This is a genomic window from Desulfosoma profundi (genome assembly GCF_055387865.1).
Genome location: NZ_AP042420.1, coordinates 114,583 through 171,687, shown reverse-complemented (window position 1 = coordinate 171,687; position 57,105 = coordinate 114,583). Strand labels below are relative to the sequence as shown.

Sequence of the window (57,105 nt, the reverse complement as noted above, 5' to 3'; positions counted from 1 at the left end):
CGACGTCAACTCCGCCAGAGCCCAAACGACCTGAGCCACAACGGTCTGTGGTTTAGGAAAACTTGTGGCCGCATGATCCAAGTAGATTTCGTGCTGTGAAGGGGTCATGGAGAGCTGTGTTTTCATCCCAGGCGCTGCTCGCCCGTATAGACGGTGAATTTGCCGGCTCGGGCGTAGCCGATCAATGTCATGTTCAGTGTTTCCGCCACACGGATGGCCAATGTGGTGGCCGTATTCCGGCTGACGAGGATGGGAAGGCCGACTTTGGCCGCCTTAATGACAATTTCCGAGGTGAGCCGGCCCGTGGTAAGGAGCATCTTATCGTCCAGCGGCATGTGGTGCAAGAAACTGTGCCCGACGAGCATGTCCACGGCGTTGTGGCGACCGATGTCGTCCCGAAACACCCGGATGCCGGTTGAATCTGCCAGGGCGCAGTTGTGCACCCCGTGGGTTCTCCGGTATGTTCGGCTCAATCGGTGCAGGTCTTCCATTCTTTCCCAGACCATCGAGGCCGAAATGCGAAGTCCGTTTTCCACAGGGTGGGCCAGCAGAGCATCCAAGGCGTTGTAAAACACCGTCCCTTTGCCGCATCCGGACGTGATGGTGCGTTTGACCCAAAGAGTGGACGTGAGGTCGGGGCTTTCTCGGAGTTGAAGAAACACCCGGCCGTTTTCTCGATCGACCGTAAGGTCAAGGAGTTCCTCAAGGTGATCGATGAATCCTTCTGCATAGGCGAATCCGACGGCCAGTTCGTCCAAGTGATGTCCGGCGCACAACAGCGTCACGATTTCCCGGCCGTTGACAAACAGGGTGACGGGGGTTTCCTCGATCACCCATTGTTCTCTCCGCTCCACGGGGCCGTCTACGGAATAAATCCATGTGGCGACTGAGGCCACCTTCTCCTGTTCGTTCATCGGCGCGACGGGGGGAATAAAAGTCATGACGGCGCATCACTCCGCAGTGACCATCGAAGGTAATCCTCGAGGATGCGTCGATGGTCGAACGCCAAATCCTCGGGCAGTGCGCCCAGTGGGAACACTTTCACACCCCGGGCATCGTCTGCGGCGTGAGCTTTTCCGATCCCTATGGCGGAAAAGACCACGCTGACCGTGTGCCTCCGGGGGTCCCGATCAGCTTCCGAATAGGCGCGAAACTGCTTGACATCCACAAGGTCCAGGCCCGTTTCTTCCTTCGCTTCCCGACGTGCCGCCTGTTCCAAGGTTTCACCGTAGTCCACGAATCCACCGGGAAGAGCCCACCCCAGTGGGGGGTAACGTCGTTGGATCAACACGACTCCATTGGGGGTTTCTTCCGGGTGAATGATGATGTCCACGGCAAGGGCAGGTTGGTGCGGGCCAATGGAAGCGCCGCATTTGGGGCACGTGATCACATGGGGTTTCACCGGACAGACTCCTTGGGCTCCTGGGGGAAAACCACGTGTTCCAAGAATACGACCAGGGCGATTCCAGAGATCAGGCCGTTTCCGAGAAAAACCCGTCCCATCCCTGACAGGGACACTATAAAGGACTGGGGGAGAAAGGCCAAGAGCGTGCCGAGAAGCACAGGGATACCCACCACAAAGTAGTCTCGAGCCGTGAGGGATCTCCCGGAAGCGATGACGGCCAATCCGGCTCCTATTTGTCCCGCCATGGCCACGCATAAAGCGGATGCGACGACGGCCGCGGGAACCACAGCAAGGGCGGCGGAGAACTTGGGGACAAAAGCGGCAATGGCCAGCAAGATGCCGCACCATGCCAAAGGATAGCGGCTCGCCACCCGACTTGCCAAAACCACCCCTGGCCCCGTGCTGTACGAGACGGTCCCCACGATACCCAAGAGGGAGCACACCATGCCACATATGCCGTTCACCAAAAGCCCGTGCTGTACAGCGGCGTCTTCCCTCGATCCATTCGTCAGGGCCGCCATGGACTGGATACTCCCCAGGCTGTTGACGGCAATGGCCACATAGGTCAGCCCAAAAGCTGCAAAAGCTTCTGGATGCCACTGCGGAGAAAAGGAAGACCATAAGCGGGGCGGAGAAAACCAGGGAGCTGCAAGGACGGGGTTCCAATCCACGCGGTCGAGGAAAACGAAAGCGACAGTCCCGAAAAAAAGCCCGAGGGCAAGGTTGCAGGTCTTCCAGAGACCTCGCAGACGGTATCCCAAGACCGCCACCAATACGACGAGACCAAGACTGGTCACCAGGACAAGAATGGACGCATCCTTGTGTTTGGGATCTACACCCAGCATGGGAGGAATCAAGTGGGGTAACAGGGAAAAAGCGATCAGCATCAAAATGACGCCGACCACGTTGGGAGTGAAGAGCCGCAGGAGGTGGCGCGTTCTTCCCGTTGCGGCCAGCAGAGCGAGACAGGCCGCCGCGGCGAGAGAAGCTCCTTGAATGCCGCCCACACCTAGGGGAGCCAAGGACACAAAGGTGAGAAGATGCGCCGTGGCCGGGCCTTCCACCAGGGGATATCGATGTCCCCAGAGGGTTTGCGCAAGAGTGCCCAGTCCCGAACAGATGAGGGTCAACTGAAGGAACCGCGCTTCGGTGAGGGCCGGAAGGTTCATGGCCTGAGCCACAATCTTGGCGGCGACCACATATGCCGGGAAGATGATCACGGCCCACTGGACGGCATACAGCAAAGCGAGGGCGAGGGGAGGATGTTCATCGAGCCCGTAGAGGTATCGGTCGCGGTCCATGGCATGCCATCCTGAACGGGCGGCGATAGGCTTGGGTTGCCGCCCCGCCTGGGGGTCGGTCAAGAATTCAGGCGGGACACCGTGGATTGAGGAAGAGGCGCCCTTGCCCTGCACATTTTGTGTGAGTTTGCACGGGGTGCCAGGCCGTTCCCTAGTGTTGGATATCGAAAAGGCTGCTGATGGAATCCTCGTTATGGATGCTTTTAATGGCTTGACTGAACAGGCGCGCTGCCGACACGACCCGAATCTTGTCGCAATGGGCCGCTTGAGGGCGAAGGGGTAGTGTGTCGGTCACCACGAGACTCTTAAGGTCGCTCTGGTCAATGCGCTCTACGGCGGGTCCGGACAAAACAGGGTGGGTGACGCAGGCATGGACTTCGCGGGCGCCCCGATCGAGCAAAGCCCGGGTGGCTTCCACCAAAGTCCCGGCCGTGTCGGCCATGTCGTCTAAAATGATGGCGGTTTTGCCTTCCACATCCCCGATGATGTTCATGGCTTCGGCTTGGTTCACGTCCACGCGCCGCTTGTCGATGAGGGCCAAGCCGGCGGGCAACCTTTGCGCGTAAGCGCGAGCCCGGGGCACCCCGCCGGCATCGGGGCTGACCACCACGAGGTTGTGATCGAAATGCTCCCGAATATAAGGCAGCAGAATGGGCGAGGCATAGAGATTGTCCACGGGAATGTCGAAAAATCCCTGAATCTGACCGGCATGGAGATCCATGGTGAGGATTCGATCCGTACCGACACTCGTGATGAGGTCTGCCACAAGCCGTGCCGTAATGGGAACGCGGGGCTTGTTTTTCCGATCTTGCCGTGAATAGCTGTAGTACGGAATGACGGCCGTAATGCGTCGTGCGGAGGCCCTTTTCAGCGCATCGATCATCACGAGCAGTTCCATGAGATGATCGTTGACCGGGGGAGCTCCGGATTGCACCACGAAAACGTCGGCTCCTCGGACGTTCTCACCGATTTCCACCCGAATTTCCCCGTCGCTGAATGTGGTCACCAAGGCGCGCCCCAAGGGGATTTCTAGAGAATCGCAGATCTTTTGAGCCAATTCCAAGTTGCTGTTGCCCGAAAAGATCTTCAAACCATAGGTCGCCATGCCCGGGTCTCCTCTGCGTCGCAAAACGTTCCTGGCTTCACGAAATGAGCCGTCCCTAAATAGTCCAGGCGACCTGAAATGGCAAGCCTTTTGCCCTCGCCCTGGAGGGCTTTGAATGCCGCGCAGCTGAAGGTGCTCACCATGTCAAAAATCCCTGAAATCGTCATGCACGGCCTTATAGGCTTCGTTTTCCGGGTGATAGATGAACCGATGGCAGTGAGGACACGTCAAGATGTCTTGATCTCGAAGGAGTTCAATGAACCTTTGTGGGGGAATGTTCAAATGGCAGATCTGGCACACACCTTGACTGACCGGTGCGACGGCGACCCCTTTGTAACGCTGCGCGAGCGTGCTCCACTTATTGTAGAGCAACGGGGCAAGCTTTTTTCGGACCTCGACCTGCAACTGCTCGAGGTGGGCAATCTTCCCCTCCACCTGGTCGCTTTCCTGCTGCAGGGCCACTTTTTTTTCTTCCAATGCCTTGCGGCGCTTTTCCACTTCCTGGCCGAGGACTTTCAGTTCTTTGGACAGGATCTCGATTTTTTCCATGAGTTCCAGGACATGGTCTTCACGAGTCCTGACCTCGTCCTGAAGGTCTTGGATTTCTTTCAAGAGGGCATGATACTCTCGATTGGTTTTCACTTCGTGCTCTTTTTGCCGGCTGCGACGGATGCGAGCTTCCAGTTCTGCAATCTCCTTCTCTTCCGAACGGCGCAACTGCACGGCATGGTCATGTTCCGCCTTCTTTAGGAGGTATTCGCTCTCGAACGCCGCAAATTCTTTATCCAGGGCGGCGATCTTCATCGGCGTCTCCTCACGCCTACGCACCAGCTCAGCTTTCTTGTTTTCCAGAATCTGGAGTTCCACCAGATACTTGAGTTGTTCCTGCAAGACAGTCCCTCCTGTTGTCATGAAAGATCACCGTGAGGAAAGGGTCCTTTTCCGCGGTACACGTCCGCACTGCCACAGCGGCTTTGTGGCAGCGGGCTGCGGCCCGCAGAGCGTCGGCCAGGGGAGCCACCACGAAGGCTTCTGATGCGAAGTGGCCGATGTCGATCACCACGATCCCTTGCTCCAGAGCCGCTTGAGCGTCGTGGTATTTGACGTCCCCCGTGATGAAAACGTCGCATTGATTGTGCACAGCTTGCCCGAGGAGGCTCATGCCGCTTCCCGTGCACAGAGCGACCTTGTGGAGGAGTGTTTCGGGATTGCCCACGAGGCGGACACTGTGGATGCCCACAAGGCGAGCCAGCCGCTCTGTGAGTTCCAACGCCGTACATTTCTCGGGCAAGAGTCCCCAGAGACCTAAACCGAGATAACGCGGATCCGGATCCGTCGGAGCTTCTCCTCCCAGGGGGCCCTGGACGCTGAGCCCCATCGCTTGGGCGAGGGCACCGTTTGTGCCTACGGCGGCCGCATCCAGGTTGGTGTGGGCGGCGATGATGTGGACATTGTTGCGGATGGCTTCGGCCACCACCCTCCCCGGAGGACGATCCAGCAAAAGTGATGTCGGAGCTTTGGAAAACAACGGATGGTGAACCACGAGAACTTGGCAGCCATTTTGGGCGGCTTCACGCACCGTATCGGCTGTGGGGTCCAGGGCCACAAGAATACCCGTGACTTCAGCTCGAGGATCCCCGACTTGGAGGCCGCAATTGTCCCACCTCTCGGCAAATCGAAACGGGGCAAGTTCATCGATCCACTGGAGGATATCGGCGACGGTGACATGAGTTTTCATCGGCGATCCCATGCTGCGCGGGAAACAGAAGCCATCGGCACAAAGTCGCCCCAAAAAGCAAAGGGGGTGTTCCCTGTGAGGAACACCCCCCGCCGTATCGGCATCTTTTGTCCGCGAGAGCTCGCTATCCGACCCTTGGGGCCGTGCCTTTTGACATCATCCGCAATCCGAGGGTCCATGTTCGTCGGTTCTCCCAGCAAGAAATGGTGGGCCCACCTGGCCTCGAACCAGGGACCGACCGGTTATGAGCCGGTGGCTCTACCAACTGAGCTATGGGCCCGTGCAAAAGGTGGACACGTATATAAAAATGAGCGCCCCGAAGTGTCAAGGGAAACGTCGCACCGGGATGCCTCAAGAGACCCAAACAACAACGCCCCGGAAGACCGGGTCTTCCGGGGCGTTGGGACGTGGCGTCTTTAAGGAGAATTAGGCGCGTCGGACATTGACGGCCTGGGGACCTTTCGGGGTTTCCGAAATGTCAAAAATCACCTTGTCGCCTTCGGCCAAGGTTCGAAAGCCTCGCCCTTCGATCCCCGAGTAGTGGACAAACACATCCCCGGCGCCCTGTGCCTCGATAAACCCGAAACCCTTCTTCTCGTTAAACCACTTCACTTGACCTTGCTTCATAAATCGAACTCCCTTGTGTTCTCTGTACTGCATGCCGGGTGATGCTTTGGGACTCGAGGCTGCTGAGGAAAAGCCGGACACTCGGTGAAACCAAAGAGCGGACCACAACGTGCGTACAAGAATCTGAAATTTTTGGAACCCCCTTTGGGTTCCAATCAACGTGAACGGCTTGTAACAGGTTCTGTGGCAAAAGCCAAGAACTTTTTTTGTCTCCCTCGAAAATAATTCTGAACCCTTGAATTCTGGTGCTCATGTCGGGCACAGTGTGAAAAGAAAGTCGTCATAAGGATCATGAACCCTGTCTGAAGCGGATCGGGAGGGCGGTCAATGGCCAGAGGAAAACGTATGGTGGTTATCGGAGGCGATGCTGCGGGGATGAGCGCTGCGTCGGTGGCACGACGCCTTCGTGAGGATTTGGAAATCATTGTCTTTGAAAAGGGTCCGCATACCTCCTATTCAGCGTGAGGTATCCCGTACTACGTCGGCAGGCTTGTCGACGACGAGCAAAAGTTGGTGGCACGGTCCCCTGAGGTCTTTCGGAGATCGCAAAACATCGATGTGAGGATCGCTCACGAGGTGCTCGCCATTGATCTTAAAGCAAGGCGCGTGGAAGTGGTGTCCTTGGAATCGGGGCGAAGATTTTGGGAATCCTATGACGATCTCCTCATCGCCACAGGGGCTCGACCCATTGTCCCCCGGGTGCCGGGTCATGACGCTCAAGGGGTGTTAGGCGTGCACACATTGGAAAGCGGCATTCGGGTGCGAGAAACCGTGGAGAGCCTGAAACCCCGACAGGCCGTGGTCGTGGGCGGCGGATACATCGGGCTGGAGATGGCCGAAGCCTTTCTGCTGTTGGGTCTCGACGTGCGCCTCATCGAAAAAGCTCCTCAAGTGATGGGAACTTTGGATCCCGACATGGCCGGTCTGGTCGCCGACGCCTTGACGGCCAAAGGGGTGAAGCTGCATCTGGGCGAATCTTTGGTGGGTTTTGAAACGAAGGATCAACGGCTGAAGGCCGTAGTGACAGACAAGGGCGTTTACCCTGCGGGAATCGCCGTGCTGGGCCTCGGAGTGCAACCCAACACGGAAATCGCGGCTCAGGCAGGCGTCCCCTTGGGTATTCGTGGGGCCTTGAAGGTGGATGCCCGTATGGCCAGCGCTGTGGAGGGCATTTGGGGTGCCGGTGACTGCGCCGAATCTTTCCATCTCCTGACTGGGCGGCCGTTTTACGTGGCACTGGGCACAGTGGCCAGCCGACACGGACGGGTTGCCGGAACGAACATCGCCGGCGGCCAAGCCGTTATGGGGGGAGTTTTAGGAACGGCCGTGACCAAAATCTGTTCCGTGGAAATTGGACGCACAGGCTTGCAAGAGCGCGAATTGCAGGAACTGGGGTGGGACTACGTTGCCGAAACCATCGAAAGCCGCACCAAAGCCGGCTATTTTCCCGGAAGTGGTCCGATCCATGTCAAGCTTCTGGCAGACAAACGGACGGGAAAAATCCTTGGCGGCCAAATTGTGGGGGAATCGGGTTCGGCGAAACGCATTGACGTCGTGGCTACGGCCATCGCCGGAGGCTTGACGGCCGAGGCCATGAGCGACCTGGATTTGGGATATGCGCCGCCTTTTTCGCCGCTTTGGGATCCGGTGATCATTGCCGCGCGGATGCTTTCCAGGAAAGTCGGCCGTTGAGGACGGACAAATAGCCCCCTTTCGGGGGCGTCGGACTTGGGGGACGTCCGTTGTTCACCGGGGCTTACCCTCGGCAATGGCTATCACGCCGAAAGGCCATCGAGGAGCCTTTTGGAGTCTTAACTCAGGTCCCAAGTGGGGGGCGGCCTTTCGCGAGGCACAACGCCTCCAATTCGTCCACCAGGGCTGTTCCGGCACACATGACGGTATCCGCGCCTCCCCAGTAGAGCTTCACGGTGCCATCATCCTCGGGAACCGCACCACAGCTAAAAACCACGTTGGGCACATAACCGGTGATCTCCCAGGGATCTTCCGGCTGCAAAATCCACTCATCTGCAACCCCTAGAAGACGCCAAGGTTCCTGGGGATGATGCAAAGCCACCCCCAGGCGGTAGACGGCCCCTGCCATGGTTTGAAAAACTCCATGAAAGATATTAAGCCATCCCCGAGGGGTCCGAAAGGGCGGTGCCCCGGGTCCGATCTTGAGCTCGTCCCAGTGATAAGAAAGAGGCGTGATGACGACGAGGGAGTTGCCCCAGTGAATGAGATCCGGAGAAAAAGACATCCAGATGGACCACGGGGCAATGTCCGTATGAGGTCGGTCGAGCCGCACGTATTGGCCATGGATGCGTTCTGGAAAAAGGACGACATTGCGGTGATCGGGCGGCGTAATGAGGGCGACGCGTTCGACTTTTTCAAAATCCTGGGTACGGGCCAATCCGATTCGCACGCCGTGCCGGGAATAGCAGCTATAGGTGATGTAGTAGAACCCCTCAAGAAACGTGATGCGGGGATCCTCGACACCGAACGCTTCATAAGTGGCGAAAGGTTCTTCTTCGGCGGGAACGAGAAAAGGCCGAGGATGGACCCGAAAGTGAAATCCGTCACTGCTCTCGGCCCGCCCGATGATAGAGCGGCCGTTGTGCAGATGGGAGCGAAAGAGCATGAGATAGCGATCCTTGTGCTTGACCACGCCCGCGTTGTGCACTGTGGCGACCGGGTAAGGGACATGGTCCTTCGTCAAAATCGGATTTCCTTCAAGACGGCGAACGATGGCGGCTTTTTTTGTCATGGATTTTCTCCACGCATCGTCTCGGATGCAGACCTGTCGTCATGAATCCCTGCCGCCAGGACCACGAGAACAGCCGGTTCGGCGCCGTGATTGAAGATCACGTGAGGCTGCCCGGAAGGCAAATCCAATCCCTGTCCGGGAACCAAGACCTTTTCGTCGTGATCCACCCTGATGGTGGTCCTGCCGGCGACGGCTTGATAACGAAGTAAACTTCCGGCCGTTTTTTGGGGCTGAAAGTCTTGCCCTGGGGGAAGAAGAATCTTTGCGACCATATAGTTGCGCTGACGATCCAGAATCTGGAAAATGTGCCCCCGAGAGACGTCTCTTGAGCGCCCTTTCGAAAGGATGCGAGCATAAACATCCATATAATCCGAGACCATGCGCTCGGCGCTGAATCTCTCCTCGACCCACTGCCGGCAGGCAGCTCGATCGATCTTCTTTATGGAAGCCACTCGATCGACCGCCTCGTCTACGGAAGAAACCAGAAAACCACTGCGGCCGGACGCCACCACCTCGGGCATGCTTCCACGGTTAAAGGCGATCACAGGAGTGCCGCATGCCATGGATTCCACCACCGAAAGCCCGAAGGGTTCGTTGAAGTTAATAGGGTGGAGCAAAGCTTGGGCTTTCCCCAGAAGCTGATTGCGGCGCTCAGGGCCGACGCTGCCCACGTAGCGCACTGACTCGCCATCCAGGAAAGGGGCGACCTGTTCGCGGAAATACACTTCGTCTTGAACGATGCCCGCAATAACCAATTTTTTACCGGCACGCCGCGCGATCTCGATGGCTTCTCTGGTGCCCTTGTCGTGGTGAATGCGACCGAAGAACAATAAATAGTCCTCCGGATGTTCCTGAAAGGCGAATTGGCTCAGGTCAATGCCATGATACACTGTGGCGACGTAAGTAAGGTCCGGGCTGCGGTCCGCATTGCTGATGGAGACATAGTAACAGCGACCGTTGTACTTACGGTAAACCGGAAGAATGCTTGGCGACGAGAACCCATGGATGGTGGTGAGAAGAGGAGTGGAGGTCATCGCGCTGTACGTGAGCGGGAGGAAATCAAAATGATTGTGAATCAAGTCAAACCGATCCCCTTGCTCAAACACCTCAGAAATATGAAGGGATTCCCAGACCTTTGGATTGATACTTTTGTCTTCTTCATAACCGCGCGGACATACCGCCACCAAGCGCGCACGGGTTCGGGAATCGGCGGTGGCAAAAAGGGTGACCTTAACGCCTTGAGCCACCAGCCCTTCGGTGAGCACTGACAACACCGACTCCCAGGGACCGTAATGGCGGGGAGGGGTGCGCCACGCAATGGGAGCGAGCATGGCAATGTGCATGGCGATCAACCTCCGGACACTCTACCTCGGTTTTGGACCCATTGCAGCAGTTCCTTGACCGAAGCATAGGCCAGCGCCACGCACGCATCGGCGGCACCGTAATAAATGCGGATTTCATCTCCGTCGGCGATCCAGCCGCACGGAAAAACCACCTTGTTCACGTCCCCGAAAAGCTCATAATCCATCTCCGGGGCGAAAACCCATTCGTCTCCCCGGGCTATCACTTTCCTCGGGTTTTCCAGATCAAGCAGGGCCAAACCCAGACGGTAAATGGAGCCACTGGCCGTTGTGCGAACCCCATGATACAAGATGAGCCAGCCTTCCTCGGTTCTCAGCGGTGGGGGGGAAAGCCCGATCTTGTTGGCATCCCACCATGCCCCGCGACGTGCAGGGATCAGCAGATGGTGGTCGCCCCAGTGTCGGAGATCTGGAGAGTAGGAGATCCAGATGTGGGCACCCGCGCCGGGGAAGGTGGCCGCGGGGCGATGAATGATGGCCCAGCGCCCACCGAAGCGCACCGGAAATAAGGCGGCATCCTTGTCTTCTGGGGGGAGCACTGCTCCCAACCTTTTAAAGTGTTTAAAGTCTTCCGTGGTGGCCAACGAGACCAAGGGGCCGGCCTTAGAATAAGCGGTGTAGGCAATCACCCAACGATTAAGTTCCTCGACGAAGGTAATCCGTGGATCCTCGATGCCCCAGACCTCTTCCGGATAATTGTCCGGGTCAGGCGAAAGGGTGGGGTGAGAATCAATCCTCCAATTGCTGATGCCGTCGTGACTGCGGGCCACGGTGAGATGGGAGATGCCTCGACGATCCTCGACTCTTAAAAGAAGCACGGTTTCGTCGCCTACAAGGGTAGCTCCGGCATTGAAGACCGTGTTGGCCTCGTAGGGCAGATCGGCCGCGGTGATCAACGGATTATTGGGGTGGCGACGTATAAGGCTTGAGCTCCTGTTTTTTGGCATGGCGAACTGATCCTTATCCTTCTTCGTTTTTCTCCACACGACGCAAAGTCCAAGCCTGAAAAGATCCCCAAAGCCCGGAGATTTTTCCCTCCGACAACAGGCCCTATGGGGCCGCGTCGAAACATCAAGGTTCGCCGTGCTGGACCGCATCGGCGGCCAACACGCGGCGCGGCCGAAAACTCTGCTTTGTTGGCATCTGGCGACACTTCGCCTCCGCCGCAGAGGCTTCCTCAGACCCGCTCAGAATCCGCGTCTCAAGACCCACATAGATTTGCGCTTTGGTCAGGGCTGACAGGGCGAGCAGAAAGCAGATGGTCGATTCCGCACCCTGGTTCATGCTCACGCCATTGGTATCGAGGCCATCGGCACACGCCGCCGTGGTGAAATCGTAGAGGGAAGCCTGCAAGCGATTACGCCCGAGAAACCACTCGAAGGCCGCTTGAGCCAACTCCATGTAACGCTCGTCTCCTGTCGTCTGATGGGCGGCGATATAAGCCTCCACAAGATAACCGGCATCGATCGGCTGCTGACCAAAAATGGCCTTTCTCCCGCCTCGTGGGTACCAGCCCTCATTGCCAACCAGATCGAACATGGTGCCGTCATATTGAATGCGGGTGAGAAATTCCAGAGAAGCCAATGCGACCTGTAAGTAACGCTTTTTGCCCGTGACCTGGTAAGCAAGGAGCAGAGCATGCGGCATTTTGGCGTTCCCATAAGTGACGACATCCTCGAACCACGCCCAGTCCTTGGTGCTGTGCGCCTCGTACATTTTCACGAGGAGATCGGCCATTTTGGTCAGATGCGAACGCATCCGGCGGGCTCCTGGGTAGCGTTGAAGGAAAGCGTGCAGACCGCATAGGCCGTAAGCCATGCTCCGGGGGTAGTGCAGATCCATGCCCTCGACGGCCTTCTCAAAAAGTTGGCGCGCCAGGGCACGGAATCTTTCGTCGGGACCAAGCCACACGGCCACCCCGAGCCCCCAAAGGGCCCGGCCAAAGGTATCTTCGCTGCCTTCTTCGTCCAAAAATTGGCGGCAATAGTTCATGTAGTTATGGAAGCGGCCGTTGGGCAGCTGCGCATGCGCTAAAAAAGAAAGATATATGCGTGCCAATTTGACAGCTTCGGGATCTCGTTTCTGCTCATGGTAATGAAGAACGGCGGCAAGGCCGCGGCCGACATCGTCTGTGGAGTATCCGTGATCCCGATCCACGATACCGCACCGGGCATGTTGTGCTGGACCGGTGTAGTCGGTCAAAGCAATCAAGTGGTCCAGGCGAAGCTCCGGTAAGGTACTGTACTTTTTTCTCCTGGATAGTGCCCGGCGATACTCCGGGATAGGCACATAGGCCTGAAGACCTTCATCAAAAAACTCCAAATACTTACGGGCCACTTCCTTCCAGACCATTTTGCGTCCCAGCTCGTAGGCTTTCTTGCGCATGAGATGGCGCCGTGGTTCATCTTCGATCAATTCAAGGATGGCGCGAGACAGTCCCTGGCGATCGCCAAAATCCACCAGGAGACCTCTCCCGTCGGCGAGCATTTCTTGAGCGTACCAGTATGGGGTGGAGATAACCGCCTTGCCCATTCCCATAGCGTAAGCCAGAGTGCCACTGGTGATCTGTTCACGATTTAAGTAAGGAGTCAGATAGATGTCGCAGGCGCCGATAAATTCGCACAATTCGGTAAGCGTGACATAGCGGTTGTGAAAAATCACATGCTCTGTTAAGCCCAGCTGCCGTACCAAACGTTCGAGTTGCAAGCGGTACTGCTCACCAAAACGGCGCTTTACCTCGGGGTGGGTCGCACCGAGCACGATGTAAACGAGGTCGGGGTAGCGCTCAATGACCGGAGGGAGGGCTTCAAGAACGGTTTCAATCCCTTTGTTGGGATTGAGAAGGCCAAAGGTCAGCAGGACAATGCGGCCTTCGACTTGAAACTTGTCTTTGAAAAAATTCGGATCCACGAAAGGGACATCGGGAATGCCGTGAGGGATAAAGCGAATCTTTTTCTCAGGTACCCGATAAACTTTCTGAAGAATGTCCACCGCCATGTGGCTCATGACGACAACCCGATGGGAAAGTTGGCAAACCTCCCGCAATGCCCACACATACCTCGGGTGCGGCTCTTTGAGCACGGTGTGGAGCGTCGTGAAAATGGGTTTGCGCAGGCCCGAAAGAAGCTCAAGCACATGGGTGCCTTCCGGGCCTCCGAAAATCCCGAACTCATGTTGTACAGAAACCAGGCTGGCGCCGGAAAGGTTGACGTATTCGGATGCAAGCCGATAGTCTTCCAAATTGTCTTGATTGATTTCGAACAAGACCTCGGAGGGATAGTCATACCCTTCGGAGCGGTTGTTCATGGCGATGACTCCGACGCGGTGACTTCCGATTTCCCGGCGAACAGCGCTGGCAAGATCGTGGGTGAAGGTGGCGATGCCACAGTTGCGGGGTACGTAGGTGCCCAGAAATAGAATGTGAAGATTGGACCGCGGCCGCCCAATCGAGCTCGTCGCTCCCATCTTTACCTCCATGTGCCACGAAGCATGCCCAAGGATGCCCGCGACGCCACAGCACGGCCCGCCTTTCTCCCATGGAGAGACCCCGACGAAATGGGCTCTTGTGGCTCGTGGGCAGAACTCACCGTCAGGAGGCGTTTTTCTGGGGGTGCGCCCGCTTCACGGTGATGGGCCACAGCCTCACTACGGAAAAGAATATGGACTAATGGATCTATGGTGGAGACGCGTCCTCGCCGCCCGCCTGACTCTGCAGGGGATTCGCGCCCTAGGGGAGTGTTTTATGGGGACCCGGCAGTCGGACCGGCATGAAGAATCGCGTCTTCTACCACACAGAGCGATTCACAATCCTGAACGACCACCCGATATGTGAGCGGATTTAAACCTCCTCTGCACCATATGGGAAACCTTTAGGATTTTCATGCGACAAAAACACAGTGTAACATTATGCAAAGCATGCTATCTTGTCAAGGCGTCTATCCATGGGCTTTTTAGGAAAGACATCATGTTCATTGATAAAGGCCAAGACGAGTTGATTCGAAGAGAGGAGGAGGGATTTTCGGTTGTCTTATGGGAAGACATTGTGCCTGCGATTCTCCAAAGGACCCCGTCATTCCGGGCTGGTGCCGTCGGTGCCTCCATACGGCTCCGAAAAGAGGGAGAGGCTCCCTGACCGTGATGGAAAAGTTCCACGTTTTCAGGAAGCTGAAAGGTTGGCCAGGAGAAAGCTGCACCGTGGCCTCGGGGAGCAACGGAAGCACGCCTGGACTTGAGGCCGCCCGCCGAGTGCTTTCGGATTGCCGGAGCTGGCGGGCCGCGCATTGCTTAAGGCCCTTGACTAAGGGGCACCCAAGCGGCCTAGGGGCCATAGAATCGAGCCGTGGTCATCATCTTTGAAAGGGGGAGGGTGCGATGAGCCTTGCGGACGCTCGTCTTCGTCTTTCGAGACACCGGGGCACCAATGGTCCTGGCTCTCCAGATTCGCACTCGCCGGGATCGAGCACGGAAGGTGCCCCGCCTCGTGGATCATCGGGGATCATGTCTCGATAAAGCTCTTCAGTTCCTTTCGCCGGCTGGGGTGGCGAAGCTTCCTGAGGGCCTTGGCTTCGATTTGACGGATGCGTTCACGAGTGACATGAAAATCCTGCCCGACCTCTTCGAGCGTATGGTCGGATTTTTCTCCAATGCCGAACCGCATGCGCAGGACCTTTTCTTCTCTGGGCGTCAGTGTGGCGAGAACTTTCCGGGTCTGCTCGCTGAGATTCAAATTGATGACCGCATCCACGGGGGATGTGACCCGCCGGTCTTCGATAAAATCGCCCAGATGACTGTCTTCTTCCTCGCCGATAGGTGTTTCCAAGCTGATGGGTTCCTTCGCGATTTTGAGCACTTTTCTTACCTTGTCCACAGGAAAGTCCATCCGTTCCGCGATTTCTTCCGGGGTTGGTTCGCGTCCCAACTCTTGGACAAGATAGCGTGAGGTTCGGATCAGTTTGTTGATGGTTTCAATCATGTGCACGGGAATACGAATGGTGCGGGCTTGATCGGCGATGGCCCGGGTGATGGCCTGGCGGATCCACCAGGTCGCATAGGTGCTGAATTTGTAACCCCGTTGATATTCGAATTTGTCCACGGCTTTCATGAGGCCGATGTTTCCCTCTTGGATGAGGTCGAGGAACTGCAGGCCCCGGTTGGTGTATTTCTTCGCGATACTCACCACAAGGCGCAGATTGGCCTCAATGAGCTCGCTCTTGGCTTGCTTGGCCCGCGCCATGCCGTCCTCCACTTTCCTCAAGATCAGTCGAAGGCTCTTGGAGTCCATTTTCGCCTTCATTTCAAAATCGCTGATCTGTTCCCGAGCTTGGACGGCCCGGCGGATGAGAGCCACAAGGTCTTCCCGCGACATTCCAAGACGCGCGGCGTGACGTTGCAGTTCAGCCTCCTCCTGGTCCACATCATCAAGCCATCGTTGGAGTTCGGTTAGGGGCTTGCCGGTGATCAACAGGCAGTGTTCCAAATCCTTTTCCGCCTGCTCGATGGATTCCAGGTAGGAACGCAGCTTGGCGACGATGCGGTCGATCTGATGCTTATCGAGTTGCAAGTTTTTGAGCAGGCTGACGATCTGTTCCTTTTTCGCCTGGACTTCGGCGGTCAAGAGATCTTTTTCCGAAGGGCGTAAGTCCTCGGAAAGCAGCCGCACCTGTTTTTCTCGGATCTCGGTGTCCAACCGCTTAACCTGCTCCAAAATCTCGATGACCTTACCGCGCAGGTGCTCCTTTTCCTCTTCCGGCATTTCTTCTTCGGTGGCAATGAGGACTTCGTGAATCTTCGTGCGCCCGCTCTCGAGATCTTCTTTGATGGAAAGGATCTCTTCCACCCCTAGGGAGGATTCCATCAAGGCGTTGAAGACTTCCCTTTCTCCCGCCTCGATCCGTTTGGCAATTTCCACTTCGCCTTCACGGGTGAGTAGAGACACCTGGCCCATCTCCCGCAGGTACATTTTCACGGGATCGGTGACCCGTCCTTCTACGTCCAAATCCAAAACGGCTTCTTCTTCGCCCTCATCCTCCTCGACGTCATCGTCGCTGGAGCGCTCTTTGACCACCTTGACCTGTTGGTCCGAATCGACGATTTCGATATTCATTTCATCGAAAATCATCATCATGTCGTCCAGTTTTTCCGGCGTCACGAGATCGTCGGGAAGGACCTCGTTGAGTTCATCATAGGTCAGGTAGCCCTTTTCTTTTCCGGCGCTGATGAGTTTTTTGAGATCTTCCAGTCCGGGCCGTTTTTGGGAGGTTTCTTCCGTGTGCTTTTTAGAATCTTCGGTCATGGGTCGTTGACTCCTTCGGTGGGTTCTCTAAACCTTTAACCCCTTCTTTCGGCCGCGCAAAGGGCTTGGTACTCTTCCAGGAGTATTTTTCGAGCCTGGGCATCGCCCGAGCGATCAGCATCTGCGAGAGCCATTCGAATTTCCGCGAGTCTTTTTTTCCTGCGGCGCAGGATCAAGCTCTCGATCCTCTCTTTCATGAGGAGCCTGGCGGCGTCTTCGTCCAGAGGATTTTCGTCCTTTTCCATTATGAGGCGGGCCAGGAGCTGCCGGCACTGTTCGTCGTCAACCGTCATCGACGTCCATGAAAAATGTTCGGACAAGACATGTGCACCGGTGGCGATCATCGCTTCCAACAGTTTGGCTGTCGAGGACGGCTCGACATGCTCGAGTACCCCCATGGCCGCCGCCTCCAGGGCAAGACTCGGGTGCTGGAGGATCAAACGGACAATGGTTTCTTCCGCAGACGGCACATCCCGAACGGCATGCCTCATCCTTTCCGTCCGCAAGGACGGAGATGGCCCCTCGCCGATCATCCTTCCCGAGGGGCGCTGAAAACGGCTCTGGACCACCGTCTCGGGTAAAGAAAGCTTTCCTGCAAGGTGTCGTGCCATTTCATCCCGCAGGACCGGTTCCTGGACTTCTCGCGCAAGGTCTGCCAATTCGTTGATGACCCGCACTTTGTCTTGTGACGTCCCGTTCCACGTGCGGGCGACAGTATCCACGGCAAAGTGCAAGAGTTCTTGGCGCCCCTTGAGACGTTCGAGGAAAGCCTCCAGACCGTACGTCCTGAGGTAGTCGTCCGGATCCATGCCCGAAGGCAACGTCAAGCAGCTGGCAGCGAGACCGTGTTGCACAAAGAGAGGCACAGCCCGAAGCATAGCCTTCTGACCTGAAGCGTCTCCGTCGTAGACCAAGACCACCTCATCGGCGATGCGCTGAAGCAGACGGACTTGATGGGCGGTGAGTGCCGTTCCCAGGGTGGCGACCACGCGCTGAAAACCTCGAGCGTGAAAAGCCAAGAGATCCATGTAGCCTTCCACCACGATGACCTGCCGCTCTGCCCGGCAGGCCTCCCGAGCCGTCGCGTACTGATAAAGGGTCCGGCCTTTGTGATAGACATCCGTTTCCGGGCTGTTGAGGTATTTGGGCTCCGTCGCGTCCAAACTACGTCCCCCAAACGCCACAAGCCCGCCGTCCGGAGCGGTGATGGGAAACATCAGCCGATGCCGGAACCGGTCATACACCGTGCCTTTGTCTGAGCGGACCACGAGACCTGCGCGGACAGCCACATCGATGCTGACACCTTTGGATTGCAGGTGCTTCAAGAGTTGATCCCAGCCGTTCGGAGCGTATCCGAGGCGCTGGGATTGAACGACTTCGGGTGTCAGGCCCCGCTTGTGAATATAGTCCCTCGCAAGACGCCCCTGTTCCGGGTGATGCAGACGGCTCACAAAAAAACGACAGGCGATCTCCAGGGCGTGAGAGATCGCCGTCAGGACTTCGGTTTTTTCCTTCGGGGGTCCCAAAGAGTCGGCGGGGAGGGGGATGTGGTAACGGTCAGCCAGAGCCTTGACGGCTTCAGGGAACGTCAAGTTCCACTGCCGCATGGCAAAGGTGATCACGTCCCCCCCGGCCCCACACCCGAAGCAGTAAAAGAACCCATTGGCGGGGTCCACATGAAATGAGGGAGTCTTTTCCTTGTGGAAAGGGCACAGCCCCACATGCCGGGTGCCCACGCGCCTCAGCGGGACCACACTGCCGATAAGGTCCAAAATGTCGACCGCCTGCTTAATCCGTGTTGCCGCATCCGACGTGGTCACCGCCCCGTGCCAGCCTCCAGGGATCCCTGTGAAAACATGGGGTCGGTTAGCGACCCAAAACTTAGAAGATTTACCCTACTTCCGAGAAATCTTCAACCCCAAAACAACTGGGATTCCCGCGGCCGCCTTCCCTCCGATCCGCACTCACAACCCGGTCAGCTGGGCTCGAACCATCTCCTGCACCACACTGCCTTCCGCGCGACCGGCAACACGGGGCATGAGCAGCTTCATGACCTTGCCCATCTCCTTGACAGAGGCGGCACCCGCTTCGCGGATCGCTTCTTGGACCAGCTCCTTGAGAGCCTCCGGGTCCAGTGGTTTAGGGAGGAAGGATCTCAGCACTTCCATTTCTTTGTTTTCCTTGTCCGCGAGATCCTTCCGTCCGCCGGCCAAGAATTGCTCCACAGCGTCTTTACGCTGTTTGATGGCGCCGGCGATGAGTTGATGAATTTCTGCCTCTGTGGGTTGACGCCGGAGTTCTTTTTCCTTGTTCTTGATGGCGGTGAGGAGCATGCGCAAAGCGGTGCGACGATCCTCATCCCGGCTCCTGATGGCTTCTTTCAAAGCCTGTTCAATCTGGTGGAGTAGTTCCATGGGCTAGCCTCCTGGAATGAGTGATTGTCCGGATGACGGTGCCGACTTCGGATGGCCGGATCGTGCCCCGGATCGGATTGGTGCCCGGTACGGACGGGCGGCCGTCCATCTCATCAATGGATGTGCAGAGAACGCAGGCGGCGTAAGGTTTCCGAAAGATTCAAGGTGCCGGTGTAGAGCGCTTTTCCGGTAATGACGCCGTTGAGTCCCAAGGGGACGAGAGGGAGGAGGGCTTGGATGTCGTCCCAAGAGGCAACACCGCCTGAGGCGATTACGGGTGTGGACAAGGCGGTGCATAACCGCCTGGTGGCCTCCACGTTGACCCCGGTTTGCATGCCGTCTCTTTGGATGTCTGTGTAGATGATCGCACTCAGTCCGAGTCCTTCAAACCGCTGGGCGAAAGACACGGCCTCTTCCTGCGTGGTCTCCGTCCATCCTTCCACGGCAACGTAGCCGTCGCGGGCGTCGATCCCAAGCGCGATCCGGCCCGGAAACCGATGACACGCGGTTTCCACCACTTTGGGATCGCGAAGAGCCCATGTGCCCAAGATGAGACGTTGCACCCCGAGATCCACGTAACGGTGCAGCGTTTCCATGCTGCGGATTCCTCCACCCAACTGCACAGGGATGGACACTTCCTTCACGATGGCGGCGATGACTTCTCGGTTCCTCGGCGTTTTGGCAAAGGCCCCGTCCAAATCCACGACGTGAAGCCATTGAGCTCCTTGGGCTTCCCAATGTCGCGCCACGGCTACGGGATCTGTTCCGTAGACCGTTGCCTTTGCCATGTCGCCTTGCATGAGCCGCACGCACTGCCCGTCTTTCAGGTCAATGGCCGGATAAATGATCATGGTCTTTTCCCGAATCAGGCTCCAAGGGCCGCCGAAGCGTTGGGGGTCAGGAGATTTCGGAGCCAGAGAGGAGGTTTGAGGGGTTTTCTCTCTCCATTGACGCACACATGCACCGTATAACCCTGGGCCAAGAGCTCCTGAGGGTGTCTTCGGTGGACGGCATAATCAAAGCGCAGTCTCGCCGGTGCCGGGAAATGAAAGGACGTTTCGATCTCCAACACATCGTCGTAAAACGCCGGCCGCAAATACCGGCAGTGGGCTTCGATGACCGGGAGGAATACCCCTTGTTCTTCAAGGTACCTGTATGTGGTCCCCAGATTTCGGAACCACTCGGCTCGTCCCACCTCAAACCAGCGCATATACTGACCATAGTAGGCCTGTCCCATGGCATCCGTGTCCCCGTACAGGACCCGAACCACGGCTCGCGTTGTCTTGGATATCACCGCTTGTGTTTTCGGCATGTTCCCTGACGCTGGATCAAGAAAGGTCGTCCGAGTTCATGAGGCGGTGGAAAAGCTCCGTGCCGCTGCCCATATGCCGCCCCGATTCTCTGGCGGCCGTTTCACAAAAAATGATTTCCTGAGTTTTAGGTTCCGCTGCCCTCAAGTTTCCTTTGAAAAGAGCATAGAGTGACGGATCTGCCACATGGGTTCTCACACTGAGCGGTGTAAGATGGTCGGCCGCCACAAGCACATGACATCTGCTGTAATTCGCCAGGCCGTCCAACATGGGGCCCACAACCTTGGCGTCGAAATCTTCGATGGCTTGGACTTTCTTCGGCAAGCTGCCTTCATGACCGGCTTCGTCCGGAGCTTCCACATGGATGAAGGCGAAGTCCACTTCCTGCAGGGCTTTCAAGGCAGCATCCACTTTGCCCGCGTAATTCGTGTCCAGATATCCTGTGGCTCCGGGAACATGGATGGGCTCCAAGCCGGCGTAGATGCCGAGCCCCTTGAGGAGATCGACGGCGGAGATCATCACCCCGCGAACACCATACCGATCGGTCAGCGTGGGCATGGAGGGAGCCCGCCCCTGACCCCAAAGCCACACCGCATTGGCTTCACGCCTGCCCGCTTCACGCCTTTTGCGGTTCACGGGATCCGTGGCCAAGATGTGGCGGCAGCGATCCATGAAGACCCGGAGAACTTCCGTGGTTTCGTATACTTTCGCATAACCAGCGGTCGGTTCCCCGAGGATATCGTGGGGAGGGGTGGTTTCCAGTGTCGTTGGGCCGCCTTCCCAGACCACCAAGTGGCGATAACTCACCCCTGGATAAAGCCTCAGTGGCAACCCTTCACAGGCCCTTTGCAACGATCGGATTAATTCATGGGCTTCTGCACTGGAAATGTGCCCGGCCGAATAGTCCCCCATGCGTTCCGTGCCGTCATGATCGTGTTCCAGGGTGACGAGGTTGCATCGAAAAGCCACATCGGCGGGGCCGAGCTGCACACCGAGGCTTGCAGCTTCAAGAGGCGCCCGGCCCGTGTGATAAATGCTGGGATCATAGCCAAGGAGCGCCATGTTGGCGATATCGCTTCCCGGCTCCATGCCCAATGGAATCGTCTGCACCGTTCCGATCTCCCCGATCCGGGCGATACGCGTCATAAACGGTGTGTGGGCGACTTCCAGGGGTGTTCGACCGCCCAGGGACGCCACCGGGTAGTCCCCCATGCCGTCTCCAACCAGAATCACGTACTTCGGCTTCATGCTCTTTGGCCTCACACGCCGGGGCCGTCATTATCGGCCCTGTCTTCAATGCGGATAAGCCGTGTCGTGCCGCGCACAATATCCAGACGGTCGATGGCCTCCAAGGACCGGCGGACATCCTTTTCCTTGGCTTCATGGGTCAGCATGACAATGGGCACGGCTCCTTCCACTTCGCGTCCTTTTTGGATAACAGCGGCGATACTGATCTGATTGGCACCTAGAATGCCCGAAATCTTGGAGAGAACACCAGGACGGTCCACGGCCGAGAACCGGAAGTAATACCGAGTCATCACGTCATCCATAGGCTTGACCGGGATTTCGCTGGTGTTCTCTGGGAGAAAACCCAATGGGGGGACACGATGAACACTGCCCGTCATGATGTCCCGGGCCAAGTCCACAAGATCGGCCACCACGGCACTTCCCGTGGGCATCATTCCCGCGCCGAGGCCGTAGAGCATGATGTTTCCGACGGCGTTGCCATGGATATGGACGGCGTTATAGACACCCCGCACACTTGCCAAAACGTGTCGTTCGGGGATGAGGGTGGGATGGACCCGCAGCTCCAGCTGACCGTCGGCACTGCGGGCAATGGCAAGCAGTTTCAATCGATAGCCGAATTCAGAAGCAAACTGCACATCCAAAGGGTCGATGTTTCGGATGCCTTCCACATAGACTTTGTCAAAACAGATGGGTGTGCCAAAGGCCATGGCCCCTGCGATGGCCAACTTGTGTGCCGTATCGATGCCGTCCACGTCCAGTGTGGGATCCGCCTCCGCATAGCCTTGGCGCTGGGCTTCGGCGAGGGCTTCCGAAAACGGGAGGCCCTCTTCGGTCATGCGCGTGAGAATGTAGTTGGCTGTTCCGTTGAGGATCCCAAAGAGGGTGTCGAGTCGATTGGCGGTCAACCCTTCCCGAATGGACTTAAGGAGCGGGATTCCGCCTGCCACGGACGCCTCGAACCCCACGGCTCCCCCGGAGCGTGCGGCAAGATCGAAAATCTCGTTGCCATGGTGGGCCAAGAGGGCCTTGTTGGCCGTGACCACATGCTTGCCGTTTTCCAGGGCCTTTTTAATAAACGACCGGGCGGGTTCAATGCCGCCGATCAGTTCGACCACAATCTGGATGGAGGGCTCGTCCAAAATGTCTTGCGCGGAACGTGTCAGGATTTTGGGGTCCACAGGCACGGGCCGGGGTGTGTCCACATCCAGGTCGGCCACTCGAACCACATCCAGGTGAACACCGACGCGGGCTTGGATTTCTTTGGCGTTTTCCCGGAGAGTGTGCAACATGCCGCATCCGACGGTTCCCCAGCCGATCAAACCGATCCGTATCGATTTCATTGTTGTCGTGTGCTCCTAATTCTCAGACGACTCAGGCATCCTGAAAGGCCTTTCGGATACCCCGGATGGCCTGCTTGATGCGCATTTCATTCTCCACGAGGGCGAACCGGACGTGACCGTCTCCGTATTCCCCGAAACCCAAACCCGGCGAGACGGCGACTTTGGCTTTCTCGATCAAGAATTTGGAAAATTCCACGGACCCCATGGGACGAAACCGCTCAGGGATCGGGGCCCACACGAACATGGTGCCCTTGGGTTTTTCCATGCGCCATCCAATGCGCCGCAGTCCATCCACGAGGACATCCCGGCGGGACCGGTAAATATCAACAATTTCTTGGACGCAGCTCTGATCCCCGTTTAAGGCGATGATGGCCGCAATCTGGATGGGTTGAAAGATTCCATAGTCCAGATAGCTCTTCAGTCGCGTCAGGGCTCCGACCATCTCCTGATTGCCGACGCAAAAGCCGACGCGCCACCCCGCCATGCTATAGCTCTTGGACATGGAGAAGAATTCCACCGCCACTTCTTTTGCCCCCGGCACCTGAAGGATGCTCGGAGCCGTGTAACCGTCGAAGACGAGATCGGCGTAGGCCAAATCGTGAATCACCATGAGGTGATGATCCCTGGCGAAATCCACCACCTTCTGGAAAAAGGCTAAATCCACCACGGCCGTCGTCGGATTGTGGGGAAAGGAAATGATCAACATTTTCGGTCGTGGCCATGTCTGCTTGGCGGCGATCTGGAGGTCTTCGAAGAAATCTCTTCCCGGGCCAATGGGAATGGAGCGCAAGTCCCCTCCAGCGATGATCACCGAATAAGGGTGAATCGGGTAAGTGGGGTTGGGAGAAAATACCACATCGCCGGGATTGACGAGGGCCAGCACAAGGTGCGAAAGGCCTTCCTTCGCACCGATGGTCACCACAGCTTCGGATTCAGGATCGAGATCCACATCGTAGCGGCGCTTGTACCAATCCACGATGGCGTGACGCAATTTCGTGATCCCCCGGGATGCCGAATACCGGTGGTTATGCGGCTTTTGTGCCGCCTCCACCAGCTTGTCCACAATGTGCTGCGGGGTAGGGACGTCGGGATTTCCCATCCCGAGATCGATGATGTCTTCGCCGGCTCGCCGTCTTTCCATCTTCAAAGCATTGACTTGGGCAAAGACGTAGGGGGGAGCCGGCGCATGCGCGTAAATTGTTCGATGTTGAAGTTCATGGGCGTGACCTCGCTTTTTTTAAAGCTTTAAGGCTAGAATAGAGCATTGCGGATGTCAAAAAAAAGATGTCCACAAACTGTCAAGGCGGTCCAACGAGCGAAGATGGGCCTCCTGAAGATCCCGGTGGCGGCGGATGCCGTCGTGAAGTGCCCGCGCAAAAACCTCGGCCTTAGCCTCATTCTGACAGACTAACAACCCATCGACGGTTCCAAGTAAAGCGCACCGCACCACGGTCTCCGGTTCATAACGTTCACCGATGGCCTGCATGTCCACGTCGTCGGAAAGGAGGAGGCCGCCGAAGCCCCATGTGTCTCGCAAGAGCCCTTTGTTGATCTTTTGGGACAGGGTTCCGGGCCAGTCGGGATCCCAAAATGGGTAGACGGCGTGGGAGGTCATGACGGCTCGCACGCCGCATCGAACGGCCTGTCGAAAGGGAGCCAAATCCCTACGGGCCTTGTCGGCGGACGAAGCTTCAACGACAGGGCAGTGGTCGTGGGGATCCCGGCGTGCCGTGCCGAGTCCCGGAAAATGCTTGGCTGTGGCCGCCACACCGTTTTCCTGGAGGGACTGCACCCAAAGCGTTCCCAGTTGTGCGATCTTATCCGGGGATTTGCCCAGGGCACGGGATCCGAGGAAATGCTCGTGGGGATCCTCAACCACATCAAGCACCGGGGCTAAATTGATCTGAATGCCCAGGCGTCGAAGGCCATTGGCCGTCTGAGACACACATCGGCACAAAGCCTCTTCGCCCTCTTCGGCGAGCTCGAGCGCCGCCGGAGCCGGTCCCAAAATGCTTGAAAGCCTTTGAACCGATCCGCCCTCTTCATCCACGGCCCATAAAAGGCGCCATCCCAGCTGGTCCTGAGCCCATGCGTTCGCCTCTCGGATAAGTTCCGTGAGCTGGGCGCCATCTTGGATGTTTCGTCGAAAAAGCACCAAACCTCCAGGGCGGAGCTCCTGGAGACGGAATCGGAGCGACTCCGTCCAAACGGTTCCCTGGAAACCCAAGAACAGGTGGCGCCCTGCGTTGTTCTCACGTGTGGTTGGAAGAGTCATGGATTTTGTTTGAAGGATTTTTTGAGTCCTCTTACCATATTCTCGGTGGCACCAAACGGATCAGCCGTCATGTATGCGCTCACAAGGCTGCACTTTCAATCAAGAAACACCGGCTGTCAAGACATTGCCGCGACTCAAGGGGTTGTTTTGTGCACTTGATGATCCTTGCAGCAGGTTATGGAACGCGACTCCGTCCCCTGAGCACCGTGCGGCCCAAGGCGTTGTGCCCGGTCTGGGGAGAGTCCCTCTTGGATCGGTGGATTCATCAGGCGGTCCGGGAAGGTTTCCAAAGGGTGGTGGTGAACGCCCATCACCTGCCCGAGAAGTTGGTGGAACACTTTCACGTTCGCCAATGGCCCATCCCGGTGGATGTGCTGGTGGAAAAGGACATTTTGGGGACCGGCGGCGGGGTGCGTAATGCTCTCGGCCTTCTCGGAAACGCCCCCTTTGTGGTCGTCAACGCGGATGTGGCGGCCCGGGTGTCCTTGCACGGCCTTTTGAAAAGGCATCAATCCCGGGGGGCGGCGGTGACGATGCTGTTATGCCGCACCTCCCGGTTCGATTCCGTGGCCGTCAATGCCGAGCGCACGGTCGTCACGGGCTTTTTTCGATCCTCGGGGTTTTCTCCCACATCCGCCTACGGACAGCAGCGCCCGCACGGAGATCGCCGCCTGTGGACCTTCACGGGGATTCAGGTCGTGGAACCGTCGGCGTTGAGGTGCATTCCCCAAGGCACGCCGTTTCATATCATCGACCTCTATCAGGAGTGGATCGCTCAGGGGACGCCTCCGGCAGCGCTCTGCGATGAAAATCTTTGGTGGCATGAAGTGGGGTCCCTTGAAAGCTATTGGGATGTCCATGTGGCCTATGAACACTTCCGAAGCGGCGGCGATCGCTTCCTGTCCGTTCCTGCCTCCGGCCGTTGGATCCACCCCACGGCAACCGTGGATACCTCGGTGTTGATGGACGGTACGGTGGTCATTGGATCCTCGACCAGTGTGGGCAGGGGTTGCATCCTGAGAAATGTGGTCATCTGGGATCGTTGCGTCATTCGCCCCATGAGCGTGCTTGAAAATTGTATCCTCACCGATGCTGCCGTGGTGTCCGGAAGACACCAAGGGACGATTTTCATGCCGTCTGGAGAAGGCATCCGCTTCCAATCCCAGCATGGCGCCATAAAGAGAAGCCAAGAATCCACGAAGGTCCGGAGCTGAACATGGAAAACGGCGAGGACGTCAGCCGCGGTTCCCAAGGGTTTCGCCAAGAGGGAATCGTGAAGCGCAGGTGTGGGCTTCCAAAGCACGGACACCTGGAGATGCCGGGGGTTCACGAACGGCTCCGGGACTGGGGCTACCATGTTGAGCCGGAGTCTCTGATGCCTTTGGCCGGAGACGGGTCGGATCGTCGGTTTTTCAGGCTTTTCAGCGACAACGGGCGTTACGTGGTGTTGGTCAGTCCCCGGAGAAAGGATCCCGTGGATGAGAATGATGCTGTGTGGCACATGGGCAGACACCTGCATCGAGTCGGCGTTCCAGTTCCTCCTTTGCTTCATGGGGACCCCCGGGAAGGTGTTTTCGTTTTTCGAGACCTGGGATCCCTCCACCTCTTCAATGTCGCCAAACGCATTGGATCTCGAGATCGTCTGAAATCTCTTTATCACCGGGCCGTCATCCTTTTGGCGCATTACCACCTTCGGGCATGGAAGGGTTTTTCTCCCCTGTGGTGCCATGACGGCAGCCGATATGATCCCAACTTTGTCTATGAAAGGGAGCTGCTCTATTTCCGGCGGGCTTTTCTTTCCGGGTTCTTGGGCCTGGATGAAATTCCTTTGGAGGTGGAGGACGAGTTCCGCACACTTGCCCAGCAAGCGGGAGAGAATCGTGGAGTTGTCGTTTTTCATCGGGATTTTCAAAGCCGTAACCTCATGGTCTGCAAGGGTTCTCTCTGGGTGATCGACTTTCAGGGAACGCGTTTCGGACCGCCGGAGTATGATCTTGCGGCGTTGCTTCTTGACCCCTACGTGATGCTGCCTTCTTCGTTGATCGAAGAACTGGTGCCATTTTATTGGCGTTTGGCGCGGCCTGTCCTGGGGGGGAGTTATGATCGGTTTTGCGAGCGTTTTGCGACGCTGGCGCTGTGTCGATGCGTGCAGTTCCTCGCGGCATTTGCTTTTCTCGGCGGCACGCAAGGTAAACCCGGCTTTTTGAATCACATCCCGGGAGGCTGGCAGCGACTCCAGGAGCTTCTCTACGGTCCCTTAGGGACGCTCTATAGGGGACTGCGGGACTATGTGAATCGTTTGGCTGCCGATGCAGAGGTTCGACGACTCATCCAGACGGCCGGGGAGAAAGGCCTGGAAAGTCCTTGAATCCATCCGATCCAGGCTGTCGGGATATTCTTTGCGGTCATAAATGGATGCCGATCCTTGGGCGACGATCCTGTAGGGGTCGAGTCCCATGCCTCGCCGAAGTCGGCGCGGTCCGTTGGACTAGGGTGCAGCCCGGTATCGGCGCGCCCACGGGGGCGCCCCGAAGAGGACAACGGTCCCGTCCATGGGGTTTCGCATAACGATAACCCTGAATCCATGGAATAAACGGCATGAGCCGACCTTCAGACATCCGAATGGATGCCCGTGCGAGGTGAAATTTGATAGGAGAGCCCATGGCATAAAAGAGACGTCAATTCCGTATGATATCTCCGGCAGGAAATTTTTATGCATCGACCTAATCTCACGGATTAAGGACAAAATGGCAATCCAACACGCGAGTGGAGCTGCGGCAAGGCAGTTTGTATAGAACCAGTCTTACGGATTCAGGAAGTCGGCAGGCGCGGAAGCACTGATTTCCGGCCGCGTCTGCGAACGAGCACGAGAAAACGCGAAGAAAGGGATCTTCGCGACGAAAAAGCTCAGTCGGCCAGGAGGTCCACAAAGTTCTTGTTATCTGTTCGAATAAGATCCATTAACGGGACAAAATCCTCCACATCTTTTGGGGTGACCCCTTCAGTGGCTTCGTAAAGATCTTTCCGGAAGCGCTTTCTCATTCCGATAAACGCCAAGACATTTCCGCTGTGAATTTCCATGATTTTGTTGATGACCGTTGCGGTAAAGCGATTCCGTTCGGGGATGGCTCGGTCCATGACCCAGTCGGGGGCTTCCACCTGGTAGGCATGGATCAATTCGTAGTCAAAGTCGCGGCCGGGATACCGAGGAATGCGCTGCTTGATCAAATCGATCGGAGTGCGCATCATGTCGGTGTCCGCTGCGAAATCGGCATCACCGACGTAAGGGTAAGAGCCGATGAGATCCCCAGATGGTGACAGGATGTCCCCGAAGGCGCCGTCCACGAAGTGAACGGGCACATCCCTGTGGTGTAAGGCATAGAACAACCCGGCAAGCGCTCCGACATCCCCTCGGCGGAGAAGCACCTGTCTTTTCTGATGAAGAAGGAATTCTTCCGTAAACAATTCGGCTGCGGTGCGCATGTGGACAAGCGTGCTGAAAGTGATGGGGTTTTCGTCCAAAGCCAGGCGATCCGGAGCCGTTGTTTCCAGGAGGCGGAACAACTCGTCAAAGATGTCAACGCCCCGATCGGTGCCGAGAGCCACAAAGGATACCATCGGCATCTGTGTTCCTTTCCTGTTGAGGGATTGCAACAGGGCTGAGGCGCAGTGAAATCTGCTCCGCGGAAAAGATTGTGTTGACGCTCAAGCCCTTTTGGCTCTCCTCGGGCTGATCTCGACGACCGGTGCCCACACCCGTGGGGGGATCTCGCACTGGACTGCACCGAGACGAAAGCCAAGGATGTCATCTTGACAATCACCTGAGTGTGTGAGGGCATCGAATGCCTTCAGCATGGGTGCACGGCATCATTATGGGTGTCGCTCCCGGGGTCAGGGACAAACAATCGAGAGCCTGCCGCACTCTCCGGGCCGATTCCCAAGGAAACGAGGGCCTTTCCAATGTCGATGTTTTCATGGCCCATATTTCCAGTCAAGAGCATTTCTCCCGCCCGGGCGTTCGAGGGGAAGCCCATGCGGATAAACTGCCTTTCCTTGTTGACGAGACCTCAGGCCACACTGGAGGTTTTCGTTTGCGGACTTTCGCCCCCAGCCGATAGTGGCCCGATGGTCGAAACTTTAAGGACCACCCTCGTTTTCTGGAAGTTCCCCATGACCTGAATCGTGGGATCTACGGTCTCCGGCCCTGGGAGAGAAGTGTCGCAAAAGCTCAGGGTCCATGCGCTGCGCTTGATCCTTCCCAGGTGTCCGGGGCGTTCTTTCAGAACACAACTATCCTGAATGTCTTCCTTGATCTGGGAGATTGCGTCTCTGGATAAACATGTCTTACCGAAGATATCCGGGTCAACCGACGTCTCTTATATGCTGCGGGGATTCCTATAAAATTCTCATCGGGCAGGGGCATCGGTTCGGTTCTCCGAAGGTCAGTCCCACTGTCTCGTTTCCCGGATTCAGGGTTATGGGTATGCCGAACCCCATCCAGGGGACGGTTGCGCTCCTAGGGGCGTTCCCATGGCCCCCCATACAGGATGCGCCCTTATCCAAAGCCCGCACATATTCAGGGCAGGCACGGGAACCTGCCCATGAGGTATCATTGCCCGAAGCCGGCATCGATTCCAGGTCATGGCGAGAAAATAAAAGAGTGATGGCGGGGATCCCCCCGGACTCAGGTGTCTTGCCAGAGGCAGAGGATGCCGCCGAGCGAACACGGGCTTGGCCTTGGGTCGGCGTCACACGTCTTCTTCCAGGCTCGGATTTTCATTGCTTCCCGTGAGCTCAAAAGCTCAATGTTGGCTGTCCAGAGGGAGCGCAACGAAGAAGGTGCTGCCCTGACCTTCGCGGGTTTCCACCCATACTTTTCCCCCGTGGGCTTCGACGATTTTCTTCACAATGGCAAGACCCAATCCGGACCCCTTTTCCTGGCTCGACCCTTTGGGGCGAATTCGCTCAAAGGGCTGAAAAAGTTGGTGCAGTTTGTCCTGGGGAATGCCCACGCCCTGATCCGCCACTGAAAAGACGGCCTGCCGCCCGTCGATTTGCAGCTTCACCCGAATCACTGTCCCTTCGGGGGAGAATTTCACGGCATTGGAAAGAAGATTGGCCAAAACCTGTTCCATTTTCGGCGGATCGACAAAGACATGAAGCCGAGGTCCCTGGACGTCGAAGTCGATGCGAATGCCTTTTTTGGATGCGTGCCATTGGTTGAGATTGATGCTTTGCCGAATAAGGGTTTCCAGGTCTGTCGGGATTTTCTGAAGTTCCAGCCGACCGGCTTCGATTTTCGCGATATCCAGAAAATCGTTGAGAATATTTTGCATGGTGCGGCTTGAATCGACGATGATGCGAAGGAACTCTAAATGCTCGGGCGAAAGCTGAGAACCCGCCTCCTCAAGAAGAAATTCCCCATACATCATGATCACACCGATGGGATGATTGAGATCGTGGGCGGCCATTGCCAGAAACTGACTCTTCAGCTCGTTCAGTCGGGCCAGTTCAGCGTTTTTTTTGGCCAATTCTCTTTGAAGGTTCGCCAGCTCGTTGTTGACCCGCATGAGTTCTTCATAAAGGGTGGCGTCCCGTTCTCGGGCGTGCCGAAGGATTTCTTCTCGGGCTTTGATGCTTTCGCGCAACGCATTGGCTTGTTCGTTATTGATTCGCATGAGCTCATCCAGGGCCTGACGGGCTTCACCACCGTTCCGGGCTCCAATAATGAGCAAATCTTCGTCAATCTTGGCCCCGGCAAAGTACAGGGTCACGAGGTGCTCATCTTGTCCAAGTCGGGCATTGAGGGTCCAGTCGAAGGCCGTGCCGTGGAGCGCCAGATGGTTGAGGAAATGCAAGGCCTTTTGAAAGCTCTGGACATCCAGCGCGAGAGGAAAAAGGCGCCCCGAAGAAAGGCGATCTCTAAAGCCCAAATCATCCCGGAGAACACATCGGATAACCCCGTCGACACTGCACAGCAGGGCTACGGTGGCCGGCTCGAATCGGCTGGCTTTCTTCCTCATGTTGTCCCTGCTACCATAGAGTTCGCAACGGTGACGGCCGCTTGTGCATCTGGGGCGTAGCCGTCGGCACCCACTTCCTGCCAGAGGTTTGGGCGGCGTTTAAAAGGGCTTCCCCCCACTAAGATCTTGGTTGTCTGGCCGAAGTGGCGCCTCAGTTCCCGGATGAGGTCTTCCACGTGACGCACGTGGCTTGGCATCGTCGCAGAAAGCCCGACCACGTGGGGTGATCGGGTGGCCACAGCGCTCAAAAGCCTTGATGCCTCCGTATTGGCTCCAAGATACAGGGTATCCCAGCCGTCCATTTCGAAAAAATCGGCGACCATGCGGACACCCAATTCGTGGAGTTCCCCACCGGCGCACGCGGCCACAAAGCGAAGATCCCGCCGGCTTCCAGAGAAAAAACGAGGGTAGAGTCGTGACATCATGAGTTGGGTAGATGCCGTACAATAGTGTTCCTGGGCCACACTGATTCGGTTCAGCTGCCACAATCGCCCGATTTCGTATTGTGTGCGCTGAAAGATCCCAAGATAGATGTCCTTTATGGCTGTCCCTTGGTGCACGGCGTTGTCGATGATGCGCCATGCACGGTCCCGATCGGTGTCTAACAAAGCCTGCAGATACTCTTGAGCCAACTGGTCTAAGGGGTCTTGTGACCAAGTTGAAGCGTCTTCCGGTGTTTGGCTCATTGCCTGAAGAGTCTCGACGGCCTGGAGGAAATCGGTCACCGCTCGGGCGTGCTGCGGAAAAGCTTTCTTGAGGGCTTTTCTCAGACAACCCAAAGTCTGAATCAGGCGGTCCCCGTGGACTTCAGAAGACTGCCGCCGAGACTGGACCCATAGAAGGTATTCCAGCAAAGCTGCAGGTTGATGGTTTGCGATCATCTCGGACAGGTACAGCGCAAAGGCCGACGGACGGCCCAAGGGATCCGAAAAAATCTCCCCATCGTCGCCGCGCGATCCAGGATCAAGGAAAGCCAAGCATTGATGAATCGCCTTGTGCACGTCGTCCGTGCAGGACCGCAACGATTCCGCCAAATCCTTCACGGCGTTCGTCATGGTGTTCTCCTATAAGTAGTGTGGGTCGCCCGGACGTGTGGACCAGGCGGTTTGCGGTTGGTTAGGTTGTCCGGGCCACGGCGTCGGGGACCAGGTCGTCATGGTCCGTGCGCTATGAGCGCGACAAGGAGACTGACCCCTCGGCGCCCGGCCCGGAGCTTTGATTGCAACCTGCGGCACGACCGCGCAATTCAGGAGGCGAAGCGGGGCCGGCGCGTTGGAGGATTTCCCTCGCAGGTGGTAACAGTTTGCACATGGAGGTATGCGATGAATGGAGACAAACTGTGCGTGGGTCTGGACGTATCGAACGCGAAGATCGACGCCTCCTTTGTCGACCGTGAGGGGCGCACAGTGCGCCAACCTTCGACCTACGTGAACGATCAGCAGGGATGGACAGAGCTGCGGGCTGCCATCGTGTCGGCCAGTGCTCTGGTCGGCCCGAAGGCGCAGGTGGTCTGCGGTATGGAGTCCACCTCGAACATGCACAAGCGCTTGGAGCAGGCCCTGCGTGGCGAGAAGCGGCGCCAGGTCGAGGTGCACGTGCTCAACCCGCGGGCGGTCAAACACTTCGGCAAGGCACTGCTCAAGGACGCCAAGACCGACCGCCTGGACAGTCATCTCATTGCGCTGTTCCTGCTGCGGATGCAGCCCAAGGCGCAGGCCGTCCAGCCCGAGCTGTTCGAGGAGCTCAAGGAGGCCACGCGCACGCGGCGTCGTCTCGTCGAAGAGCGCACCGACCACAAGAACCGGCTCCACAAGCTGCTGCGCTACCACCTGCCGGGCTACCGGAAGGTGCTGGGCATCCAGACGTTTTCCAAGCGCCTGCTGGTCGTGCTTGCCGAGTTTGGCTCGCCGCACCTGTTGATCGAGCGCAGCGTCGAGGATCTGGCCGCGATGCGCTACGGCCCCAGGCACCGCGTGGGCACGGCCTTCGCTGAAAAGCTCCACGCCCTGGCGGCAGAGGCACCCTGTGCTGAGCTTGCCAAGGTCACGCGTATGCTCGTGCAGATGACGGCGCGGCGGATTCTCGACCTGGATGCCCTGCTCGTGGAAATTGATGGTGCCATTTCCGAACTGCTCGAGCGGGTCTTTCCCGACCAGGTGCTGACGTCCATCCCGGGGATCGGCGCGGTGTCGGCGGCGGCGATTCTCGCCGAGGTGGGCGACATCGCACGCTTTGAGACGAAGAGCGACTTCGTGGGCTACTGCGGTCTGTACCCGATTGTGTGGGAGAGCGGCGAGGCGAAGCGCCGCTATCGCATGACGTACAAGGGCAACCGGATGCTGAAGATGACGCTGCTGGTGGCCTCGGCGGCCGCCCGGCAGTACAACCCGGTCATCGGAAGCTTCTACGAGCGGTTGCGGGCCCGCGGCAAGACCAAGAAGGCCGCCGGGGGTGCCATCGCACGCAAGCTGGCGGAGCTGGTGTTCACATTGCTGGTCCGCAACGAGCCGTGGTCGGCCCACAAGGCGATGCGCGGCATGCGCAAAGCCGCCGCCATGGTCAAGGCCGCGTAGAAACAGGTTGCGGGCGCTCCATGCCCCATTGGAGAAATCCTGACGCGCCGTAAAGGCCCGCAGGCGTACTCGAGGTCCCGGACCGCCCGCTTTTCTAGGATAGCACCCTATCAGTGGCGAGGCAACCTGGAGCCCGGAGCCCCCGCCGGAGGCACCCGTATGCCCATCGCCCGCGCTAATGGCGGCTCGTCGCGCACAGATCGTGTCAAGGGCGGCAAAGCCGGCGAGCGCAGCGAGCGCACCCTTGACGCGGGCGAGCACGACGAGACGATCCGTGCCGCGATGGGCCGGCGGCTCGCAGGCGCGGGCATTCGCCAGCACAGGAGTCAGCCCACACAGGCGATGTCGCTTCAGGGTTGACATCCCTTATTGCATCTCCTTGAGGCTGCGTTCAGGAAAGCCTCGATGTCGTCAACCCGTTGGGCTTCCCCGCTTCGTGTCACACGCAACCAGCGGAGAATCGGCTCAGGGCCGCCGGGAATTCCAGAATCTTGATCCGCCGCGGCCGCGGCCAGCGTCAGAAAGATCGGCCCCCAGAACGCCTCCTCCCCAACCGGAAATTGTTCACGCAGGGCTTTGGCACGCGCTTCGATGTCATCTGAAGCAGGGGCGGCTTTGCGGCGGTGTCTCAAGACATCTGCGGCAAGGAGGAGGCGGTCGAAACGCGTGTGTTCCTCAGGGCGTGCCTGACTCAGTTCCTCGTGGAGCATCCGAATCTGCGTTTCCGTGAACCAGGTGGGAATACCCCGCACAGCGAGGAGTTCGGCGAGCCAGCGGACCTCATCAAAAAGCGCCCGGAGGTCCACGTCGCACAGGGACGCCAGCCAGGCCGTGTCACTTGCGGCAAACCGTCGGCCCCGATCACCGTACCGGAAGCCGAAATACGGAAACGATTCCCAACAGCGGTCGGCGGCCCGCAAAGCCGCCTGAAGCTCATCCTCATTGGAGGGCAGGGAATGGCGGCCGGCCTCAGGATTCAAGGACACGACATGGCGCCCCAATTGCTCGGCTCCGAAGGGATAGAGAGCCTCGTAGATGCCGATCATGGATCGAAAAATATCGCCTGCCGCCCTGATGATCCTTTCTTGCGATTCCGGATCTGGTATGGATGATGCCAAGGTGTCCAGAAAGCTGCTCCAATGAATGGGCAGATTTTCACCATAACATGTAAAAAAGTGCATCCCAGGGTTTTCCAGGTCAGGGAAAGCATCGCGCACTTTGTGGGCCATCACCCGCCCACCCATCATGGATCCTTCCAGAGTATAGAGATATCCCACCAAGGCCATGCGGTCTTCGAGGGATACGGTCAGGATCTGATCGGCCGTGTCCAAGGCTTTATTGACCGCCGGAAGGATATCCAAGACCGATGTTGCGGGAAAAGATTGGAGATCTTGGAGCAAAAGCGGCAGCTTTGGACGATGCCCTTGAAGCAAACGATGAAAAGGTTCTTGGGCGGCATGAGCCGTCAACTGTTTTTCCAAGCACCCATGGACTACAGCCAGGCACCGCAACTGGCCGACGAAACTTTCCACAGGTAGCGTCTTCTCACTCAGCGCCCTGAAAAACGGCAGGGCCTGCGCCGTCTTGTGCAGTTCCCGTGTCTGGGCTCTCAAACGCTGAATCCAATCCATGGGTCGACCTCGATAAAGTTTGTTGACAATGGCTCGAACCGCCAAGGTTGCGAAGGATCGGCCTGCCTGAACCCATCCGCTCAGGTGCTTAAAGCATCATCGGTGTCAGACTTGGCCCGAATTATCGCGAATCGGGCCCGGTCCAACGGTATATGCTCAAAACCATCGCTCTGTCTTCACTCTGTTGCACGACTGGGTTGAATCGCATGCAGGCGTTCATTTTTTTAAGGATGGGGCCTCCGCAGAGAACCTCCGGGGATGCCTGCCTTTTCTGTCTGGCGGAGAGCCTTTCGTTTATATGCCAAGGTTCGACAGTGAGTTGACGTTTACGAGGTTGAAGAGTTGATAGATTTCAGGATCAAATCGGCGTATTCGGGATAGAGCTCGCGAACGCAATCGGGACACAATCCGTGGCTGAATTCCGCCTCGCTGTGTTCCCGAATGTAAACTTCCACCGCCTTCCAATATCCCTTGTCGTCTCTTATCTTTTTGCAGTGGCTGCAAATAGGCAGCAAACCTCGAAGCACCTTGATATTGGCGAGAGCCTCTTGGAGCTCTACAATGAGACGGTCCCGTTCACGCTCGGCACGAATAATGCGCTCCATGGCTCGGACGCCGGCAAGCAATTCCCGATTGGAAAGGGGCCGAACCATATAGCCGTCGGCCCCGATCTCCAATCCTTCCGAGCGATCGTCGGCGCTGGTCTTGCTCGCCGAAAGCATCATGACATAAACGCGATGCGATTGGGATTCGGCCTTCAAGGTCCGGCAGATGTCGAAACCATTCATGTCAGGCAAATTGACGTCCAAAAGGACGAGATCGGGGGGAGAGGAGCGGACTTTTTCCAGGCATTCCGCCCCAGTGGATGCTTCTTCAACCATGTACCCCGCTTGGCGAAGAACTCGCGCGGTACCCATGCGGAGTGCGTCGGTATCGTCAACCACCAGAATGCGAATCCCTTGCCCCATACGGAAGCTCCTTCCTCACCTAGGAGGGTTTTTATAGTCTTCCCCCGGGAAGAGTTCTCGATGGAAGCCGTTAAGATCACTGAACCTTTATGTGGTGAGCTTGTTAAAAGAGCAGTGGCGATGTTAGACACGACTTTGATTACCACGTCATGACGTGCGTGACAAGAACGGCGACACATTCGTGAGGTCTGAAAGCCCGATGAGATCACTTATTTGGAAAGGGATCTGGTTTTTTCTGATGACCATGTGTGTGTCGTGCGGGTCTGAACCTGAGATTTTCCACGCAAGTAAACCCATGATGGGCACGGTGGTCAGCATCAGCGTTGTTTCGGAGGACCCACAGCGCGCCTATGGGGCTCTGGATGCCGCTTTTGAGGAAATCGCCCGAGTGGAAAGCATCATGAGCGTGTTTCGGGAGGACAGTGAAGTCAACCGTGTGAACCGTGAGGCTTCCTTCCACCCCGTGACGGTTTCACCGGAGTTGTTTCATGTCATCGAAATGTCCGCAGCCATCTCCCGAGAGACCCACGGCGCTTTTGATATCTCGGTCGGACCGCTCATGAAGCTCTGGCCTTTTTACAAGAAGGAAAAGATCCTGCCTTCCGAGAGCGCCCTGAAAGAGGCTCTGTCTCGTGTCGGGTATCGTCATGTGGTTTTGTCGCCGGAAGATCGAAGCGTATCTTTCGCCGTGCCGGGCATGGCCTTGGATCTGGGGGGAATTGCCAAAGGCTACGCCATCGACCGGGCGGTATCGGTTTTGAAAAAAAAGAACGTTCGGGCGGCTTTGGTGAACGCAGGGGGAGATATTTTTGCCTATGGGACAAAACCCGGCGGACACCCGTGGTGGGTAGGCATTCAGCACCCAAGGAAGTCTGGTGAATTGGTTGCCGCGTTGCCCGTGCGGGACAAAGCCGTGGTGACTTCAGGGGATTATGAGCGATACTTTACCGTTGGGGGAAAGCGTTTTCATCATATCGTAGATCCTCGGATCGGCTTTAGCGCTGTGGAAACGGCGAGTGTCACCGTCATCGCCGACAGTGCCGTTTACGCGGATGGGTTGGCGACAGGTCTTGCGGTCCTTGGGCCCAAAGATGGGCTCGCTGTTGTGAATGCGTCTCCGAATGCCCACGCGCTGATTTTGACGGAAGGGAGCGACGGCGGCCTGGTCATGCACATCTCCAAAGGTTTTCCCGATACCGGAGTGCTGGATGAGGCCTCCCTGGAAGCTCACGGCGTGAGGCTCAACCGCTAGCTCCTCCACTGGCCTTTTTCCCAATCCCCTTTGGCTTTCAGACGAGCCCGCGTGGGGCTTCGCCAACCCCGCCCCTTTCCGCAACAACCAGGGCAACACCGGAAACACCTTCCTCAAGGCAAACAAAGCCGCATGGGGGTGGGAAAACCCCTCGGGCTCTCGGGGGATTTCTCGGGCGGACGGGCGACGTCCTGTGAACCTCAATCGGCCTGGAGACCGCAGACGGCCACGACTCTTTTCGGGTCCAGTCGGTAAGGACTTCCGAGACCCTGATAGAATCCGTGAGCTTCAATGAGGTGAATCGAGAGGTCCGTCCATTGGAGCGTTTCCCCAGTGTCGAGCCGCTCCAAACGGACATGGGTCTTCGGATAAAGGCCGGGGTGTCCCCATGGGCAGGGGAGGCGTCCCCGAAAATCCTGCAATTCCACCCGCCACAGGTGCCCCATGAGCACAGGACCGCCCATGGCCTTCTTGGCGGCTTCCGTGAAAGCGCGCAACCGATCCGCAATGGCTTGATGCGTCAATCCCAATGACTTCACGGTGCGTTCATCTTCTGTGAGGATAGTCACGAGGGGTCTGGCGTCTCCCGCCAGGTAGCCGTGCGGACCTCCGGAGCGGCGCATTCGGCTTTCCACTTCATCCAACTGCGGGCTTTGATACACGGGATATCGTCCCATGGCCGATAGGCTCCTCTCATTTGAGGAAGGCGTCGAGTGTGTTTCTAGCCGAACTTATCGAAAAAGATGCGGTCCTCGGTGACCCCTTTCCCAACCAGTAACTTGACGGCGGCATTGATCATCAAGGGGTTCCCACAGAGGTACGCTTCGAGATCCGATCCGTCCGTGATATCCCGAGCCACTGGATCCGTGACGAGACCGGTCTCGCCATTCCAATGGTCTTCGGGCAGCGGATGAGACAGCACCGGGACGTAACGAAAACGTGGCAGATTATTCGACAGTTCGCGGATTTCCTCTTGATAAAACAGGTCTTGACGACTCCGCACGCCGAAATAGAGGGTGCACGGGCGATCGATGTGCTCATCCGCCATTTGATAAAGAATAGACATCAGCGGGGCGAGACCGGAACCCGTGCCGATCATGACCATTTGTCGGTCCGAATGGCGTAAATAAAAGTCGCCGTACGGACCATTGATGCGGATATGATCGCCTTCCTTCAAGTAATCGTGAATATAGGTGGTGGCTATACCTCTTTGCACCCTTGTAATCACCAGCTTGATTTCGTTTTTCAGTCGCGCCGGGGAAGCAATGGAATAGGCTCGGTAAACAGGTTCCGGGGAGCCCGCATATTCCGGCACTTGAAATTGGATGAACTGGCCGGGTTTAAAAACGATCTCTGGGGGCTCCAAAAGCCGGAGATGGACTTCTTTGATCGAAGGCGTCAGGGGTCTCAACCCAATGACCTGGGCGCGGAACTCCTTGATGAGGAAAAAGGCTTCGGGGATCTCAATGCGGATGTCCATGCGGACGCGGACCTGACAGGACAGCCTGGTCCCAATCCGGAGCTCCTCATCGTTCATATAGGGGGTTTCGGTCGGGAGAAGCGGACCGCCGCCTTCGAGAACCTTCACCTTGCACAGTCCACAACTGCCTCGCCCGCCGCATGCCGATGGAATGAAAACGCCTTGGTCCATCAACGCCCCTAAAAGCCGGCCGCCGCCCTTGACAGTGAATTCCTTCGCGCCCTGATTGATGGATATTCGGCACGGGCCGTAATCGGCAAAGACGGCGTGCGCCGCTTCCAAGAGAAGGGCCAGGACCGCGCAGAGGCCGCTGAGGGACAGCAAGCCGATGATTAATGTCATCATGAGTGCCTATCCCACCTGAATCATGCCGCTGAAAGCCATGAAAGAGAGGGCCATGAGTCCGGCGACAATGAGACTGATGCCAGGCCCTTCGAGAGCTTTCGGGATGGGGGCCTTCTTGAGCTTTTCCCGGATGCCCGCCAATGCGGCGATGGCGAGAAGCCAGCCTAAGCCTCCCCCGAAACCATAGGCCACTGACTGAATAAAGTTATATTTGCGAATGACCATGAATAAGCACACCCCGAGAATAGCGCAATTGACTGTAATGAGGGGGAGAAAAACGCCCAGGACGACATACAGACGCGGCGAATAGCGGTCAATGACCATTTCCACGAGCTGAACAAAAGCGGCGATGACAATGATAAAGGCGATAAATCGAAAATGGACCAAATCGAAAGGCACCAGGAGGTAATGATACACAAGGTAATTCAGTGCCGTGGTGCAGGTCATGACGAAGGTGACGGCCAACCCCAATCCTACGGCGGAACCAAGTTCTCTGGAAATGGCTAAAAAAGAGCACATGCCGAGGAAGTTGGCCAAAAGGATATTGTTGGTAAAAATCGATGCAAAGAAAATCACCGGAGCGTTCAACTGGCTTTCCATCACGGTTCCTCTTCAAAGGTGGGCGTCCCCGTTGTCCGGCTAAGATTTGCTCGGGGTTCCCTTGTTTTCCAGGGCGAAGGCAATCCAGATGAAAAGAGCCAACATGAAAAAGCCCGCCGGTGCCATGACCATGATGGTCCATGGGACCCAGGTCGAGGGCAGCACCGGAGTCCCGAAGACCGTTCCAAATCCCAGAATCTCCCTTACCGTGGCGATGACCAGGAGCACCAATGCGTATCCGACACCGGAGGCAATCCCGTCGAGGAAGGCCGGCACCACCGGGTTGTTTCGGGCAAAACCTTCACATCGCCCCATAATGATGCAGTTCGTAATGATCAGTCCGACATACGGCCCAAGAGCCTCACTGATGTGAGGGAGATAAGCCTTGAGAAAGATATCCACAATCATCACATAAGACGCGATGATGAGAACCTGGACCATCATGCGGATACGTTCTGGGGTGATCTTTCGCAGGGCCGACACCGTGGCGCTGGACATGGCCGTGACAAAGATGAGTCCGAGGCCCATGATCAGGGTGTTCGTCATGAGATTGGTCACGGCCAGGGCGGAGCAAATGCCCAGTATCTGGCGAAAGACAGGATTTTCCTCCCAAACGCCTTTTCGAAAAAGTGTTCGTGCCTTGGATCCGTCCATGGCGCCATCCTTTTTCAGCCCGCTGAGCTCCGATTTGGGCTCTCAGCCTGCACATCCAGCAGTGAACGCCAACCGGAGAGCCGTTTCCCGACTAAAATTTTCCCGGACTCCGGCCCCCGGCGCACCGCATGACCGGCCTCACAGGCACACCCCTGACGGTGTCGGTCCACCGTCGGGCACCATCGCCGGAAACGGGCAATCTCCACCTCGGTCTCCGTTCAGCAGGATCGGCCGACGACGCACGACAAAACGAGACGTTCTCCGAGAGGATTCGGCGGCCGACCCAACTCAGCAGTGAAGCCCCGTTCCCGGACAGCCTGCGCCGCGCGAGGCTTCTTCGCTTCTTCCATGAGAAGAGGTATGATTTTTTTCAATTCCTCGTCCAAGAACTTTTCCAAACGCCGGGTGGTCTCCGTCGCTCCGGTGATGGCGTCCAGCTCCGTGGGGCCCCCGGCTGTTCCTGGAGTTTTGAAATAGAAGAACCTCATACCCGCTGGAGGCACCTTCAGCGGCCGATCTTGAAACTGTCTCTGAAACCATTCCTCGGTGATGCGCCCCCCCAGCCCGGGTGTTTCGCTGTGCCGGGAGAAAGCAATGCCCATGATCTTTCGAATTTCGGGATCGACAGCCACCATGGCTTCAATCGGCCCCCAAAATCCTGGTCCGGAAACAGGGAAAGCATAGCCGATGACTTTGGAGACCTTGTCATCAAAGCCTGCATAAAGAGGGCGATCCCCAAGGGAGAGCTTACGGATCCGGTGGGAAAAAATGCGCGGCACTTCCTGCTCGTTCTCTTGAGCTTCCGGGCTGATGTTGAGGACGTGAAGCACGAGGGCCTGCATCTTGAGTTCTTCGTTGAATCGGATGCGTTCTTTATTGAGCAGATTGACACCGCTGACCAGTGAGGTGCACACAAGGGAGAGCAAGAACATGAAGGCGGTGGAGAAGAGGGGCCCTTTCATGCCGAAGTCCTCTTCAGTGCGGTGTTTTTCTGGTACTGCTGGACGGCTCGGTCCAAAAGCGGGACGAATGTATTCATGAAAAGCACGGAGAACATAATACCTTCGGGGAAATTGGACCAGCGGCGCAAAACGATGGTGAGGGCACCGATGGTCAGGCCGTAGATCCATTGCGCAGGCTTTGTCTTGGGCCCTGAGATTGGTTCAGTGACGACGAAGAACGCACCGAACAGAAGAGATCCTGCCATCATGAAGGTCATGGGGTTGGGGATGCCGGGGATTTTGAGGATATAGAAGACGGATGAGGCCAAAAAGGCCCCGAGGAGGCAGGAAAAAGCAAGGCGCCATTGGGCGGCTTTTTTGTAAAGAATATAGGCGCCGCCTATGGCGATGAGCACCGCACTGGTTTCGCCCATGGAGCCGGCGACATTTCCCCAAATGAGGGGCTTCAACGACACCTCTTGTCCGGCGTGGATCAACCGCAATGGGGTCGCCGCCGACACCGCGTCCACAGGGGGAAGCCAGGAGACGAAGCCTTGGGAGACAGAGCTGAATGGATGGACCCAGCCCGCCGTCAGGGCCAAAGGAAAACTGATATAAACGAAGCACCGCCCCACCATGGCAGGGTTATAGATGTTGTAGCCGAACCCGCCGAAAGCCATTTTTCCGAAAACCACGCCGAAAACGACGCCGACCACAGCGATCCACAAAGGGACCGTCGGAGGAAGACTCAGGGCATAGATCAAACCGGTGACCAATACGGCGGAGGTGACTGGTTTGCCTTGGCGCAGTGTGAAGGCGGCTTCGGCGAGAACGCCGGCGGCCAGAACAACACCCGTGACCAAAAGACTTCGCAATCCAAAAAAAATCACCGCTCCGAACAGACATGGGATCAATCCCACCACAACCCGAATCATCACCGGCTGTACAAGAAAGCGCTTGGGATGAGGACCTGTCGCCGCGTGCTCTGGGGCCATTTTCTCTCCACCTTGACCGGACCGGCATCCGCGTGTCGTTTCTGCCTCTCGTCCGTTGGATAACAGCCGCTTTCGAACATAGCTAACGCATCCTCTCATCCTTTTCAAGCCGTCTGTGGCTCTATGACGCTCTGGTTCTCTGACGTCTCCGAAAAGAAGTCGACAGCGGACCCGTACGCACCGGCTTCCGGTGCGTTTTAGGAAGACAAGACGGGGTGCAGAGAGGCGAAGGCCCCTAGATCCATGAACATGGATAATCATGGTCTCAGAGGCTGGTCCGGGGGCATTTGGGTGAAAACGGAGAGTCAACCGAGTTTGGCGAAAGTTCTGGTTCGAGGAGTCTTCTTTTCCTGGGGCGAGCCTGGCCCGCCACAGCGATTCGGCGTGAGCGTCCGGTTATCGCCGGATCCTTTGGTTGAAAGCCTTTCGGTATTCCCGGGAGCCGAGAAACCTCCTGCTCCCCGGCGGAGGTTAAGAAGGGTGGATCCCCGAAAGATCGCAACTTGTCTTCGGTTGTCCGGCAAAGTCACTCAAGGTGATACCGAACTCCGGAAGGGAGCAGCGGGGTTTGTCGAAGGCACGGTTTCCCGCCGCAAAGAGTCTCCTGGAAAACTGGAACGATCGGCGGATGGGGGGATTTCCCAATGGGTCACGTTTCCGCTTTGAGGTGCAGGCTCCCCTAAAGGCATTTTAGGGAAGCCTAGGACTGCTCCTGGATTTTCCAGATGCTGGAAGGATCGCGGAGTTTTTCCCCTTCGCCCGGGTAGACCCGCCGATCATCTTCCGGGATGCTTTCCGGATGCGGCCAGACCTCAGGATGCGGCTCAGGCCCTTCCCTCGTCACCGCCGAAGGCGCAGGATCCACAAGCCGAGGAGCACGCCGCACGTCCACTTCAGGCACCGCATAACTAAATTCTATGGCGATTCCATTGGGATCGAATGAATACAAGGACAGGATAAACCCGTGGTCGATCACTTCCGACGCCCAGAAGCCGGCGGCTTCCAACCTGGCCTTGAGTTCCCAAAGGGCGTTGCGATCGGCGACACCGAAAGAGACGTGGTCGAAAGCTATGGGACCTTTGACGCGAACGCCATGATCTTTCTCTGGAACCGGTTCCGTTTCGGGCCATTCGAAAAAGGCGACGGTGTCGTGCTCGGAGATGGAAAAGAAGTACTGACGATAACCCGGTCGGCCCATGGCCACGACGAGGGGCAGTCCCAAGAGGTCTCGCCAAAACCGGATGGTTCGGTCCATATCTGGGGTCACCAAAGCCAAATGATGAATGCCTGTGAATCTCAACCGGTCCATTCAAACCTCCTTGCCGCGTGGGGTCGTCATTGACGCCGAGATTCGCTTTTTTTCTCACCCGCCGGAATTCCTGGCTTGACTTCACCTGAGAGGGTTACTAGGGTGAGCCGAAAGAGGGTTAGGATAGAATGTACAATCCCAAGGAGAGACGAATGAAGAGAGTGGAAAAAGGCGATTTTGTGAAGGTGCACTACACCGGGCGCTTGGACGATGGGCAGGTGTTCGATTCCAGTGAAGGAAGCCAGCCGCTTCACTTTCAGGTGGGTGCCGGTCATGTGATTCCGGGATTCGAGAATGCCGTCCTCGGAATGGCCGTTCACGAAAAGAAATCGTTCCGGATTCCCGCCGAAGAAGCTTACGGAGAAAGGGACGAAAGGTTGACGAAGGTTTTTGAAAGGTCGGAACTGCCACCGGATTTTGATCCCCCCGTCGGACAGGTGCTGTCCCTTACCACCAGCGACAACCAAACCGTCTACGCGACGGTGACCGATGTGACAGAGCAGTCCGTGACGCTCGACCTCAACCATTTCTTGGCAGGCAAGGCGCTGAATTTCGATGTGGAGTTGGTGGAGATTTCCGACACGCCGTGTCCGTCCAGCTGCAGCTGCGGATGTACCTGTTAGCGCCCAGCGTTCCCGTCGGTGACAAATGCCCCCGTGACGGTCCGTGCCGCACGGGGGTTTGTTTTGAGAGCCACACCGGAGAGGTGGCTAACCTGTTCGGTAGTAAGGTTCTTCACCAACCCGGCCGACGATGAACAGGACACCGCCGCACTGCGGGCAAAACAGGTTGTTGACCAGGCGCTTCCCCGCGAAGCCCGGGAAATCGTCAAAGGTGAGGTCAACAGCAGGGAAATGGGATGAGACGCCGCATTCTTGGCACATGCATTCCATTTCGTCGCTCCTCATGGATCACCCCTCCATGGATGTGTTGCCGGCCACAGAGTTTTTCGGGCCAAGCGCCCACAGGAAACCCTGTGGGCGCACATCCCGAGCAGCGAAATTCTCGGCCTGTAAGAATCCTTAACCGGCATCCCCCAGTTGAGCCCAGGGGAGCCTCAGCCGGAGGTAAAACGGCGGCTCTCTCCGGCTCTCTTTCTAGAGTTCGTCCACGGCCGCCCGCGTGATTTTGGCGTCTTTCTTGGCTTGGGTCAAGAACTCTTCAACCTTCTGCTGCATCTTTTGCTTTTGCAAATGCTCGCTGATCTTGGCGTGGACGTCATCGAAAGGAATGGTTTCCTGAGGTTTTTTCTCGATGACCTGAATGAGATGATAGCCGAAGTCCGTTTCCACCACGTCGCTGACCTCTCCGGGTTGGAGGGAAAAAGCGACGTCCTCAAAAGGCTTGACCATCTGTCCGCGGGCGAAGTATCCGAGATCCCCGCCACGCTCCTTGCTCGGGCAATCCGATTGAGCTCCTGCCAGTGTGGCAAAGTCCTCACCCTTTTTGATTCTCGCCTTCAGGTCGTCGATTTTCTTCTTGGCCGCCTTCTTCTCTTCGGCCGAGGCGTCCGGCTTGACGCTCACGAGAATATGGCGTGCGTGGACCCGTTCCGGCTGCTCGAACAACTCATGGCGCTCGTTGTAAAAAGCCTTGGCCTCAGCGTCTGAGACATCAACGACCTTTCCGAAACGCTCCTGAACGAGTTGATCAATCGCACTGTTTTTGAGGAGTTCCTCACGGATGATGTTTTCTGTGAGGTTCATGCTCTTTAGGGCTTCTTCAAAAGCCGCCGGCGTTTCAAACCGCTGTTTGAATTGGGCCAGCTGGGCGTCCACGGCCTTGGCATCGCCCTTGACGCCACGTTTCTGGCTTTCCTGGTAGAGGAGTTCCCGGTCGATAAGGCTTTCCAGGACGCGGGTTTTCACATCCCGCAACTCCACGTCACTCAGAAGCCGACCTGATTGCTGCAGCCTCTGGCGCACGCCGCTCATCTGCCGATCAAACTGTGCTCGGGTGATGGCCTTGCCGTTCACGGTGGCCGCGGGTTTCTTCTCGGCATCCTTGCCGGCTTCGACGGCCCAGCCGAGCGTCCAGCTCGCCAGCGACAATATGGCGCTGAGTCCGACGATGATCTGAAGTCTTTTCTGACGGTGTCTCATGGGAATCCTTTCAATAAAAAAGCACCCCAGGGAGATCCCTTGGGGTGCGCCTTGTGGGCTAGTTTCGAAAGATCTTAAATCCTGCGGACATTGATCGCCTGGGGCCCTTTGGGCGTCTCAGTAATGTCAAAGCTGACAGCCTCTCCGTCGGTCAGGGTCCGGAAGCCCTCTCCCTGAATGCCGGTGTAGTGGACGAAAACGTCCCCCTGATTCTCGGTCTCGATAAATCCATACCCCTTCTTCTCATTAAACCATTTGACTCGGCCTTCCATCTTTCTAAAACTCCTCTCTTCTCTGGTACGCCTCGTCGGGTCTCGTTCGGCGGCTCCCTGGAGGTGGTCCTATCCGAAAGGGGGAAGACCGAACGTCCGCGGGCCCCGGAAACCGACCGCAACTGCACGTACACAAAACCATAAAACGCGGGAAAACACCTTGCTTCCCGCAAACCACAGGACCCTTCTAACTGAGAGCGCCCAAAGACACAAGAAAATAATGCGATTTGACAACGGCCGTCAGGGGTTTTTTTCAACAGAAAAACAATTCGGGCGCTTCGGGGACGCTTTATGGACATCCGACAACGTCATGAATACGCCAAAGGCATATCCTAGAACTGGTGGAGCGTTCCCACAGGAATCCATGCGACACAGTATACGCCCGAATTCGTGCGATCCCCGCCGTCGCTCTATTGTTTTGGGGTCATGGTGTGGAATCGATGCCGGCCTCGGGCAACCACCCCGTCGGGGTCCCACTCCCCGCGCCCTTCCGACAGCCGAATCGGTGCCCCTGCCAGGTGAACATGTGATAGAGGGCCCTGGAGCATAGAAGAGCCGGAAATCATAATGACATCTTCAACAAATACATATTATGCATAGACCGACCCTCAGGAATTATGGTATACAATGAGAGGATGAATTCCATAGAATCATGACAATTTATAATTCCATGACAACGTCAATCTGGGTCGTGTTCTTTGGCTGGCGGCAGCATTGAAAGTACCGGCTCCAGAGGTATGGAAATCTCACGGGGCCATTGGTGGTAAAGGTTGCCGTCCTTTCATTCGTGGTGAGATTTCCCTCTAGGAGTACTTTCGAAACCACTCAAGTCAGCCATCAGGTCAACGGAAGAGCCGGCCCATAGTCTCCAACAAATGAGATGACAAAGGGGAATTCAGTGGGTTAACACCTTGAGGGTCTAAAACTGTGATGCTCACGCCGATGGGTGCTGCGGCCAAACGGGTCTGAAGGGTCTTTGGGAACTGAATCCATAGAACGTGACGGACGTTATCGTCAGTGGAACGGACGTCTCGATTGGCCGACGGGAGACGAGGGGCGTAAGGGTTTTCGGAACCCCACACGGCGGTTGCAGCCGACAAGCGTCGGGAGGAGCATGGCCGCCTCGGTCGGGTGAAACAAAAAGTCTATCTGAGAAGGAATGACGTTTTGCGAAGAGAAAAGCTCTTCAGTGTATTCCAGGCGCTTGCGCAAGTGTACGGATTGAGCCCGTGGAACTGGCACACGGACGGGGATGCATTTCGTGTGTTGGTGGGGACACTGCTGTCCCACCGGACTCGGGACTCCAAGACGGATCAAGCCGCCCAGGCACTGTTGGAAGAATACCCAACCGTGAAGGCCTTGGCTGAAGCCCCTGTGGAAAAGATTGAAGCGCTGATTCGACCGGTGAATTTTTATAAGACCAAGGCACGGCGACTCAAAGAAGTCGCTGCCGTCTTGCTCGCACGGTATGGAGGAGAAGTTCCTGGGAACGCCCCTGATTTGATGACTCTTCCAGGAGTCGGACCGAAAACGGCCGCCTGTGTTCTCGTGTACGGATTTCGGAAACCGGCTGTTCCCGTTGACGTTCACGTTCATCGCATCAGCAATCGTCTTGGGATGGTCAGCACACGAAAGCCCGAGGAAACTCAGCGTGCCCTGGAAGATCTCGTTCCTCCCCAGTGGATGCTCCATGTCAACGAACTTTTCGTCAAGCACGGCCAGACCACATGTCAGCCAAGGCACCCCAAATGCCACAGCTGTGTTGTCAAGGAGTGGTGTGCCCACGGACAGGGCATTTCTCCGATGGGCCATGTTTCCGACCAGAGGGGTTCACTGGAGCGGCCGAAAAAGTCGTGAGGTCTGCTGAACAAAAAGTCTGCGGCGTTTCCCAACAGATGAAGGGGCGTGGGGTCCCGTCGAACGGCGCACGTCTTGGGTTTGTGGGAGGGGCGGAAGCGGGCGACGGCCTTCCAGGGTTTTCCCAATGGTTTTTGTCGTGATAGATGGACGGGCGAAGGTCTCCATTCCTTTTCGAGGAGCTCACGCTGTAAATGGGAGTCGAAGAGGAAATGAAACTTGGGGTGAAGGTTTTCCCGTCGTCTGTGTGAGCCCGATCTTGCCTTGGGAGCGTAAAACCGCATGGCTGACGTTACACACCAAACACGTTTTTCACCCTTTCCATGTGACAACCCGTCTGTGTTTAGAAATTTTCGGGGCATGGCGGAAAGAGCTCTTTCGGGAGGGAACGCGGTTTTTAGACGTCGGGTGCGGCACCGGCATCTTCGCTTTAGCTGCAGCAAAGCTGGGGGCGGACTGGTGCGTTGGAGTCGATCCTTCTCGGGAGGCAATTGCACGTTCTCGAGAAAACGCCGAAGCGAACGGACTTTCCGGGCGTGTGGACTGGGTGCACGGGTCCGTGGAAGCTGTGGACGGAAAATTCCATTGTGTGGGGGCCAACGTGCCGTGGTCGTGCTGGGAAACCCTATTCCGTGACATCGTGGATCGTGTGGCTGCCGGCGGCTGGTTGATCGCGTCCGGTTTCCAAGACCTCCAGGCACCGACTTTGGAAGGACGTCTTGAGGATACCGGTTTTCGCCTTATGGATCGCCGACAAGGCGACTTCACTTTTATCGGCGTGCCCCCTTCGGGAAGCTTCACGTGGTGTGCGGTGTTGGCCCAGAGGCGGCCTGACTGCGTGGAGAAAAGCCAGTTTGGCGACGGAGTGACAAACTTTAGCCCTCCAGGAGGAAAATCATGGCGATAACCTTGGGCCAAATCCGTCAGGCCGCGCAGATGCTGCACAGCCGCATACTTCGGACCCCATTGGTGTATTCGCCCACATTCAGCCGCCTTTTCGGTGCCGAAGTGTATCTCAAGCTGGAGAATCTCCAGAAGACGGGGTCGTTCAAGATCCGAGGCGCAAGCTACAAAATGTCTTTGCGTCGGGAAACCTTGGGTGAAAAGGGCGTCGTGGCCGCCTCGGCGGGCAATCATGCGCAAGGCGTGGCTCTGGCGGCGCGTCATGCAGGAGTTCCAGCGCTCATTGTCATGCCGGAATGGGCTTCGCTCACCAAGCAAGAAGCGACCCGGGGTTACGGCGGACAGATCCTCCTTTATGGACGAACACTTGGAGAGAGCCTCGAAAAAGCGAAGGAGTTCAGTGCCCAAGGGTACACCTTCATCCATCCTTATGACGACCCCGACATCATGACAGGCCAAGGCACCATTGGGTTAGAGATTTTGGAAGATTGCCCCGACGTCCATAGCGTCCTGGTACCCGTAGGGGGAGGAGGCCTCATTGCCGGGATTGCTTCGGCGATTCGGGCTCTGCGCCCCGAGGTTCAGATCCTCGGCGTCCAGGCGGCGGTGTGCCCTTCAGCATGGCATGCCCTTCGCGAAGGTCGCGTGGTACGCGTCAACGGGGGGCAATCCATCGCCGACGGCATTACCGTCAAAGAGTTGGGTCGGCATACTTATGATATCATTCGCCGGACGGTCTCGGATGTGCTCCTGGTGGATGAGGAGCACATTGCTGAGGCTCTGCTGCTGCTCTTGGAAAGGAAGAAGGTGCTCGCAGAAGGTGCCGGGGCGGTTCCCCTCGGCGCACTCCTCATGGGCGGTTTTCGATGGCCTCCGGGGGCAAAGATTGTCCTGGTGATCAGCGGTGGCAACGTGGACAGCTCTCTCCTCGGCCGCATTTTGACCAAGGGGCTTGTCAAGGGAGGGCGGGTCACCCGCCTCACTGTGGAATTGCCCGATGTCCCGGGATCCCTCGCCGGCTTGCTCGCGACCGTCGCCTCGCACGGCGCCAACGTCCTGCATATCTCCCACAACCGAAATGTGCCGCATCTGCCCATTCATGTGACCTTGGTGACTTTGGAAGTCGAAACCCGAGGTTTTGCGCATGCCGAGGAGATTCTCTCCGCAGTGAAAGCTTCAGGCCACAAGGTTCTCTCGTGATGCCTTGGAAAACGCGTCGTTATGAGGGGCGCCTTTGAAAAAATGGGGAAAGCCGGTCGCCCTGAATGCAGCGCACAAGAACGTCGGTCTGTGATGACGGCGGTAGTCGCCGGAGGATGCTCCGCGACGGCCACCCAAGTCATCGTGTTGCGTGAATGCCTCTCATTGTTTTACGGATGTGAACTCACTGCCGGGGTTGTTCTGTTCTTTTGGCTGGTATGGACCGGACTGGGGAGCCTGATAGGCGGACGCATCTGGCCGCTTGTCTTTTCGCACCGACGCGATCCGCATCGTGTCCTTTCTGCACTTGTTGCTCTATACGGCTCCATCATCCCCTTAAGCGTCTTGTGGGTTCGGGCGTCGCGCGCCTTGTATGGCCTTGGGCCCGGGGAATTGGTTCCGCTGGCGCAGATGGTTCTCGTGGTGGGTTCCGTGACGGGTCCCGTGTGTGTTTTTTTTGGCCTTTTTTTCAGCACGGCATGGGCCCTGTGCGCCGAGACTTTCCGACACAGCAGTGCCCCTTACCGCATATACGCTCTCGAATGTCTTGGGGCGGCTGCGGGGGGCCTTTGGTTGTACCTCTTTTTGTCCTTTCGAGGCTCCTTGCTACATGGGGCTGCATTCTTGGGCGCCGGCCTGGCCCTCTTGGGTTGGGGCCGCTTGGAAATCTTCGGAACTGGGAAGAGCCGGCGCAAGACGGCTCCTGATCATGGTGGTGGCCGCCTCGGCGGTCGGTTCGACGGTTTTCTTGGAGGACATCAGTCGGCGGTGGCAATGGGGGAGTGAAATCGTTGCCGTTGAAGACACCCCTTATCGCAATCTGGCGCTCCTTCGTCGAGAAGCCCAAGAGTCCCTCATGGCGGACGGCTTGTGGCTCTTCTCCTTCCCGGATCCGCAAAGCGCAGAAGAGACGATACATCTGACTCTCCTCCAGCATCCGGCGCCGCAAAAGGTTTTGGTTTTGGGGCCGACGAGCCCGGAGAACCTCCAAGAACTGGAGCGGCATCCTCATGTCCAAAAGATTCATGTGGTGGATGCGGACAGCACCGTGGCCCGGTTTGAGAATCTCAGACACACACCGCGATCGAAAACTCTTGTGGAAGCACCGATCGGACGTCTCCTCCCTTCACCCTTTTCAGAACAACAGGCCGCGTTTCCAAAGCCGTTGCCGGACAATCTCTTAACGCATCCGGACCGGAAGACACTTTTTCTGAAGGCGGATGCACGCCGGTTTGTGGAAACCACGGACGACACCTTTGACGTGGTCTTGCTCAATGCTGGAGATCCGCTTTCTTTGGGAGACAATCGGCTTTTCACCAAAGAATTCTTTCAGTCCGTCGCTCGCGTGTTGCGTCCTGGCGGCATTGTCAGTTTCAGTATTTCCGGGGCGGAAGACATGCTGGGACAGGCACAGGCCGCCTACTTTCGGGTGATGAAAGACACCTTTCAGGTCGTTTTCCCTCAGGTGATTCTCTATCCGGGAGAACGGATCCGGTTTGTGGGTGCCTTGGATTCGCGCTATTTGAGCGAAGACCCTGGAGTACTCTCGGATCGCATCCACATGCGGCGTTTGAGGCTTCGATATGTCCGGCCGGATCGTCTGGAGAACCTTTTGGATCCATTTCGACTCGCTTACTTTCGATCCGTTGACTTCCAGGGGGCGGGCGATCGTCCCAATGCCGACGGAGATCCGGTGGGTTTCGTCGCCGCATTTCGCTACTGGATGGCTCATGTGCATCCTCGCATCAGTTCATTCCTGGACCGAATGCTTCGGGCCCCCGTTCCCCTCGGCATGGGCGTCTTGATCACCTGCGGTGCCGCGGTTGTTCCATGCGCTGCGGCGGTTCTTTTGGGCACGGGCATCCGCCGCACTCTCCTCGCCGCCGCCGTGGGTGGCATGGGGGCCGCCCAAATGGGGTTCCATATCCTGATCCTTTTTGTCTATCAGGTCGTCGCCGGGGCTCTCTACACCCACCTGAGCGTGCTTGTGTCCATCTCGATGGCGGGTTTTTCGGCGGGAGCTTTTCTGGCTCGCCGGTTTGCGGAACCGGAGTCACCCGAGGTCCAAATCGTCCGGAAGTTTTTTGGCGTCCACGCGTTTGCGGCTGCCTTCTTGGCCGTGATCTTTCGCTTTGGGTCGGTTCCTGTTTTATCCCTTGGAAAGACGTGGCCGATAAGCGTTTTTTTACCTTTTTTTGCCGCGGTGGGATTCCTTATGGGCACGGCGGGCGGGGCGCATTTTGCGTTGGGGTGTATGGTTGCGGAAAAATCCGGCACACCAAAGTCTGCTGTCGGCGGCATGCTTTACGGGGTTGACTTGTTGGGTGCCGCTGTGGCGGCCGCGGCGACGCCGCTCCTCCTCGTCCCGGCCTTCGGCGTTCAGGATGTGTTTTCGATCTATGGGATTCTGTTGGCTTTTTTGCTTGTCCTCAATTGGGGCGCTTTTCGGTGGATGTGAGGGGGTTCGTCCACAGGCCGGGGAGGACGGTCCCGCAGCGGGTGCACTGTCCTTTGTCCATGGCCTTGATCTGAACCGTGTAGCCCGTTCGTTCGATCACCGTCGTGCCACATGAAGGGCAGTAGGTGGATTCTCCAGGATGCCCGGGCACATTACCGATGTAGACGAACCGCAACCCTTCACGCATGGCGGTGTTTCTCGCTTTTTCCAGGGTGTCTAAGGGAGTGGGCGGGAGACTCTGAAGTTTGTATCGCGGATAGAACCTGGTGAAATGAAGGGGCGTGTTTTCACCGAGTTCACTTAAGACCCACCGGCTGAGAGCGCGAATGTCCTCTTCCGAATCGTTTCGGCCAGGGACCAGGAGGTTGACGAGTTCAATATGGATGCGGTGTTTTTTGAGCTGCCGTAAAGTGTTGAGGACCGGCTCCACAAAGCCTTCCGTCATCTCTCGGTAAAAGTCGTTTCGGATGGATTTGAGGTCGATGCACGCCGCATGCAGGTTGGGAATGAGATCCTGGAGCGGACCCGGGTTCACGAAGCCGTTTGAATGCATCACGTTCAAGATTCCGGCTCGACTTGCCGCAGCTCCGATATCCGTCATGTATTCAAGAAAAATGGTGGGTTCGACATAAGTGGAGGCGATGGAAGCACATTGGTATCGGCCGGCCAGTGTGACCACCTCCTGGGGAGACAGCGGGGCGTTCAGCGTGTTTTCAGGTCGGGCCTGTGAGATTTCCCAATTTTGGCAGAACTTGCAGTCCAGGTTGCATCCCGCGGTGGCCAAAGAAAAAGAACGGGTTCCTGGCAGCACGTGGAAGAAAGGCTTCTTTTCTACAGGATCCACGTGGAGGGCGCATGGGTTCCCGTAGACAAGGCTATAATACACCCCATCTCGATTTTCCCGCACCTCGCAATAGCCCCGCTCGCCCGGGTCGACCTCACATTCCCTGGGACACAGGGTGCACCGGATACGGCCGTCTCCCAATGAGACGTAATAGGGAGACACCTTGGGCTGAATGAAACCTTTTTGAAAGGAAAGGGCGAAGGCCTCTCGAGGGCGAAGGAAAGGATCGATCCAGCGTGCAAGGCTTGCCCAGGCGGTGCATCGAAGGATGGCTGAACAGAAGCTGCGCCGGTTCATAGGCGTCTTCCTCGACGGTTTGCCATGAAAAGATTGCTCAGCCCCCGGACGTTGAGCCGATCGAACGAGAGGGGACGTCGACCCTGGGCCATTTTCAGATCTTTTCACTCAAAGTCAAACCACTCGGCTCGGTGTGTTTCATTTTAACCGGGTTTGAATTTCCGAAGAGGGTGAATCCCTTGGGTGGAGACTTCGCCGGCGCCGCCGTCGCCCGATCGGAGAGGTTTTCAAGCCGGCGTCTTCATCCTGCCAATTGGGTCATCCAGGACAAGGAGGCCATGGCCTTCATTGACACAGTCGAGGAATCACCGGCTCTTGGCATTAAAAGACCTCTGCCGTGAAGACGTAGATTTCCGTTTCAGGATCCTTCCATGCGTCGAAATCCAGGCCGGCCTTGCGGCAGGTTTGGCGGAGGAAGATTTCGCTGTTCCACCCTTGCTCCAGGGGCACCTGAGGCAACAGAAGACCCGATCGAGATCCTTTGCGCACATATAGCCCGTGGGTGCCGACCCGCACTTGAGAGACATCCACGAGTCTCACCAAAGGAGAAAGCACGGAAACTTCAATTTCCAAAGCGTCCCACTCGTCCGGGGTCACCGGCGGGAACCGTGGATCCTGAAACGCCGCGGCAAGGGCCATCCGGGATACGGTGTGGGCGAGGGGCCATTGCGGGTCGATCTGGCCGATACAGCCCCTGAGCTGACCATGCTTCTTCAAGGTCACGAAAGCGCCTCGACGTTCTTGCAGTGCCTGCGGCAACTGCGAAAGGAGGATGTCCGGCGGGGCTTTACCGAACAGCCGGGCGGCCAGGGTTTGGCGCGCGAGATCCTTCAGATGGGCTTTTTCCTGTTGGGTCAACAGAGGCGCTTCAGGAACTGTGGGGTCCCCCGCCGGGGATGCGTGTTTTCGAGCGGTATTTTTGAAGACAGCGGCAGCGGCGTAACCCACAACACGAGCTGTGTCCGCGGTCACATCCGCCGAGGTGGCGTACTTGAGTACCCGCACGTTCGTGGCCCCGATTTTTTCAGCATAGAGCATGAGGGTCACAAGGGGGCCGGCCCCACAGGCTTCACACGCCCCGGAAGAGAGATCATCCCAAAGAAGCCGAGATTCCAGGCGTTCCAGACGTTCCAGCAATCGACCATCCATGTGACGGGCTTCTTTTTCCGTGTGATAATGGGACAGGTCCGTGCTGGCAACCACCAGAAAGCGATGGGATGAAGACAAAGTCACAAGGGCTTGAGCCAACCTGTTACAGGATTCCCATGAGGGGTTCCCCATGACCAAAGGGACCAGGCGGAAAGAGGAAAGCACGGTTTGGAGGAAAGGCAGCTGAATTTCAACGGCATGTTCTTTCTCGTGAGCTTGGGGAAAATCGCGGACGTCAGGGCAAAGCCTCAGAAGGGCTTCGATGAGATCTTCTTTGACAGGAACGAGTCCCAGGGGTGTTGCAAAAGGCCCTTGACGATAAACGGCAACGCCCGAGAAAGCCGTCCGGTGACTTGGTGCAAGGACCACCACAGTGTCCGCGGGGTGTTTCTGGAGCACCTGATAGGCATAAGCGGCGACAGGACCACTGTAGACCATACCCGCATGGGGAGCGACTATGCCGATGAGCTCGGCCGTTTGCGGCAGTTCGTCCTTCACCTCGGCCGTGTCCAGGAACTCTTTGATCGTGTTCCGGAGTTCATTGGGATCTGCAGGGTACCATGTGCCGGCAAGGATGGATCGGCGGACGGTTTCCTGGGCCCACGTGGGCGGGATGCCTCGAGCCGGGGCGAGACACTCGAGCCCCACAACCAGGGCGCACACGATGAGGAATCGTCCCATGAGGGTGGATCGGGTGGTTATTGTCTGGTTTTTTCGATCCATCCGGCCACCATGTCCACGGCTTCATCCAGGGGGATACGACTGAAATTCAACACGGCGTGGTAGAGATGGGCATCATCCCACGCTCGGTTAAAATAATGTTCCACGTAAGCGGCCGATTCTTTTTCCTCTCGCTCGATGAGGTCCCGGGCGGATCGTTCGTCCATATCTAAATTGTCGCGCAACCATCGGATGCGGTCTTCCAGGGCCATCACAATGCGCAGATGGATGGCGTTCGGGTGGTCGGCCAGGATGCATTGGGCGCCCCAGCCGAGGATGATCACATTGTCGTCTGCGGCCACCTTCTGGATCAGCTTGAGGGTCACCTCGTGGTAAGTCTTGTCGTCAAGGCGGCCGTAGGAACGGTCCACCACCTTTTGAACGACGGACGACGTGTAGCGGTCAATGAGACGCAACAGCCTCGATTCGCGCTCCTTGTGGAAACTTTGGGCTTCGCTCGGTGTGATGCGCAATTCTTTCGCCGCTTCGGCCACGATTTGTCGGTCGAGGATGCAATAGCCCAGACGATCTGCCAGCTTTTTTGCGAACTCTTCACTCTGCGAAGCGTATTCCTTGCTGATGGTGATCACCGCCATGACCGTCCTCCTCTTGCGCAGGTTGGTCGAACCGGTTTCGATACCTCAGGAACGAGCGTCCCACGAATGCCTACGCCACGGCACCTGGCCCGTGCGCGTAAAAAAGATGGCCGGCTGAAGGGTAAATCCGCTAGATTTCTCATTTCTTGACACAAAGGTAGTCAAAATATAGCATGGGCGCGCGATGAAAAAAAAGCGCAGAAATCTAAAGCGCAAGCCGCAGAAACGGACGGGGCCATGTTTGATAGTCTCAGCACCAAGCTGCAAAAGGTCTTTCGCCACCTCAAAGGCTATGGAAAACTCACGGAACAAAACATCCAGGACGCTTTGCGAGAAGTGCGCCTTGCTTTGCTGGAAGCGGACGTGCACTACAAGGTGGCCAAGGATTTTGTCAAGAACGTCGCCGAACGGGCCGTAGGCCAGGAGGTGATGCGAAGCCTCACGCCCGGTCAGCAAGTGATCAAGATCGTTAAAGAATCCCTGACCGAACTCATGGGCGGTACGGCGGTCCCATTGGATTTGTCGGGCAAGCCTCCCCAGGTCATCCTTCTTGTCGGACTGCAAGGGTCGGGGAAAACCACCACGGCCGGCAAGCTGGCGAAGCACCTCGCCAAAAGCGGTCGCAAACCCTGCCTTGTGCCCGCGGACGTGTACCGCCCTGCGGCCATTGATCAGCTGATGACCTTGGGCGCCCAATTGAACGTGCCCGTGTACCCGGCATCGTCCCGGGACAAGCCCGAAGAGATCGCCGTATCG

51 protein-coding genes, 1 tRNA gene and 1 pseudogene (2 of these 53 cut by a window edge) are annotated in these 57,105 nt (G+C 57.2%); 13 read left to right on the top strand and 40 right to left on the bottom strand.

Annotation, left to right across the window (positions count from 1 at the left end):
- From ACZ5K9_RS00675 to ACZ5K9_RS00635, 9 genes are all read right to left on the bottom strand, one after another.
- Positions 1-126: the 5' end (the start) of an aminotransferase class V-fold PLP-dependent enzyme gene (locus ACZ5K9_RS00675; RefSeq protein ID WP_464272515.1), read on the bottom strand. It extends 1,077 nt beyond the left edge of the window; only the first 126 of its 1,203 coding nucleotides appear in the window; its start codon is at positions 124-126; its stop codon lies off the left edge, out of view.
- The gene (fdhD, locus tag ACZ5K9_RS00670; RefSeq protein WP_464272514.1) at positions 123-941 is read right to left on the bottom strand and encodes a formate dehydrogenase accessory sulfurtransferase FdhD; all 819 of its coding nucleotides are present in this window, start codon (positions 939-941) and stop codon (positions 123-125) included. Before fdhD ends, ACZ5K9_RS00675 begins: the two co-directional genes overlap by 4 nt.
- Positions 938-1,402 carry an NUDIX domain-containing protein gene (locus tag ACZ5K9_RS00665; protein WP_464272513.1) on the bottom strand — a complete coding sequence of 155 codons (465 nt, stop codon included), beginning with the start codon at positions 1,400-1,402 and terminating at the stop codon, positions 938-940. Before ACZ5K9_RS00665 ends, fdhD begins: the two co-directional genes overlap by 4 nt.
- The gene (locus ACZ5K9_RS00660) at positions 1,399-2,706 is read right to left on the bottom strand and encodes a uracil-xanthine permease family protein (RefSeq protein WP_464272512.1); all 1,308 of its coding nucleotides are present in this window, start codon (positions 2,704-2,706) and stop codon (positions 1,399-1,401) included. The genes ACZ5K9_RS00665 and ACZ5K9_RS00660 overlap by 4 nt, the downstream gene beginning before the upstream one ends.
- A gap of 151 nt (positions 2,707-2,857) precedes the next feature.
- A complete protein-coding gene (locus tag ACZ5K9_RS00655) occupies positions 2,858-3,811 on the bottom strand; it encodes a ribose-phosphate diphosphokinase (RefSeq protein ID WP_464272511.1) in 954 nt (317 codons plus the stop codon).
- Between the two features lie 144 nt (positions 3,812-3,955).
- Entirely contained in the window at positions 3,956-4,702 is a 747-nt protein-coding gene (locus tag ACZ5K9_RS00650) for a zinc ribbon domain-containing protein (protein WP_464272510.1), read from the bottom strand.
- Positions 4,644-5,549: a Nif3-like dinuclear metal center hexameric protein gene (locus ACZ5K9_RS00645; protein WP_464272509.1), complete on the bottom strand. Its 906-nt coding sequence runs from the start codon at positions 5,547-5,549 to the stop codon at positions 4,644-4,646. The genes ACZ5K9_RS00650 and ACZ5K9_RS00645 overlap by 59 nt, the downstream gene beginning before the upstream one ends.
- Positions 5,550-5,753: 204 nt before the next feature.
- Positions 5,754-5,829: transfer RNA gene (locus tag ACZ5K9_RS00640), tRNA-Ile, on the bottom strand.
- Between the two features lie 146 nt (positions 5,830-5,975).
- A complete protein-coding gene (locus tag ACZ5K9_RS00635; protein ID WP_464272508.1) occupies positions 5,976-6,176 on the bottom strand; it encodes a cold-shock protein in 201 nt (66 codons plus the stop codon).
- Between the two features lie 327 nt (positions 6,177-6,503).
- Here ACZ5K9_RS00635 and ACZ5K9_RS00630 point away from each other — a divergent pair, with 327 nt between their 5' ends.
- Entirely contained in the window at positions 6,504-7,868 is a 1,365-nt protein-coding gene (locus ACZ5K9_RS00630; protein WP_464272507.1) for an FAD-dependent oxidoreductase, read from the top strand.
- Positions 7,869-7,992: 124 nt separating this feature from the next.
- On the opposite strand, the gene ACZ5K9_RS00625 is transcribed toward ACZ5K9_RS00630, so the two are convergent.
- From ACZ5K9_RS00625 to ACZ5K9_RS00565, 13 genes and pseudogenes are all read right to left on the bottom strand, one after another.
- Positions 7,993-8,940, bottom strand: a complete 948-nt coding sequence (locus ACZ5K9_RS00625) for a glycoside hydrolase family 130 protein (protein WP_464272506.1) — start codon at positions 8,938-8,940, stop codon at positions 7,993-7,995.
- On the bottom strand, positions 8,937-10,283 hold the full coding sequence (locus ACZ5K9_RS00620) for a glycosyltransferase (RefSeq protein ID WP_464272505.1): 1,347 nt from the start codon (positions 10,281-10,283) through the stop codon (positions 8,937-8,939). The genes ACZ5K9_RS00625 and ACZ5K9_RS00620 overlap by 4 nt, the downstream gene beginning before the upstream one ends.
- Before the next feature lie 5 nt (positions 10,284-10,288).
- Entirely contained in the window at positions 10,289-11,248 is a 960-nt protein-coding gene (locus ACZ5K9_RS00615; RefSeq protein WP_464272504.1) for a glycoside hydrolase family 130 protein, read from the bottom strand.
- A gap of 124 nt (positions 11,249-11,372) precedes the next feature.
- On the bottom strand, positions 11,373-13,766 hold the full coding sequence (locus ACZ5K9_RS00610) for a glycosyltransferase family 4 protein (RefSeq protein ID WP_464272503.1): 2,394 nt from the start codon (positions 13,764-13,766) through the stop codon (positions 11,373-11,375).
- Positions 13,767-14,796: 1,030 nt separating this feature from the next.
- The gene (gene rpoD, locus ACZ5K9_RS00605) at positions 14,797-16,593 is read right to left on the bottom strand and encodes an RNA polymerase sigma factor RpoD (RefSeq protein ID WP_464272502.1); all 1,797 of its coding nucleotides are present in this window, start codon (positions 16,591-16,593) and stop codon (positions 14,797-14,799) included.
- Positions 16,594-16,628: 35 nt separating this feature from the next.
- The gene (gene dnaG, locus ACZ5K9_RS00600) at positions 16,629-18,413 is read right to left on the bottom strand and encodes a DNA primase (RefSeq protein WP_464272501.1); all 1,785 of its coding nucleotides are present in this window, start codon (positions 18,411-18,413) and stop codon (positions 16,629-16,631) included.
- A 144-nt stretch (positions 18,414-18,557) separates the two neighbouring features.
- Positions 18,558-19,007, bottom strand: coding sequence for a GatB/YqeY domain-containing protein (locus tag ACZ5K9_RS00595; protein ID WP_464272500.1), 450 nt, complete (start codon positions 19,005-19,007; stop codon positions 18,558-18,560).
- A gap of 113 nt (positions 19,008-19,120) precedes the next feature.
- Positions 19,121-19,858: a 1-(5-phosphoribosyl)-5-[(5-phosphoribosylamino)methylideneamino]imidazole-4-carboxamide isomerase gene (gene hisA, locus ACZ5K9_RS00590; protein WP_464272499.1), complete on the bottom strand. Its 738-nt coding sequence runs from the start codon at positions 19,856-19,858 to the stop codon at positions 19,121-19,123.
- Between the two features lie 14 nt (positions 19,859-19,872).
- Positions 19,873-20,319 (bottom strand): acyl-CoA thioesterase, encoded by a 447-nt coding sequence (locus ACZ5K9_RS00585; RefSeq protein WP_464272498.1) that lies wholly within the window; start codon positions 20,317-20,319, stop codon positions 19,873-19,875.
- A gap of 16 nt (positions 20,320-20,335) precedes the next feature.
- Positions 20,336-21,565, bottom strand: a complete 1,230-nt coding sequence (locus tag ACZ5K9_RS00580; RefSeq protein ID WP_464272497.1) for a cofactor-independent phosphoglycerate mutase — start codon at positions 21,563-21,565, stop codon at positions 20,336-20,338.
- A gap of 11 nt (positions 21,566-21,576) precedes the next feature.
- Positions 21,577-22,905, bottom strand: coding sequence for a homoserine dehydrogenase (locus tag ACZ5K9_RS00575; protein ID WP_464272496.1), 1,329 nt, complete (start codon positions 22,903-22,905; stop codon positions 21,577-21,579).
- A 31-nt stretch (positions 22,906-22,936) separates the two neighbouring features.
- A pseudogene (gene alaC / locus ACZ5K9_RS00570) lies at positions 22,937-24,123 on the bottom strand (alanine transaminase).
- 55 nt (positions 24,124-24,178) lie between these two features.
- The gene (locus ACZ5K9_RS00565; protein ID WP_464272495.1) at positions 24,179-25,180 is read right to left on the bottom strand and encodes a glycoside hydrolase family 3 N-terminal domain-containing protein; all 1,002 of its coding nucleotides are present in this window, start codon (positions 25,178-25,180) and stop codon (positions 24,179-24,181) included.
- Positions 25,181-25,338: 158 nt separating this feature from the next.
- Between ACZ5K9_RS00565 and ACZ5K9_RS00560 the strand changes: the two genes are divergently transcribed.
- Positions 25,339-26,394 (top strand): nucleotidyltransferase family protein, encoded by a 1,056-nt coding sequence (locus ACZ5K9_RS00560; RefSeq protein ID WP_464273915.1) that lies wholly within the window; start codon positions 25,339-25,341, stop codon positions 26,392-26,394.
- Positions 26,395-26,396: 2 nt separating this feature from the next.
- Entirely contained in the window at positions 26,397-27,548 is a 1,152-nt protein-coding gene (locus ACZ5K9_RS00555; RefSeq protein ID WP_464272494.1) for an aminoglycoside phosphotransferase family protein, read from the top strand.
- A gap of 539 nt (positions 27,549-28,087) precedes the next feature.
- Here the strand turns inward: ACZ5K9_RS00555 and ACZ5K9_RS00550 are convergent.
- The 3 genes from ACZ5K9_RS00550 to ACZ5K9_RS00540 form a co-directional block, all read right to left on the bottom strand.
- A complete protein-coding gene (locus ACZ5K9_RS00550; RefSeq protein WP_464272493.1) occupies positions 28,088-28,804 on the bottom strand; it encodes a hypothetical protein in 717 nt (238 codons plus the stop codon).
- Positions 28,805-29,982: 1,178 nt separating this feature from the next.
- On the bottom strand, positions 29,983-31,203 hold the full coding sequence (locus ACZ5K9_RS00545) for an ATP-binding protein (RefSeq protein WP_464272492.1): 1,221 nt from the start codon (positions 31,201-31,203) through the stop codon (positions 29,983-29,985).
- Positions 31,200-32,258: a cobalamin B12-binding domain-containing protein gene (locus ACZ5K9_RS00540; RefSeq protein ID WP_464272491.1), complete on the bottom strand. Its 1,059-nt coding sequence runs from the start codon at positions 32,256-32,258 to the stop codon at positions 31,200-31,202. The genes ACZ5K9_RS00545 and ACZ5K9_RS00540 overlap by 4 nt, the downstream gene beginning before the upstream one ends.
- A 267-nt stretch (positions 32,259-32,525) precedes the next feature.
- On the opposite strand from ACZ5K9_RS00540, the gene ACZ5K9_RS00535 reads away from it, so the two are divergent.
- Together ACZ5K9_RS00535 and ACZ5K9_RS00530 are read left to right on the top strand one after the other, a co-directional pair.
- Complete coding sequence (locus ACZ5K9_RS00535; RefSeq protein ID WP_464271267.1) at positions 32,526-33,776, top strand: IS110 family RNA-guided transposase; 1,251 nt, start codon at positions 32,526-32,528, stop codon at positions 33,774-33,776.
- Between the two features lie 159 nt (positions 33,777-33,935).
- Positions 33,936-34,136, top strand: a complete 201-nt coding sequence (locus tag ACZ5K9_RS00530) for a hypothetical protein (protein WP_464272490.1) — start codon at positions 33,936-33,938, stop codon at positions 34,134-34,136.
- Here ACZ5K9_RS00530 and ACZ5K9_RS00525 read toward each other — a convergent pair.
- The gene (locus ACZ5K9_RS00525) at positions 34,127-35,407 is read right to left on the bottom strand and encodes a biliverdin-producing heme oxygenase (protein ID WP_464272489.1); all 1,281 of its coding nucleotides are present in this window, start codon (positions 35,405-35,407) and stop codon (positions 34,127-34,129) included. The two genes, ACZ5K9_RS00530 and ACZ5K9_RS00525, sit on opposite strands and share 10 nt — an antisense overlap.
- Positions 35,408-35,733: 326 nt before the next feature.
- On the bottom strand, positions 35,734-36,375 hold the full coding sequence (locus ACZ5K9_RS00520; protein WP_464272488.1) for a response regulator transcription factor: 642 nt from the start codon (positions 36,373-36,375) through the stop codon (positions 35,734-35,736).
- A 199-nt stretch (positions 36,376-36,574) separates the two neighbouring features.
- Here ACZ5K9_RS00520 and ACZ5K9_RS00515 point away from each other — a divergent pair, with 199 nt between their 5' ends.
- On the top strand, positions 36,575-37,627 hold the full coding sequence (locus ACZ5K9_RS00515; RefSeq protein WP_464272487.1) for an FAD:protein FMN transferase: 1,053 nt from the start codon (positions 36,575-36,577) through the stop codon (positions 37,625-37,627).
- Between the two features lie 200 nt (positions 37,628-37,827).
- Here the strand turns inward: ACZ5K9_RS00515 and ACZ5K9_RS00510 are convergent, their stop codons facing one another.
- From ACZ5K9_RS00510 to ACZ5K9_RS00480, 7 genes are all read right to left on the bottom strand, one after another.
- On the bottom strand, positions 37,828-38,304 hold the full coding sequence (locus ACZ5K9_RS00510) for a hypothetical protein (protein ID WP_464272486.1): 477 nt from the start codon (positions 38,302-38,304) through the stop codon (positions 37,828-37,830).
- 44 nt (positions 38,305-38,348) lie between these two features.
- Entirely contained in the window at positions 38,349-39,452 is a 1,104-nt protein-coding gene (locus ACZ5K9_RS00505; RefSeq protein WP_464272485.1) for a 2Fe-2S iron-sulfur cluster-binding protein, read from the bottom strand.
- Positions 39,453-39,458: 6 nt separating this feature from the next.
- Positions 39,459-40,052: an Rnf-Nqr domain containing protein gene (locus ACZ5K9_RS00500; RefSeq protein ID WP_464272484.1), complete on the bottom strand. Its 594-nt coding sequence runs from the start codon at positions 40,050-40,052 to the stop codon at positions 39,459-39,461.
- A gap of 39 nt (positions 40,053-40,091) precedes the next feature.
- Positions 40,092-40,706, bottom strand: coding sequence for an electron transport complex subunit RsxE (rsxE, locus tag ACZ5K9_RS00495; RefSeq protein WP_464272483.1), 615 nt, complete (start codon positions 40,704-40,706; stop codon positions 40,092-40,094).
- Positions 40,707-40,924: 218 nt separating this feature from the next.
- Positions 40,925-41,668 (bottom strand): FMN-binding protein, encoded by a 744-nt coding sequence (locus ACZ5K9_RS00490; protein ID WP_464272482.1) that lies wholly within the window; start codon positions 41,666-41,668, stop codon positions 40,925-40,927.
- Complete coding sequence (locus ACZ5K9_RS00485; RefSeq protein WP_464272481.1) at positions 41,665-42,642, bottom strand: RnfABCDGE type electron transport complex subunit D; 978 nt, start codon at positions 42,640-42,642, stop codon at positions 41,665-41,667. Before ACZ5K9_RS00485 ends, ACZ5K9_RS00490 begins: the two co-directional genes overlap by 4 nt.
- Before the next feature lie 700 nt (positions 42,643-43,342).
- Complete coding sequence (locus ACZ5K9_RS00480; RefSeq protein ID WP_464272480.1) at positions 43,343-43,951, bottom strand: VOC family protein; 609 nt, start codon at positions 43,949-43,951, stop codon at positions 43,343-43,345.
- Between the two features lie 152 nt (positions 43,952-44,103).
- On the opposite strand from ACZ5K9_RS00480, the gene ACZ5K9_RS00475 reads away from it, so the two are divergent.
- Entirely contained in the window at positions 44,104-44,574 is a 471-nt protein-coding gene (locus tag ACZ5K9_RS00475; protein WP_464272479.1) for an FKBP-type peptidyl-prolyl cis-trans isomerase, read from the top strand.
- 87 nt (positions 44,575-44,661) lie between these two features.
- Here ACZ5K9_RS00475 and ACZ5K9_RS00470 read toward each other — a convergent pair whose 3' ends face one another.
- From ACZ5K9_RS00470 to ACZ5K9_RS00460, 3 genes are all read right to left on the bottom strand, one after another.
- Positions 44,662-44,844 (bottom strand): hypothetical protein, encoded by a 183-nt coding sequence (locus tag ACZ5K9_RS00470; RefSeq protein ID WP_464272478.1) that lies wholly within the window; start codon positions 44,842-44,844, stop codon positions 44,662-44,664.
- 204 nt (positions 44,845-45,048) lie between these two features.
- The gene (locus tag ACZ5K9_RS00465; protein WP_464272477.1) at positions 45,049-46,053 is read right to left on the bottom strand and encodes a peptidylprolyl isomerase; all 1,005 of its coding nucleotides are present in this window, start codon (positions 46,051-46,053) and stop codon (positions 45,049-45,051) included.
- Positions 46,054-46,127: 74 nt separating this feature from the next.
- Positions 46,128-46,325 (bottom strand): cold-shock protein, encoded by a 198-nt coding sequence (locus ACZ5K9_RS00460; protein WP_123289343.1) that lies wholly within the window; start codon positions 46,323-46,325, stop codon positions 46,128-46,130.
- 1,167 nt (positions 46,326-47,492) lie between these two features.
- On the opposite strand from ACZ5K9_RS00460, the gene ACZ5K9_RS00455 reads away from it, so the two are divergent.
- From ACZ5K9_RS00455 to ACZ5K9_RS00435, 5 genes are all read left to right on the top strand, one after another.
- The gene (locus ACZ5K9_RS00455; RefSeq protein ID WP_464272476.1) at positions 47,493-48,182 is read left to right on the top strand and encodes an endonuclease III domain-containing protein; all 690 of its coding nucleotides are present in this window, start codon (positions 47,493-47,495) and stop codon (positions 48,180-48,182) included.
- 247 nt (positions 48,183-48,429) lie between these two features.
- Positions 48,430-49,089, top strand: coding sequence for a 50S ribosomal protein L11 methyltransferase (locus ACZ5K9_RS00450; protein WP_464272475.1), 660 nt, complete (start codon positions 48,430-48,432; stop codon positions 49,087-49,089).
- The gene (gene ilvA, locus ACZ5K9_RS00445; RefSeq protein ID WP_464272474.1) at positions 49,080-50,285 is read left to right on the top strand and encodes a threonine ammonia-lyase; all 1,206 of its coding nucleotides are present in this window, start codon (positions 49,080-49,082) and stop codon (positions 50,283-50,285) included. The genes ACZ5K9_RS00450 and ilvA overlap by 10 nt, the downstream gene beginning before the upstream one ends.
- Positions 50,286-50,375: 90 nt before the next feature.
- A complete protein-coding gene (locus ACZ5K9_RS00440) occupies positions 50,376-51,071 on the top strand; it encodes a spermidine synthase family protein (RefSeq protein WP_464272473.1) in 696 nt (231 codons plus the stop codon).
- Entirely contained in the window at positions 50,995-52,743 is a 1,749-nt protein-coding gene (locus tag ACZ5K9_RS00435) for a spermine/spermidine synthase domain-containing protein (RefSeq protein WP_464272472.1), read from the top strand. Before ACZ5K9_RS00440 ends, ACZ5K9_RS00435 begins: the two co-directional genes overlap by 77 nt.
- On the opposite strand, the gene amrS is transcribed toward ACZ5K9_RS00435, so the two are convergent.
- The 3 genes from amrS to ACZ5K9_RS00420 all read right to left on the bottom strand — a co-directional run bounded on the left by amrS (position 52,715) and on the right by ACZ5K9_RS00420 (position 56,349).
- Positions 52,715-53,884, bottom strand: a complete 1,170-nt coding sequence (gene amrS / locus ACZ5K9_RS00430) for an AmmeMemoRadiSam system radical SAM enzyme (RefSeq protein WP_464272471.1) — start codon at positions 53,882-53,884, stop codon at positions 52,715-52,717. The two genes, ACZ5K9_RS00435 and amrS, sit on opposite strands and share 29 nt — an antisense overlap.
- 321 nt (positions 53,885-54,205) lie before the next feature.
- Positions 54,206-55,756 carry an AmmeMemoRadiSam system protein B gene (amrB, locus tag ACZ5K9_RS00425; RefSeq protein WP_464272470.1) on the bottom strand — a complete coding sequence of 517 codons (1,551 nt, stop codon included), beginning with the start codon at positions 55,754-55,756 and terminating at the stop codon, positions 54,206-54,208.
- A complete protein-coding gene (locus ACZ5K9_RS00420; RefSeq protein ID WP_464272469.1) occupies positions 55,732-56,349 on the bottom strand; it encodes a cytidylate kinase-like family protein in 618 nt (205 codons plus the stop codon). The genes amrB and ACZ5K9_RS00420 overlap by 25 nt, the downstream gene beginning before the upstream one ends.
- A gap of 237 nt (positions 56,350-56,586) precedes the next feature.
- Here ACZ5K9_RS00420 and ffh point away from each other — a divergent pair, with 237 nt between their 5' ends.
- A protein-coding gene (gene ffh / locus ACZ5K9_RS00415; RefSeq protein ID WP_464272468.1) for a signal recognition particle protein crosses the window boundary here: on the top strand, positions 56,587-57,105 show its start. The gene runs 831 nt beyond the window's last position; the window shows 519 of its 1,350 coding nt (coding positions 1-519); it begins with the start codon at positions 56,587-56,589; the stop codon falls past the right edge of the window.

Bases quoted from the DNA above. Each gene is read 5' to 3' on its own strand.
- fdhD (WP_464272514.1), bottom strand. From the start codon at position 941: ATGACTTTTATTCCCCCCGTCGCGCCGATGAACGAACAGGAGAAGGTG.
- ACZ5K9_RS00660 (WP_464272512.1), bottom strand. From the start codon at position 2,706: ATGGACCGCGACCGATACCTCTACGGGCTCGATGAACATCCTCCCCTC.
- ACZ5K9_RS00655 (WP_464272511.1), bottom strand. From the start codon at position 3,811: ATGGCGACCTATGGTTTGAAGATCTTTTCGGGCAACAGCAACTTGGAA.
- ACZ5K9_RS00645 (WP_464272509.1), bottom strand. From the start codon at position 5,549: ATGAAAACTCATGTCACCGTCGCCGATATCCTCCAGTGGATCGATGAA.
- ACZ5K9_RS00635 (WP_464272508.1), bottom strand. From the start codon at position 6,176: ATGAAGCAAGGTCAAGTGAAGTGGTTTAACGAGAAGAAGGGTTTCGGG.
- ACZ5K9_RS00625 (WP_464272506.1), bottom strand. From the start codon at position 8,940: ATGACAAAAAAAGCCGCCATCGTTCGCCGTCTTGAAGGAAATCCGATT.
- ACZ5K9_RS00620 (WP_464272505.1), bottom strand. From the start codon at position 10,283: ATGCACATTGCCATGCTCGCTCCCATTGCGTGGCGCACCCCTCCCCGC.
- ACZ5K9_RS00615 (WP_464272504.1), bottom strand. From the start codon at position 11,248: ATGCCAAAAAACAGGAGCTCAAGCCTTATACGTCGCCACCCCAATAAT.
- ACZ5K9_RS00610 (WP_464272503.1), bottom strand. From the start codon at position 13,766: ATGGGAGCGACGAGCTCGATTGGGCGGCCGCGGTCCAATCTTCACATT.
- rpoD (WP_464272502.1), bottom strand. From the start codon at position 16,593: ATGACCGAAGATTCTAAAAAGCACACGGAAGAAACCTCCCAAAAACGG.
- ACZ5K9_RS00595 (WP_464272500.1), bottom strand. From the start codon at position 19,007: ATGGAACTACTCCACCAGATTGAACAGGCTTTGAAAGAAGCCATCAGG.
- hisA (WP_464272499.1), bottom strand. From the start codon at position 19,858: ATGATCATTTATCCGGCCATTGACCTGAAAGACGGGCAGTGCGTGCGG.
- ACZ5K9_RS00585 (WP_464272498.1), bottom strand. From the start codon at position 20,319: ATGCCGAAAACACAAGCGGTGATATCCAAGACAACGCGAGCCGTGGTT.
- ACZ5K9_RS00580 (WP_464272497.1), bottom strand. From the start codon at position 21,565: ATGAAGCCGAAGTACGTGATTCTGGTTGGAGACGGCATGGGGGACTAC.
- ACZ5K9_RS00575 (WP_464272496.1), bottom strand. From the start codon at position 22,905: ATGAAATCGATACGGATCGGTTTGATCGGCTGGGGAACCGTCGGATGC.
- ACZ5K9_RS00565 (WP_464272495.1), bottom strand. From the start codon at position 25,180: ATGACTCTTCCAACCACACGTGAGAACAACGCAGGGCGCCACCTGTTC.
- ACZ5K9_RS00560 (WP_464273915.1), top strand. From the start codon at position 25,339: ATGATCCTTGCAGCAGGTTATGGAACGCGACTCCGTCCCCTGAGCACC.
- ACZ5K9_RS00555 (WP_464272494.1), top strand. From the start codon at position 26,397: ATGGAAAACGGCGAGGACGTCAGCCGCGGTTCCCAAGGGTTTCGCCAA.
- ACZ5K9_RS00550 (WP_464272493.1), bottom strand. From the start codon at position 28,804: ATGCCGATGGTATCCTTTGTGGCTCTCGGCACCGATCGGGGCGTTGAC.
- ACZ5K9_RS00545 (WP_464272492.1), bottom strand. From the start codon at position 31,203: ATGAGGAAGAAAGCCAGCCGATTCGAGCCGGCCACCGTAGCCCTGCTG.
- ACZ5K9_RS00540 (WP_464272491.1), bottom strand. From the start codon at position 32,258: ATGACGAACGCCGTGAAGGATTTGGCGGAATCGTTGCGGTCCTGCACG.
- ACZ5K9_RS00535 (WP_464271267.1), top strand. From the start codon at position 32,526: ATGAATGGAGACAAACTGTGCGTGGGTCTGGACGTATCGAACGCGAAG.
- ACZ5K9_RS00530 (WP_464272490.1), top strand. From the start codon at position 33,936: ATGCCCATCGCCCGCGCTAATGGCGGCTCGTCGCGCACAGATCGTGTC.
- ACZ5K9_RS00525 (WP_464272489.1), bottom strand. From the start codon at position 35,407: ATGGATTGGATTCAGCGTTTGAGAGCCCAGACACGGGAACTGCACAAG.
- ACZ5K9_RS00520 (WP_464272488.1), bottom strand. From the start codon at position 36,375: ATGGGGCAAGGGATTCGCATTCTGGTGGTTGACGATACCGACGCACTC.
- ACZ5K9_RS00515 (WP_464272487.1), top strand. From the start codon at position 36,575: ATGAGATCACTTATTTGGAAAGGGATCTGGTTTTTTCTGATGACCATG.
- ACZ5K9_RS00510 (WP_464272486.1), bottom strand. From the start codon at position 38,304: ATGGGACGATATCCCGTGTATCAAAGCCCGCAGTTGGATGAAGTGGAA.
- ACZ5K9_RS00505 (WP_464272485.1), bottom strand. From the start codon at position 39,452: ATGATGACATTAATCATCGGCTTGCTGTCCCTCAGCGGCCTCTGCGCG.
- ACZ5K9_RS00500 (WP_464272484.1), bottom strand. From the start codon at position 40,052: ATGGAAAGCCAGTTGAACGCTCCGGTGATTTTCTTTGCATCGATTTTT.
- rsxE (WP_464272483.1), bottom strand. From the start codon at position 40,706: ATGGACGGATCCAAGGCACGAACACTTTTTCGAAAAGGCGTTTGGGAG.
- ACZ5K9_RS00490 (WP_464272482.1), bottom strand. From the start codon at position 41,668: ATGAAAGGGCCCCTCTTCTCCACCGCCTTCATGTTCTTGCTCTCCCTT.
- ACZ5K9_RS00485 (WP_464272481.1), bottom strand. From the start codon at position 42,642: ATGGCCCCAGAGCACGCGGCGACAGGTCCTCATCCCAAGCGCTTTCTT.
- ACZ5K9_RS00480 (WP_464272480.1), bottom strand. From the start codon at position 43,951: ATGGACCGGTTGAGATTCACAGGCATTCATCATTTGGCTTTGGTGACC.
- ACZ5K9_RS00475 (WP_464272479.1), top strand. From the start codon at position 44,104: ATGAAGAGAGTGGAAAAAGGCGATTTTGTGAAGGTGCACTACACCGGG.
- ACZ5K9_RS00470 (WP_464272478.1), bottom strand. From the start codon at position 44,844: ATGGAATGCATGTGCCAAGAATGCGGCGTCTCATCCCATTTCCCTGCT.
- ACZ5K9_RS00465 (WP_464272477.1), bottom strand. From the start codon at position 46,053: ATGAGACACCGTCAGAAAAGACTTCAGATCATCGTCGGACTCAGCGCC.
- ACZ5K9_RS00460 (WP_123289343.1), bottom strand. From the start codon at position 46,325: ATGGAAGGCCGAGTCAAATGGTTTAATGAGAAGAAGGGGTATGGATTT.
- ilvA (WP_464272474.1), top strand. From the start codon at position 49,080: ATGGCGATAACCTTGGGCCAAATCCGTCAGGCCGCGCAGATGCTGCAC.
- ACZ5K9_RS00435 (WP_464272472.1), top strand. From the start codon at position 50,995: ATGGTGGTGGCCGCCTCGGCGGTCGGTTCGACGGTTTTCTTGGAGGAC.
- amrS (WP_464272471.1), bottom strand. From the start codon at position 53,884: ATGAACCGGCGCAGCTTCTGTTCAGCCATCCTTCGATGCACCGCCTGG.
- amrB (WP_464272470.1), bottom strand. From the start codon at position 55,756: ATGGATCGAAAAAACCAGACAATAACCACCCGATCCACCCTCATGGGA.
- ACZ5K9_RS00420 (WP_464272469.1), bottom strand. From the start codon at position 56,349: ATGGCGGTGATCACCATCAGCAAGGAATACGCTTCGCAGAGTGAAGAG.